This is a genomic window from Pseudomonas sp. GL_103 (assembly GCF_057835175.1).
The window spans coordinates 2,337,501-2,393,079 of sequence record NZ_CM174420.1 but is presented as its reverse complement, the minus strand read 5'-3'; the positions used below and the strand labels follow the sequence as shown (position 1 = coordinate 2,393,079).

The 55,579-nt window shown below is 60.8% G+C and carries 54 protein-coding genes, 2 rRNA genes and 1 pseudogene (1 of these 57 running past the window's edge); 18 read left to right on the top strand and 39 right to left on the bottom strand.

The features are described from left to right. The 3 genes in view from catA to AC3IP0_RS10970 are tightly spaced (at most 55 nt apart) and all read right to left on the bottom strand, a layout consistent with a single transcriptional unit that may run on beyond the window. Window positions 1-762: the 5' portion of a catechol 1,2-dioxygenase gene (catA, locus tag AC3IP0_RS10980; RefSeq protein WP_489319238.1), read on the bottom strand. Its footprint begins 168 nt before the window's first position; only the first 762 of its 930 coding nucleotides appear in the window; it begins with the start codon at window positions 760-762; the stop codon falls past the left edge of the window. Between the two features lie 55 nt (window positions 763-817). Then, complete coding sequence (gene catC, locus AC3IP0_RS10975) at window positions 818-1,108, bottom strand: muconolactone Delta-isomerase (protein ID WP_034150962.1); 291 nt, start codon at window positions 1,106-1,108, stop codon at window positions 818-820. Between the two features lie 10 nt (window positions 1,109-1,118). After that, entirely contained in the window at window positions 1,119-2,267 is a 1,149-nt protein-coding gene (locus tag AC3IP0_RS10970; RefSeq protein ID WP_489319237.1) for a muconate cycloisomerase family protein, read from the bottom strand. 127 nt (window positions 2,268-2,394) lie between these two features. Here AC3IP0_RS10970 and AC3IP0_RS10965 point away from each other — a divergent pair, with 127 nt between their 5' ends. After that, window positions 2,395-3,282 carry a LysR family transcriptional regulator gene (locus AC3IP0_RS10965; protein ID WP_489319236.1) on the top strand — a complete coding sequence of 296 codons (888 nt, stop codon included), beginning with the start codon at window positions 2,395-2,397 and terminating at the stop codon, window positions 3,280-3,282. 68 nt (window positions 3,283-3,350) lie between these two features. On the opposite strand, the gene AC3IP0_RS10960 is transcribed toward AC3IP0_RS10965, so the two are convergent. Beyond that, window positions 3,351-4,250, bottom strand: coding sequence for a polysaccharide deacetylase family protein (locus AC3IP0_RS10960; protein WP_489319235.1), 900 nt, complete (start codon window positions 4,248-4,250; stop codon window positions 3,351-3,353). 207 nt (window positions 4,251-4,457) lie between these two features. Between AC3IP0_RS10960 and AC3IP0_RS10955 the strand changes: the two genes are divergently transcribed. Next, window positions 4,458-5,138 carry an SOS response-associated peptidase family protein gene (locus tag AC3IP0_RS10955; RefSeq protein WP_489319234.1) on the top strand — a complete coding sequence of 227 codons (681 nt, stop codon included), beginning with the start codon at window positions 4,458-4,460 and terminating at the stop codon, window positions 5,136-5,138. A gap of 60 nt (window positions 5,139-5,198) precedes the next feature. Here AC3IP0_RS10955 and AC3IP0_RS10950 read toward each other — a convergent pair whose 3' ends face one another. The 3 genes from AC3IP0_RS10950 to AC3IP0_RS10940 all read right to left on the bottom strand — a co-directional run bounded on the left by AC3IP0_RS10950 (window position 5,199) and on the right by AC3IP0_RS10940 (window position 6,419). After that, window positions 5,199-5,345 carry a hypothetical protein gene (locus AC3IP0_RS10950; protein WP_008051909.1) on the bottom strand — a complete coding sequence of 49 codons (147 nt, stop codon included), beginning with the start codon at window positions 5,343-5,345 and terminating at the stop codon, window positions 5,199-5,201. Window positions 5,346-5,409: 64 nt separating this feature from the next. Continuing rightward, window positions 5,410-5,721: an AzlD domain-containing protein gene (locus tag AC3IP0_RS10945; RefSeq protein ID WP_489319755.1), complete on the bottom strand. Its 312-nt coding sequence runs from the start codon at window positions 5,719-5,721 to the stop codon at window positions 5,410-5,412. Beyond that, entirely contained in the window at window positions 5,721-6,419 is a 699-nt protein-coding gene (locus AC3IP0_RS10940; protein ID WP_007978998.1) for an AzlC family ABC transporter permease, read from the bottom strand. The genes AC3IP0_RS10945 and AC3IP0_RS10940 overlap by 1 nt, the downstream gene beginning before the upstream one ends. A 167-nt stretch (window positions 6,420-6,586) precedes the next feature. On the opposite strand from AC3IP0_RS10940, the gene AC3IP0_RS10935 reads away from it, so the two are divergent. The 3 genes from AC3IP0_RS10935 to AC3IP0_RS10925 all read left to right on the top strand — a co-directional run bounded on the left by AC3IP0_RS10935 (window position 6,587) and on the right by AC3IP0_RS10925 (window position 9,106). Continuing rightward, window positions 6,587-7,522 (top strand): GGDEF domain-containing protein, encoded by a 936-nt coding sequence (locus AC3IP0_RS10935; RefSeq protein ID WP_489327382.1) that lies wholly within the window; start codon window positions 6,587-6,589, stop codon window positions 7,520-7,522. 285 nt (window positions 7,523-7,807) lie between these two features. Next, window positions 7,808-8,683 (top strand): 4-hydroxy-tetrahydrodipicolinate synthase, encoded by an 876-nt coding sequence (gene dapA, locus AC3IP0_RS10930; RefSeq protein ID WP_489319233.1) that lies wholly within the window; start codon window positions 7,808-7,810, stop codon window positions 8,681-8,683. A 60-nt stretch (window positions 8,684-8,743) separates the two neighbouring features. Beyond that, window positions 8,744-9,106: a DUF2784 domain-containing protein gene (locus tag AC3IP0_RS10925; RefSeq protein ID WP_489319232.1), complete on the top strand. Its 363-nt coding sequence runs from the start codon at window positions 8,744-8,746 to the stop codon at window positions 9,104-9,106. Between the two features lie 79 nt (window positions 9,107-9,185). Here AC3IP0_RS10925 and AC3IP0_RS10920 read toward each other — a convergent pair whose 3' ends face one another. Continuing rightward, entirely contained in the window at window positions 9,186-10,730 is a 1,545-nt protein-coding gene (locus tag AC3IP0_RS10920) for a sensor domain-containing diguanylate cyclase (RefSeq protein WP_489319231.1), read from the bottom strand. Window positions 10,731-10,813: 83 nt separating this feature from the next. Then, on the bottom strand, window positions 10,814-11,404 hold the full coding sequence (locus tag AC3IP0_RS10915; protein ID WP_489327793.1) for a DUF3087 domain-containing protein: 591 nt from the start codon (window positions 11,402-11,404) through the stop codon (window positions 10,814-10,816). 171 nt (window positions 11,405-11,575) lie between these two features. On the opposite strand from AC3IP0_RS10915, the gene ppnN reads away from it, so the two are divergent. Then, complete coding sequence (ppnN, locus tag AC3IP0_RS10910) at window positions 11,576-12,949, top strand: nucleotide 5'-monophosphate nucleosidase PpnN (protein WP_489319229.1); 1,374 nt, start codon at window positions 11,576-11,578, stop codon at window positions 12,947-12,949. An 868-nt stretch (window positions 12,950-13,817) separates the two neighbouring features. Here ppnN and AC3IP0_RS10905 read toward each other — a convergent pair. From AC3IP0_RS10905 to AC3IP0_RS10835, 15 genes and pseudogenes are all read right to left on the bottom strand, one after another. Next, complete coding sequence (locus tag AC3IP0_RS10905; protein WP_489327381.1) at window positions 13,818-14,996, bottom strand: integrase core domain-containing protein; 1,179 nt, start codon at window positions 14,994-14,996, stop codon at window positions 13,818-13,820. Between the two features lie 248 nt (window positions 14,997-15,244). After that, on the bottom strand, window positions 15,245-15,784 hold the full coding sequence (locus tag AC3IP0_RS10900; protein WP_489327379.1) for a type II secretion system protein: 540 nt from the start codon (window positions 15,782-15,784) through the stop codon (window positions 15,245-15,247). Continuing rightward, the gene (locus AC3IP0_RS10895; RefSeq protein WP_489319227.1) at window positions 15,759-16,133 is read right to left on the bottom strand and encodes a type II secretion system protein; all 375 of its coding nucleotides are present in this window, start codon (window positions 16,131-16,133) and stop codon (window positions 15,759-15,761) included. Before AC3IP0_RS10895 ends, AC3IP0_RS10900 begins: the two co-directional genes overlap by 26 nt. A gap of 4 nt (window positions 16,134-16,137) precedes the next feature. Further along, a complete protein-coding gene (locus tag AC3IP0_RS10890; protein WP_489319226.1) occupies window positions 16,138-16,611 on the bottom strand; it encodes a type II secretion system protein in 474 nt (157 codons plus the stop codon). Between the two features lie 2 nt (window positions 16,612-16,613). Next, the gene (locus AC3IP0_RS10885; RefSeq protein ID WP_489319225.1) at window positions 16,614-18,440 is read right to left on the bottom strand and encodes a secretin N-terminal domain-containing protein; all 1,827 of its coding nucleotides are present in this window, start codon (window positions 18,438-18,440) and stop codon (window positions 16,614-16,616) included. Continuing rightward, entirely contained in the window at window positions 18,437-18,955 is a 519-nt protein-coding gene (locus tag AC3IP0_RS10880) for a hypothetical protein (RefSeq protein ID WP_489319754.1), read from the bottom strand. Before AC3IP0_RS10880 ends, AC3IP0_RS10885 begins: the two co-directional genes overlap by 4 nt. Continuing rightward, window positions 18,955-19,503 (bottom strand): type IV pilus inner membrane component PilO, encoded by a 549-nt coding sequence (locus tag AC3IP0_RS10875; protein WP_056723501.1) that lies wholly within the window; start codon window positions 19,501-19,503, stop codon window positions 18,955-18,957. Before AC3IP0_RS10875 ends, AC3IP0_RS10880 begins: the two co-directional genes overlap by 1 nt. Further along, entirely contained in the window at window positions 19,490-20,035 is a 546-nt protein-coding gene (locus AC3IP0_RS10870) for a PilN domain-containing protein (RefSeq protein ID WP_056723500.1), read from the bottom strand. The genes AC3IP0_RS10875 and AC3IP0_RS10870 overlap by 14 nt, the downstream gene beginning before the upstream one ends. Window position 20,036: 1 nt before the next feature. After that, window positions 20,037-20,840, bottom strand: coding sequence for a hypothetical protein (locus tag AC3IP0_RS10865; RefSeq protein WP_489319224.1), 804 nt, complete (start codon window positions 20,838-20,840; stop codon window positions 20,037-20,039). Next, a complete protein-coding gene (locus AC3IP0_RS10860; RefSeq protein ID WP_489319223.1) occupies window positions 20,821-22,527 on the bottom strand; it encodes a GspE/PulE family protein in 1,707 nt (568 codons plus the stop codon). The genes AC3IP0_RS10865 and AC3IP0_RS10860 overlap by 20 nt, the downstream gene beginning before the upstream one ends. An 84-nt stretch (window positions 22,528-22,611) precedes the next feature. After that, the gene (locus AC3IP0_RS10855; RefSeq protein ID WP_223458496.1) at window positions 22,612-23,145 is read right to left on the bottom strand and encodes a response regulator; all 534 of its coding nucleotides are present in this window, start codon (window positions 23,143-23,145) and stop codon (window positions 22,612-22,614) included. A 369-nt stretch (window positions 23,146-23,514) separates the two neighbouring features. Beyond that, window positions 23,515-25,065: a cytochrome c/ABC transporter substrate-binding protein gene (locus tag AC3IP0_RS10850; protein WP_489319222.1), complete on the bottom strand. Its 1,551-nt coding sequence runs from the start codon at window positions 25,063-25,065 to the stop codon at window positions 23,515-23,517. Then, window positions 25,062-25,394: pseudogene (locus AC3IP0_RS10845) on the bottom strand (thioredoxin domain-containing protein); the annotation flags it as partial. The gene AC3IP0_RS10850 and the pseudogene AC3IP0_RS10845, both read right to left, overlap by 4 nt. Then, window positions 25,382-26,038, bottom strand: a complete 657-nt coding sequence (locus tag AC3IP0_RS10840; RefSeq protein ID WP_489319221.1) for an SCO family protein — start codon at window positions 26,036-26,038, stop codon at window positions 25,382-25,384. The gene AC3IP0_RS10840 and the pseudogene AC3IP0_RS10845, both read right to left, overlap by 13 nt. 296 nt (window positions 26,039-26,334) lie before the next feature. Then, window positions 26,335-26,943, bottom strand: a complete 609-nt coding sequence (locus AC3IP0_RS10835) for a lytic transglycosylase domain-containing protein (protein ID WP_489319220.1) — start codon at window positions 26,941-26,943, stop codon at window positions 26,335-26,337. 209 nt (window positions 26,944-27,152) lie between these two features. On the opposite strand from AC3IP0_RS10835, the gene gspG reads away from it, so the two are divergent. From gspG to AC3IP0_RS10820, 3 genes are all read left to right on the top strand, one after another. Further along, a complete protein-coding gene (gene gspG / locus AC3IP0_RS10830; protein ID WP_057715501.1) occupies window positions 27,153-27,587 on the top strand; it encodes a type II secretion system major pseudopilin GspG in 435 nt (144 codons plus the stop codon). Between the two features lie 14 nt (window positions 27,588-27,601). Then, window positions 27,602-28,789, top strand: coding sequence for a type II secretion system F family protein (locus AC3IP0_RS10825; protein WP_489327377.1), 1,188 nt, complete (start codon window positions 27,602-27,604; stop codon window positions 28,787-28,789). 161 nt (window positions 28,790-28,950) lie between these two features. After that, a complete protein-coding gene (locus tag AC3IP0_RS10820) occupies window positions 28,951-29,595 on the top strand; it encodes a hypothetical protein (protein WP_489327375.1) in 645 nt (214 codons plus the stop codon). A gap of 90 nt (window positions 29,596-29,685) precedes the next feature. Here AC3IP0_RS10820 and AC3IP0_RS10815 read toward each other — a convergent pair whose 3' ends face one another. Further along, window positions 29,686-30,582 carry a LysR family transcriptional regulator gene (locus AC3IP0_RS10815; RefSeq protein ID WP_489319218.1) on the bottom strand — a complete coding sequence of 299 codons (897 nt, stop codon included), beginning with the start codon at window positions 30,580-30,582 and terminating at the stop codon, window positions 29,686-29,688. A 145-nt stretch (window positions 30,583-30,727) separates the two neighbouring features. Between AC3IP0_RS10815 and AC3IP0_RS10810 the strand changes: the two genes are divergently transcribed. Then, window positions 30,728-32,155: a mechanosensitive ion channel domain-containing protein gene (locus AC3IP0_RS10810; protein WP_489327373.1), complete on the top strand. Its 1,428-nt coding sequence runs from the start codon at window positions 30,728-30,730 to the stop codon at window positions 32,153-32,155. Window positions 32,156-32,269: 114 nt separating this feature from the next. Here the strand turns inward: AC3IP0_RS10810 and ycaC are convergent, their stop codons facing one another. The 7 genes from ycaC to AC3IP0_RS10775 form a co-directional block, all read right to left on the bottom strand. Continuing rightward, window positions 32,270-32,896, bottom strand: a complete 627-nt coding sequence (ycaC, locus tag AC3IP0_RS10805; RefSeq protein WP_489319216.1) for an isochorismate family cysteine hydrolase YcaC — start codon at window positions 32,894-32,896, stop codon at window positions 32,270-32,272. 70 nt (window positions 32,897-32,966) lie between these two features. After that, window positions 32,967-34,805 carry an amidohydrolase gene (locus AC3IP0_RS10800; protein ID WP_489327371.1) on the bottom strand — a complete coding sequence of 613 codons (1,839 nt, stop codon included), beginning with the start codon at window positions 34,803-34,805 and terminating at the stop codon, window positions 32,967-32,969. Further along, window positions 34,805-35,413, bottom strand: a complete 609-nt coding sequence (locus tag AC3IP0_RS10795; RefSeq protein ID WP_489327369.1) for an antibiotic biosynthesis monooxygenase — start codon at window positions 35,411-35,413, stop codon at window positions 34,805-34,807. Before AC3IP0_RS10795 ends, AC3IP0_RS10800 begins: the two co-directional genes overlap by 1 nt. Further along, complete coding sequence (locus AC3IP0_RS10790; protein ID WP_150724276.1) at window positions 35,406-35,822, bottom strand: DoxX family protein; 417 nt, start codon at window positions 35,820-35,822, stop codon at window positions 35,406-35,408. The genes AC3IP0_RS10795 and AC3IP0_RS10790 overlap by 8 nt, the downstream gene beginning before the upstream one ends. Before the next feature lie 196 nt (window positions 35,823-36,018). Next, window positions 36,019-36,285: a DUF6124 family protein gene (locus AC3IP0_RS10785; protein ID WP_489327368.1), complete on the bottom strand. Its 267-nt coding sequence runs from the start codon at window positions 36,283-36,285 to the stop codon at window positions 36,019-36,021. Window positions 36,286-36,740: 455 nt separating this feature from the next. After that, the gene (locus tag AC3IP0_RS10780; protein ID WP_489327367.1) at window positions 36,741-37,316 is read right to left on the bottom strand and encodes a hypothetical protein; all 576 of its coding nucleotides are present in this window, start codon (window positions 37,314-37,316) and stop codon (window positions 36,741-36,743) included. A gap of 383 nt (window positions 37,317-37,699) precedes the next feature. Continuing rightward, on the bottom strand, window positions 37,700-38,617 hold the full coding sequence (locus AC3IP0_RS10775; RefSeq protein ID WP_223515914.1) for a LysR family transcriptional regulator: 918 nt from the start codon (window positions 38,615-38,617) through the stop codon (window positions 37,700-37,702). Window positions 38,618-38,779: 162 nt separating this feature from the next. Between AC3IP0_RS10775 and AC3IP0_RS10770 the strand changes: the two genes are divergently transcribed. Continuing rightward, on the top strand, window positions 38,780-39,235 hold the full coding sequence (locus AC3IP0_RS10770) for a helix-turn-helix domain-containing protein (RefSeq protein WP_489327366.1): 456 nt from the start codon (window positions 38,780-38,782) through the stop codon (window positions 39,233-39,235). 36 nt (window positions 39,236-39,271) lie between these two features. Here AC3IP0_RS10770 and AC3IP0_RS10765 read toward each other — a convergent pair whose 3' ends face one another. Next, on the bottom strand, window positions 39,272-40,096 hold the full coding sequence (locus tag AC3IP0_RS10765) for an alpha/beta fold hydrolase (RefSeq protein ID WP_489327364.1): 825 nt from the start codon (window positions 40,094-40,096) through the stop codon (window positions 39,272-39,274). 37 nt (window positions 40,097-40,133) lie between these two features. After that, on the bottom strand, window positions 40,134-40,709 hold the full coding sequence (locus tag AC3IP0_RS10760; protein ID WP_489327362.1) for a flavodoxin family protein: 576 nt from the start codon (window positions 40,707-40,709) through the stop codon (window positions 40,134-40,136). Between the two features lie 281 nt (window positions 40,710-40,990). Here AC3IP0_RS10760 and AC3IP0_RS10755 point away from each other — a divergent pair, with 281 nt between their 5' ends. Then, entirely contained in the window at window positions 40,991-43,795 is a 2,805-nt protein-coding gene (locus AC3IP0_RS10755; protein ID WP_489327360.1) for an ATP-binding protein, read from the top strand. On the opposite strand, the gene AC3IP0_RS10750 is transcribed toward AC3IP0_RS10755, so the two are convergent. Both AC3IP0_RS10750 and AC3IP0_RS10745 read right to left on the bottom strand, forming a co-directional pair. After that, window positions 43,760-45,244 (bottom strand): ATP-binding protein, encoded by a 1,485-nt coding sequence (locus AC3IP0_RS10750; protein ID WP_489319206.1) that lies wholly within the window; start codon window positions 45,242-45,244, stop codon window positions 43,760-43,762. The two genes, AC3IP0_RS10755 and AC3IP0_RS10750, sit on opposite strands and share 36 nt — an antisense overlap. A 151-nt stretch (window positions 45,245-45,395) precedes the next feature. Continuing rightward, window positions 45,396-46,346: a GlxA family transcriptional regulator gene (locus AC3IP0_RS10745; protein WP_489319205.1), complete on the bottom strand. Its 951-nt coding sequence runs from the start codon at window positions 46,344-46,346 to the stop codon at window positions 45,396-45,398. Window positions 46,347-46,675: 329 nt separating this feature from the next. Here AC3IP0_RS10745 and AC3IP0_RS10740 point away from each other — a divergent pair, with 329 nt between their 5' ends. Further along, entirely contained in the window at window positions 46,676-47,398 is a 723-nt protein-coding gene (locus tag AC3IP0_RS10740) for a pirin family protein (RefSeq protein WP_489327359.1), read from the top strand. Between the two features lie 199 nt (window positions 47,399-47,597). On the opposite strand, the gene AC3IP0_RS10735 is transcribed toward AC3IP0_RS10740, so the two are convergent. Next, window positions 47,598-48,608, bottom strand: coding sequence for an AraC family transcriptional regulator (locus AC3IP0_RS10735; protein ID WP_489319203.1), 1,011 nt, complete (start codon window positions 48,606-48,608; stop codon window positions 47,598-47,600). Between the two features lie 163 nt (window positions 48,609-48,771). On the opposite strand from AC3IP0_RS10735, the gene AC3IP0_RS10730 reads away from it, so the two are divergent. The 5 genes from AC3IP0_RS10730 to AC3IP0_RS10710 all read left to right on the top strand — a co-directional run bounded on the left by AC3IP0_RS10730 (window position 48,772) and on the right by AC3IP0_RS10710 (window position 52,141). Then, window positions 48,772-49,623, top strand: coding sequence for a 3-hydroxybutyryl-CoA dehydrogenase (locus AC3IP0_RS10730; RefSeq protein ID WP_489319202.1), 852 nt, complete (start codon window positions 48,772-48,774; stop codon window positions 49,621-49,623). Further along, window positions 49,610-50,269 carry a TetR/AcrR family transcriptional regulator gene (locus AC3IP0_RS10725; RefSeq protein ID WP_489327357.1) on the top strand — a complete coding sequence of 220 codons (660 nt, stop codon included), beginning with the start codon at window positions 49,610-49,612 and terminating at the stop codon, window positions 50,267-50,269. Before AC3IP0_RS10730 ends, AC3IP0_RS10725 begins: the two co-directional genes overlap by 14 nt. 89 nt (window positions 50,270-50,358) lie before the next feature. Next, window positions 50,359-50,772: a VOC family protein gene (locus tag AC3IP0_RS10720; protein ID WP_489319200.1), complete on the top strand. Its 414-nt coding sequence runs from the start codon at window positions 50,359-50,361 to the stop codon at window positions 50,770-50,772. Between the two features lie 138 nt (window positions 50,773-50,910). Then, window positions 50,911-51,339: a hypothetical protein gene (locus AC3IP0_RS10715; RefSeq protein ID WP_150724290.1), complete on the top strand. Its 429-nt coding sequence runs from the start codon at window positions 50,911-50,913 to the stop codon at window positions 51,337-51,339. A 49-nt stretch (window positions 51,340-51,388) separates the two neighbouring features. Next, window positions 51,389-52,141 (top strand): bestrophin-like domain, encoded by a 753-nt coding sequence (locus AC3IP0_RS10710; RefSeq protein ID WP_489319752.1) that lies wholly within the window; start codon window positions 51,389-51,391, stop codon window positions 52,139-52,141. Between the two features lie 67 nt (window positions 52,142-52,208). Here the strand turns inward: AC3IP0_RS10710 and rrf are convergent. Together rrf and AC3IP0_RS10700 are read right to left on the bottom strand one after the other, a co-directional pair. Further along, window positions 52,209-52,324 (bottom strand): 5S ribosomal RNA (gene rrf, locus AC3IP0_RS10705). 150 nt (window positions 52,325-52,474) lie between these two features. Then, window positions 52,475-55,366, bottom strand: a 23S ribosomal RNA gene (locus tag AC3IP0_RS10700). Between the last annotated feature and the right edge of the window lie 213 nt (window positions 55,367-55,579).

Below are 55,579 nucleotides of genomic sequence, written 5' to 3'. Positions count from 1 at the left end.
GGTGGCGTAGGCGAAATCGTCGTGCAGGTATTGATCGCCATCGAGGTTGATCTGGGTAGTCAGGTGACGATGGTCCGGCGCGGAAATGAAGAAGTGCACGTGCGCCGGGCGCTGGCCGTGACGGCCCAGTTGATCGAGCAGTTGCTGGGTCGGACCGTCCGGTGGGCAGCCGTAGCCCGACGGCACGATGCTGCGGAAACGGTAGCGGCCTTCGGCGTCGGTAACGATGCGGCGACGCAGGTTGAATTCCGATTGCGTGGTGTCGAAGTACGAGTAGGTACCGCCAGTGTTGGCGTGCCAGACGTCTACCACGGCGCCGGCCAAAGGTTCGCCAGCGGTGTTGAACACGCGGCCTTGCATGAACAGGGTCACACCCGGATCGACGCCGTCATCCAGACGTGCTTCGCCTTCCGACAGCGGCGCGCCCGCCACGTACAGTGGACCTTCGATGGTGCGCGGGGTGCCGCCGGACTTGCCGGCCTGCTCGTCTTCGGCGTCCATCAGCAGGTCGAGGTAGTGCTCCAGACCGAGACCGGCCACCACCAGCCCGGCTTCCTGGCGAGCGCCCAGCACGTTGAGGTAGTTGACCGCTTTCCAGAATTCTTCCGGGGTCACGGCCAGGTCTTCGATGATGTTCACCGAATCACGCAGGATGCGGTACACCAGTGCCTTGGTCCGTGGGTCGCCAGCGTCGTTGAGCAGGCCGCTGGCCTCTTCGAGAAATTTCTGGGCTTCGGCAGTGTGGGAAATCTTGACGTTCATTTTGAAGGGTTCCTCATCTTGTAATTATTAGCGTAGCGCGCTGAACAGGCTGGGCTCAGCGGTCATCGTCACGGATGGAAGAAGGATGCCGGCACATCGCGTCGATCTCGATGGCCATGTACGGAAACAGTGGCAATTGCATCAGCAGGTCATGCAGTTCCTGAACGCTGTCGACATCGAACACGCTGTAGTTGGCGTAGTGCCCGGCGATGCGCCACAGGTGGCGCCACTTGCCTTGATCTTGCAGGCGCAGCGCCAGGGCTTTCTCGTCAGCCTTCAATTTGGCCGCCGCTTCGGGATTCATGTCGACCGGCAGGTTCACGGTCATTTTTACGTGGAACAGCATAATGCTCTCCTCAGGCTTGATGAATGGCGGTGGATGTTTTGTCGCGGCGGAAAAACGCCAGGCGTTCTTCATCCAGGCTCAGGCCCAGACCCGGGGTGTTCGGTACGTGCAGTTCGAAATCGCGATAAACCAGCGGTTCGCTGAGAATGTCTTCGGTCAGCAGCAGCGGGCCGAACAGTTCGGTGTCCCACGCCAGTTTGTTCAGGGTGACGAAGGCATGGGCCGAGGCCATGGTGCCCAGGCCACCTTCGAGCATGGTGCCGCCGTACAGGGCGATGCCGGCCGCTTCGGCGATGGAGGCGGTGCGCAATACAGCACGTGGACCACCGTTCTTGGCGATCTTCAGGGCGAATACCGAAGCCGCGCCTTCGCGGGCCAGGTTGAACGCATCTTCCACGCACTCGATGGATTCGTCGGCCATGATCGGCGCCGGGCTCATGGCGTTCAGACGGGCCATGCCGGCGCGGTTGTTGCGCGAGATCGGCTGTTCGATCAGGTCGATGCCATTGGTGCCGAGGATCCGGCAGGCCCGCAGCGCGACGGCTTCGTCCCAGGCCTGATTGACGTCGACTCGCACACTGGCGCGGTCGCCGAGGGCTTTCTTGATGGCGATGACATGGGCCAGATCGCGGTTGACCTCACCGGCGCCGATCTTCAGTTTGAAGATGCGGTGGCGGCGCTGGTCGAGCATTTTTTCCGCTTCGGCGATGTCTTTTTCGGTGTCGCCACTGGCCAGGGTCCAGGCCACCGGCAGCGCATCGCGAACACGACCGCCGAGCAATTCGCTGACCGGCAGGCCGAGGCGTTTGCCCAGGGCATCGAGCAGTGCGGTTTCGATACCGGATTTGGCGAAGGTGTTGCCGCGAATGCTGCGTTCCAGGCGCAACATGGCAGCGTTGACGTTGTTGCTGTCCTGGCCGATCAACAGCGGTGCGAAGTGCGTGTCGATGTTGGTCTTGATGCTGTCCGGGCTTTCATTGCCGTAGGCCAGGCCACCGATGGTGGTGGATTCGCCGATGCCTTCGATGCCGTCGGCGCAACGCACCCGGATGATCACCAGGGTCTGGTTCTGCATGGTGTGCATCGCCAGCTTGTGCGGGCGGATGGTCGGCAGATCGACGATGATCGTCTCGATCGACTCAATGGCTGTTGCAAGCATTTCGATACCCGTCAGGTTCTTGAAGTTCTGGAATCGATTCTCGTACGGCTTTTTTCCTGAAGCCAATATAGAATTGGTCTGACTTGATACCTTAAAGGTATGCAACTGATCTGCGTCCGGAGGTTCCATGGAACTGCGGCACCTGCGTTACTTCCAGGTATTGGCTCAAACCCTCAACTTCACCCGAGCGGCCGAGTTGCTGCACATCGCCCAGCCGCCCTTGAGCCGGCAGATCCAGCAACTGGAGGACGAACTGGGGGTGATGCTGCTCGAGCGCGGCCGACCGCTGAAGCTGACCGACGCCGGGCGGTTTTTCCATGAACACTCCACCGCCCTGCTCGAACAACTGAACAAGGTCTGCGACAACACCCGGCGTATCGGGTTGGGTGAGAAAACCTGGCTGGGTATCGGTTTTGCGCCATCGACACTGTATGGCGTACTGCCGGAACTGATCCGGCGGTTACGCAGTGGCGAGCCGCTGGAGCTGGAGCTGGGGCTTTCGGAAATGACCACCCTGCAACAGGTGCAGGCGTTGAAGGCCGGGCGCATCGACATCGGTTTCGGCCGGATCCGTATCGACGACCCGGCCATTGTCCAGACCGTGCTCACCGAAGACCGCCTGGTCGCCGCCCTGCCCGCCGGGCACCCGTTGCTCGCCGGTCCCATCAGCCTGCGGGAACTGGCCAGGGAACCCTTTGTGTTGTACCCCGGCAATCCGCGACCGAGTTACGCCGACCATGTGATTGCCCTGTTCGAGTCCTACGGCGTGCGCATCCACGTCGCGCAATGGACCAACGAACTGCAAACGGCGATCGGTCTGGTGGGGGCAGGAATCGGAGTCACGCTGGTACCGGCCTCGGTGCAGTTGCTGCACCGCGACGACATCGGCTTCACCCCGCTGCTGGAAGACAACGCCACCTCGCCGATCATACTCAGCCGACGGGTGGGCGATGTATCGCCGGGGTTGAACCATTGTTTGCGGATGATTGATGAGCTGCTGCCACCGGGAATTTAAGGCAGTAAATACCTGTGGCGAGGGAGCTTGCTCCCGCTGGGCTGCGTAGCGGCCCTATCTGCACGTTTTTAATGGGCGTTCCCGCCCCAGATCCAGTTCCAGAACCCCGGCAGCTCGACTGGCTGCGAGTCGTCGCGCACGGTTCGCGCCATCGCCGCCCGCTGTAGCGCAGCCTGATCGTCGTAAAACGGCTTGTCGGCGGTTTTCACCCCGGTCTCCCGGGCGCTGTCGAGCAAAATCTGCAGGTATTCGCGGGTATGTCGGGCGGTATAGCGGTTGAGGTCGTGGAAGGTCACCACCACCGGAATCACGCCATCGACCACCGGCAATTCACCGCGGGCAATGCGTTCGCGAACTTCGGACATCGAGCGCAGCATGTGCGACCGGCGCCGGGGGCTGGCGTTGAAGCCCCAGATCTTGCCGTCATTGGCGCTCAAGTCGGTGAGCAGTACATGCAGGCCATGCTGCTGATAAGCGGCGAAGGTACGTTTGTCGTAGTTCCAGAATGGCGGGCGCAGCAGGGTTGGCGGGGCGCCGGTAATCGCGGCGATGTCGGCGCTGCCATCGGTGAGGGCCTGCTCCAACACTGGCGGGTCAAGGGAGCGATGATTGGTGTGCCAGGGTGTCGCCGTGTGAAAGCCCAGGATATGACCTTCGGCATGTTCGCGACGCATGATGTCCCGGCCCAACTCGCTGCCACCGGCTCGCGGGGCACGGGTTTGCACGAAGAACACGGCCTTGATGTCCGGTTGCAGCGGGTTTTGCGCCAGGCTCTCTATTACCGTGACGGTCGGATTCCACCAGCTCGATGCACTGGGGCCGTCATCGAACGTCAGCAGAAACCGGATGGGGGGTTGCGCCTGCAAACGCTGCTCGGTCCGCGGAGTCATTTCGATTGGTGCGGCGATACAGCCCAGCAGACCCACGGCCAGGGCGCACACCGTCAAACACTTGAACAATCGTTTCATCTTTTGCCTTGGGCCAGACCATCAGGGTCGATACTTCAAAGGGCAAGGATCCTTCGCCCGCTCATCCGTCGTCGGCCCGCATCGAGACGACGGGCCGAGGTTGGATAGGGTACACAGGGTTTGGTTCCGGTGCTTGCCAGGCCCGTTTCGCCACGAGCAACTAAACTCAAAGCTTCGGTCGGAGCGTCTTAACCGGAGTGTCAGGCCATGTGCGGACGACTGTCGCAATACCGTGGAATCCACGACTTCGTAGCGGTGCTGAGCATCCCCGACGCACTGATCAATCACGTCGGCAACGAACCCTTGGGGCACTATAACGCCGCGCCCACTACGCAACTCGCCCTGCTGCATCTGGAGAACGAGCGGCTGCACGCCGACGCCGTGCGCTGGGGCTGGCGACCGCACTGGGCGACGGATCGCACGGAGCCGGTCAATGCCCGGGTCGAGAAAGTCGCCCACGGCCCGTACTTCCGGGCGATCTGGCCCCATCGCGCGATCTGCCCGATTGATAACTGGTTCGAATGGGTCGACGCCGGTGACGGCAACAAACAACCGTGGTTGATTCGGCGACGGAATCGGGCCCCGGCTTTCTGCGCGGCCATCGGTCAGTACCCCATCGGCGGAGCGCCTCACAGGGAGCACGACGGTTTCGTCATCCTGACGGCCGACAGCGCGGGCGGCCTGCTTGACGTGCATGACCGCCGACCGGTGGTGTTCTCGCCCGAACTGGCGCGGGAATGGCTGGACCCGGCCACGCCCAAGGAGCGAGCCGAGGAAATGGCGTTATCCCAGGGCGAGGTCAGCGATGTATTCGAGTGGTACAAGGTCGACAGGGCCGTTGGCAATGTCAGGAACCAGGGCGCCACGTTGATCAAGGAAGTTCCATGAACCTGTCGATAACGACAAAGCCCCGCTCAATGGCGGGGCTTCGTTGTATTCGCGTGCCGGTCAGAACTTGCGGTCGGGCTCTGACAGTTCCTTACCGTCGTCAGGATGCTTCCAGTCCGGTACCGAACGCTTCTGCTGTTCAATCTCTTCTTCCGTGGGTTCGTCCTCGTCTTCTTCCAGGTCCGGTTGCTTGGGTTCATTGGCCATGTTCACCTCTCTTCCTGAAGGGATCGGTCATCAACTTAAGCTTAGATCAGTTCCCCTGCCCCGCTCAAAGCCACCAGCGCAACAAAAAGAAGAAGCCCATGCTCAACAGCATGCTGAGCAACGTATTGCGCGTGTAAAGCACCAGAGCGACCGCTACCAGCGAGCTGATCAGATAGGGATTGTCCCAGTGCAGATTCAGCTGTTTTTCCGGCATGAACACAATCGGCCCGCAAATGGCGGTCAACATGCCCGGAACGGCAAACCCCAGGAACTGCCGGGCATTGCTGCTCAAGCGTAGCGGCAGTCGCGGTTCCAGAAAAACATAGCGGTTGAGGAACACCAACACGCCCATTCCGGTAATCACTGCCCAGACCATCATGTGCGGCCACCGTAGAATTTATTGCAGACAAACCCGGCGGTCATGCCCGCCAGCCCCGACAGCACCAGCGCCGAACCCCATTGCCAGTAGCTGAACAGCACCGAGCAGAACAGCGACACCGCCACGCACACCACGGTCGGCACGTTGCGTACCACCGGGGTGATCAGGGCGATGAAGGTCGCCGCGATGGAGAAATCCAGGCCCAGGTGTTCAAGACCGGGAATGCTGCTGCCGAGCACAATGCCCGCCAGGGTGAACAGGTTCCAGGCGATGTAGAACGTCAGGCCCACGCCCAGGGCGTACCAGCGGTTGAACTGCTGTTTGTCGTGCTGGCTGGTCAGGGCGAACAACTCATCGGTGAGCAAGAACCCCAGCCCTGCGCGCCAGCGCCCCGGCAAGGGCGAAATCACCGAGCGCATGCTCATCCCGTAGAGCAAATGCTGGGAGGTCAGCAGCAGTGTGGTCAGCAGGATCGAAAAAATCCCGGCCCCGCCCTTGAGCATGCCGATGGCCACCAGTTGCGCGGCGCCGGCAAATACAATGCTCGACAGGCCCTGGCCCTGCAGGGGCGTGAGGTTGGCTTCGATGGCCATGGAGCCGGCCAGCAAGCCCCAGGGCGCGGTGGCCAGGGACAACGGCATGATCGCCGCTGCACCGCGCAAAAAGGCACTGCGCGGCATGATTGAGTTGGACATAACGTTCTACAGACAGGGAAAGACCCCAGACTGTGCCAGCAGTCGCGGCCGAAGGCTTGAACAATCTTGCTCACTGATACGCGGCGTGCCATTCATCGGCTGCCCGCTTGATTCGCCAAAGTGCTAGCAACATGATGGCGCTGCATTTTCATCGAGGCAGGCCCTTCATGAGTTCAGTGGAAACCGACAGCGACGTTTATAAAACCCTGCTTGAGTCGACCCGGGCGATTCCCTGGCGCATCGACTGGAAAACCATGACGTTCAGCTACATCGGGCCACAGATCGAAGAGCTGCTGGGCTGGAAACAGCACAGCTGGGCCTCGGTCAATGACTGGGTCGAGCGCATGCACCCGGATGACCGCGACTACGTGATGGACTTCTGCGTCTCGCAATCGCGCGCCGGTATCGATCACGAGGCCGACTATCGCGCACTCACCGAAAGCGGCGAGTACGTATGGATCCGCGATGTGGTGCATGTGGTGCGCAAGGACGGTGAAATCGAGGCGCTGGTGGGTTTCATGTTCGATATCAGCGAGCGCAAGAAAACCGAAGAGCACCTGATCCGCCTGCAAAAACAGCTTGAAGAGTATTCCTTCCAGGACGGCCTGACCGGCATCGCCAACCGGCGCATGTTCGACACCGTGCTGGAACGGGAGTGGAACACGGCCCAGCGCACCGGCTTGCCGTTGTCGGTGATCGTGCTGGATATCGACTACTTCAAGCAGTACAACGACCATTACGGCCACATCAAGGGCGACGAATGCCTGCGCCGCGTCGCGCAAACCTTGTCCCTGGCGGCGAACCGGCCACGGGATTTCATCGCGCGGATCGGCGGTGAAGAGTTTGTCTGGCTGCTGCCGGAAACCGATGCCGAGTCCGCGCGGCTGGTGGCGCACAAGTGCCTGCACCTGATTCGCCAGCAGCAGATCCCCCATGAATTCTCGAACGTGTCGAAGCTGCTGAGTATCAGCCTCGGCGTCGGCACCACCCTGGCATCGATGCACGCGACGGCCCTGGAATTCGTCGAACAGGTCGACCATCTGCTCTACAAGGCCAAGCACAATGGCCGGATGCGCGCCGAGTACGCCGATTTTCGTGATTGACAAACGGCGCTCCGGCTTTTAAAACTGGGCGCCTCATTCAGGGTGTAAGCAAGCATGTCCGCAACCTTCAATCTCGACTCTTCCGTCATTGGCTTGATTGCCAAGGCGCAAGGTTGCGTTGCGCACGCCCTCAAATCGAAGAAACAGTCGCTCATGTGACCGGGGCGCGCTGTCCCGTCAGATGAGCTGACAGGACATTGAGCGCGACGGACCACCCTCCCCTTGCTTACTCTCCTTCCATGCCCCTGACGGTGCCGAAATCGGTCAACCATCAGGAGAAAGTGCATGTCAGCGTTTCAAGGTATCTGGGTTCCACTGGTCACCCCCTTCCACAATGGCGCCATCGATTTCGTCGGCTTGCGCCGGCTGGTCAGCCATCTGCTGGAAAAAGGTGTCGACGGTCTCATCGTTTGCGGCACCACCGGCGAACCGGCGGCGATGGGCAAGCATGAGCAACTGGCGGTGCTCGATGCAGTGCTGGAGCTGGTGCCGGCGCAACGGGTGGTCATGGGCCTGGCCGGTAACAACCTGACCGAGTTGTTGCAGTTCCAGAGCGAGATCCTCAAGCGCCCGGTGGCTGGCCTGCTGGTGCCGGCGCCGTATTACATCCGCCCTTCCCAGGCCGGCCTCGAGGCGTTTTTCCGCACGGTCGCCGATGCCTCCAGCGTTCCGCTGATTTTCTACGACATCCCTTACCGTACCGGCGTGGCCTTCGAACAGGCAACCTTGCTCAACATCGTCGCCCACGAGCGGATCGTTGCCATCAAGGATTGCGGCGGTAATTTTTCGAACACCCTCGCCTTGCTCAATAGCGGCCATGTCGACGTGCTGTGCGGCGAAGACAACCAGATCTTCAATGCGCTGTGCCTGGGCGCCAAAGGTGCGATTGCCGCGTCGGCGCATGTCCGTCCCGAACTGTTCGTGCAGTTGTACCGGCAGATCCGCGACAACCAATTGGCCGAGGGCCGCGCCACGTTTTTCCGTTTGCTGCCGCTGATCAACAGCCTGTTCCTGGAGCCCAACCCGGCCCCGGTGAAAACCACGCTGGCCCTGGAAGGCTTGATCGGTGACGAACTGCGCGCGCCCATGCAACGCAGCAGTGAATCGATGACCGAGCGTTTGAAGGGCGTGCTCAGGGCATTGGATCGCGACAATCGATAGAGCGCCGGCCTGCTGCCCGAGTACCATGGAGCGATTCGTTCAGCCTTCAGGGGCACCGACATGCTGTACCGAATCGCCGCCGATGGGCTGATGCTGTTTCACTTGCTGTTCATTGTGTTCGTGTTGTTCGGCGGGTTGCTGGTGCTCAAATGGCGCCACCTGATCTGGTGGCATCCGCCGGCCGCGTTGTGGGGTATGGCGGTGGAGTTCTTCCACCTGCCCTGCCCTCTGACCGACTGGGAAAACCGCATGCGCCAGGGGGCCGGGCAAACCGGCTATGACGGTGGATTCATCGAGCATTACATTTGGCCGGTGATTTACCCGACGGGCCTGACGCCGACCATTCAACTGGGTTTGGGCAGCGTGGTGTTGGTGATCAATCTGCTGGTCTATCTTCGATTGATCAAGCGATGGGCCGCCTGAATCTTCAACCACCCTGACGGTCACGCCCTGGGCTGGTGGCTGGTCCAGGGAACGGACCGGTTTGACTGAGACCCGCCCCTCAGTTGGCAATCACGCTCATGTTGCGCCCACTGGCCTTGGCCACGTACAGCGCCTTGTCTGCCGCACCAATCAGGTCGTCGGGGCGAACCTGGGACGCGGCATTGCTGGCACAGACGCCGACGCTGACGCTGACTGTGCCTTCCGGGCTGTCACTGTGGGCAATGTCGGCCTGCAGTACCGCGCGGCGGATTTTCTCCGCCACCAGAAATGCCCCCACGTAGTCGGTGCCGGGCAACACCACGGCAAATTCTTCGCCGCCATAGCGGGCGGCCAGGTCACCGGGGCGCTTGATGTTGTCGGTGATGATCGCGCTGACCTTGCGCAAACACTCATCACCGGCCAGGTGGCCGTAGCGGTCGTTGAACGGTTTGAAATGATCGACATCAATCATCAGCAGCGCCAACTCGGACTGGCTGCGTCGGGCACGGCCCATTTCGGCATCGATGAAAGCGTCGAACTGACGCCGGTTGGCCAGCCCCGTCAGCGCGTCCTTGAGGGCCAGGCCTTCGAGGTTGCGATTGACCTCCAAGAGCTTGTCCTGGGTGTCCAGCAACTCGACCTGCACCAGGTTCTGCTGCTTCATCAGCTTGATCAGCCGAAACCCCAGTACCCCGAGAAAACCCAGCAACAGTGTGACGATGCCGGCGCTGAGCAGCGTCTCCTCGCGCCAGCTGCCGAGCACTTCATCCTTGTTCAACGCGGTAAAAATGATCAGCGGATAACCCTCGACCCGGCGATACCCTATTACCCGCTCGACACCGTCGATGATCGACCTGATCGTGGCCGTACCCGCGTCGCCCTTGGGCAACAACTGGGTGAACAACGGGCTCTTGGCGAGGCTGGTGCCGATGTCCGCCTCCTTGAAGGGTCTGCGAATGACAATGGTGGCATTGTCGGCGATCAGGTTGATCACCCCGTTACTGCCCATGTCGATGCTGTCGTAGAGCTGCAGGAAATGGCTGAGGTAAATCGTCGCCAGCGCCACCCCGGCAAAGCTGCCATCGGGATGATTGACCCGGCGCGAAACCGTCACGATCCACTCACCGCTCGAACGGCTCTTGATCGACGGCCCGATGTGCGGCCCACGGCTGGGGTTATCGCGATGGAAGATGAAGTATTCGCGGTCGGAATTGTTGACACCGGTCTGGCCGGCGCCATTGGAGTTGGCGACCCACTGCCCATTTTCGTCGAAAACAAATACACCATGGAGCTGGCTCAACTCACTGCGCTGGGCGTTGAGCAATAGCGGCAGCCGGGATTTATCCACGGCGTCGTGTTCCAGACGATCGACCAGGGTAAACAGCAGCGTGTCGGCCTGCTTGATCGTGGCCTGCGCTTGCGATGCCAGGGTCTGCGCAAGGTTGGACATCGCCACTTCCTTGTCATGCAGATGGTACTGGCGTGAGCTCCAGGCTTCCCAGATCACGATAACCACCATCGACAGGCACACCGCCACCAGCAGGATCACCGCCGAGCGGACCTTGAGCCGGGGCACGGCTGGCCGGAGCATTTCAATATGATCGTGGATCGACGGTTGTCCCATGATGCTCCCTGAGGGTCTATGGCGGGCGAACTTTCCTGATCGCCGCTTTTGCTCGCGATGCCTGATCCAGGCTCGCAATGATGTTAGCCCCTGGCCGGCTTTACCGCCTCCAGCCACGCCGGATCCAGCCGCGTCTGTTCGGTATCGATGCCCAGCGCTTGCATTCGTTCCCTGTGCTGATCCATTTCGCGGATCAACTGGCCGTGGTCGCTGGAGTTGCCATCGAGCTGATGCATCTGGTTCAACCCCAAATGGTAGAAACGCAACAGCTTCATCGCAACCGGATCGCCTTCTTCCACGGCCGCCGTTACATGATGCATGACATTGGTGATGCCCATCAGGCTGCGCTTGAGTTGCCAACTATAGACCGCTGGCGCCATCCATTCCTGGTGCCAGAACACCTTGCGCATCAGCGCCGCCATCGCCAGCACCGCAACAAACACGCCACCGATATTGAAGCGCAGATTGTCGCCCCCCGGCGTGCCGAACAAAGCCACCGCCGCCGTGGACAGCACCATCGCCAGCGCCAGAAAGATCAGGGCAATGATGACCGTGCTGCGCCGTGTCTGTTGCCGGTAGGTGTCGGCGTTCATCGGCTGGATTTCGAACATTGCGTCGGGTTTCCTGAGCTTCAATGGTAAAAAGGGGTCTGAGGCAAAAAGACTGCGGGCCATTATCGCCTCTGCGCGGGATTTAGCTATGCTGGGGCTCCTTTTCATCTTTTCATCGTCAAGCAGGGGACATGGCGAGACCGCGAAGTTCGTGCCATCTTCTTTCATGAATACACATTATTCGGATGCCATTCGTAGTTGCTGTGTGAATGACATCGTTTTAAGGATCATTGAATGACCCAACGCCAAGTTATCAACGCCTCCGTCAGTCCCAAAGGCAGCCTGGAAACGCTCTCGCAACGGGAAGTCCAGCAATTGAGCGAAGCCGGTTCCGGCAGCACCTACACCCTCTTCCGCCAGTGCGCCCTGGCCATCCTCAACACCGGCGCCCATGTCGACAACGCCAAGACCATCCTCGAAGCCTACAAAGACTTTGAAATCCGCATTCACCAGCAAGACCGCGGCGTACGCCTGGAACTGCTGAACGCCCCGGCCGACGCCTTCGTCGACGGCGAAATGATCGCCAGCACCCGGGAAATGCTGTTCAGCGCCCTGCGTGACATCGTCTACACCGAAAACGAACTCGACAGCCAGCGCATCGACCTGAGCACCTCCCAGGGCATCAGCGACTACGTCTTCCACCTGCTGCGCAACGCCCGCACCCTGCGCCCCGGAGTCGAGCCGAAGATCGTGGTGTGCTGGGGCGGGCACTCGATCAATACCGAAGAATACAAATACACCAAGAAAGTCGGCCACGAACTGGGCCTGCGCAGCCTCGACGTCTGCACCGGTTGCGGCCCCGGCGTGATGAAAGGCCCGATGAAAGGCGCGACCATCGCCCACGCCAAGCAACGCATCCACGGCGGCCGCTACCTGGGCCTGACCGAACCCGGAATCATCGCCGCCGAAGCGCCGAACCCGATCGTCAACGAACTGGTGATCCTGCCGGACATCGAAAAACGCCTGGAAGCCTTCGTCCGCGTCGGCCACGGCATCATCATCTTCCCGGGCGGCGCCGGTACGGCCGAAGAGTTCCTGTACCTGCTGGGCATCCTGATGCACCCGGGCAATGAAGGCTTGCCCTTCCCGGTCATCCTCACCGGGCCGAAACACGCCGCGCCGTACCTGGAACAACTGGACGCGTTCGTCGGTGCGACCCTGGGCGACGCCGCCAAGCAGCACTACCAGATCATCATCGATGACCCGACCGAAGTGGCGCGGCAGATGACCCAGGGCCTCAAAGCGGTCAAGCAGTTCCGTCGCGAACGCAACGATGCCTTCCACTTCAACTGGCTGCTGAAAATCGACGAAGGCTTCCAGCGCCCGTTCGACCCGACCCACGAAAACATGGCCAACCTGAAACTGAGCCTCGACCTGCCGTCCCACGAACTGGCGGCCAACCTGCGCCGCGCGTTCTCCGGCATCGTCGCCGGTAACGTCAAGGACAAGGGCATTCGCCTGATCGAAGAACACGGGCCGTACCAGATCCGTGGCGACGCGGCGATCATGCAACCGCTGGACCTGCTGCTCAAAGCCTTCGTCGCCCAGCACCGCATGAAACTGCCGGGCGGCGCGGCGTATGTGCCGTGTTATCGGGTGGTGGCGTAAGACTGAGCCATGGCTATCGCGGCGCCCACACATTGGGTTCCCAGTTTTACGCGGGACTTGTGGCCACTGAAGATCCCTGTGGGAGATTCTATGTTGCAGGGGAACCCTGCAGCCTTAGATTCGGCTGGTATTCGCTCTGGTTTTTCATGAGGGCTCTTGCCCCTGACATTCGGTGCCTCGCCGTGGCTCGGCATGCCCTCGCTCCGGTCCTGCTCCGTGGGCCCGCCGCCATCGGCCATCCATGGCCGGGGGCGGCTAACCCGGCATCCATGCCGGGTTGCCCACTGCGCAGAACCGGAACGAAGCCTCACGAGGGGGCGTACACCGCAACAGCGCCCGAGGCGGCCTACCGGCCGGCCTGGTTCTGATGCGTGCGTGTTTCCCTGCAGGAGCTGTCGAGTGCAACGAGGCTGCGATCTTTGGGCGTTATTACTTACAAACAAAATCAAAAGATCGCAGCCTTCGGCAGCTCCTACGGGGTGATACATCCGCGAAATCAGGTCGGCTGGCAGGCCGCCTTCGCGAGCAAGCTCGCTCCCACAGAAGAGCAAAGGCAGGTCGGCGTACACCCTCGCTCCTCACCACTCATCAGGCCGAGCGTTAGCTCGCCTGCAGCTCTTGATCTTGATCCACCCGCCCCCTCGGAAGGCTGAGCGGAGGTGTTCATCCGGGGATTGGCGCGCAGCGCCGTTCGACGCAGTCGAACTCATTGCATGTAGGTCGAAGCGAAGCCGACCGGAGGGCAATGCCCCCGGATGAATACCGCAGCGAAGGAACCCCGAGCCTTAGCGAGGGGCCGTACGTAAGGGGCGTGAAGGGATCAACCACATAGGTAACAGAAGAGTTCAGTCACATAGGTAACACCTGATCACTTATTTCTGATTACTTTGAGCGTCAGATAAGCATCTTTGGCGTCCCTTTCATCAACGCGGCCTAGTACTACCGGCCCAAAAATGATGTCCCAAACACCCTCGCTGACGCTCTCCAATCCGACTATTTCATGTTTAAGCACATAGCCAACATAGATTCTAAGCCTCCCTTTGTTCACCACCCCGTTTGAGTCCGTCCGGTAAGCCTCAACATGGCTTGGGTATCTCATCTCCGGCAGCTTTTCCGGATAAGCCCGTAAAGAGCTTGTGTAGCGCGAGCCCGGTGTTTTCTGCCCCAGAGCCTCATGGAGACGTTCATGATTGTAGTGCTGCATGAACAGATCAAAATGTTTCTGCTGGGCTCCCCACTCAATTTCCGGCGGTCTTGGCAGTGTACTTTTCAGCGTGCGGTGCATGCGTTCATGCCGCCCGTTCTGCTCTGGTCGACCAGGTTGAATCCTTTCGTGGATGATGCCCAGACGGGCCCACCAGATGGATAGCTGTGATAAACCAGCACGCCCTCCGCTGGCAAAAGGAACGCCATTGTCCGTGCGAATACGTTCAGGCATCCCGTAAGTTCTGAACAGCCTTTCAAAAGTCGCCTTAGCGGCCTTGAAGGTCGTGCTCGGCATGCTTTCGCAGGCCAACAAGAATCGGCTGGAGTGATCCATTACCGTCAACGGGTAACACCAGACACCGTCTCCCGTCAGGTATTGACCTTTGTAATCAGCGCTCCAGAGCTGGTTTTGGCGATCGGCCTTCTGAAGCGGTTTGGGATAGACAGCGACACGCTGACGTAAACGCCGCGGCGTCACCAGCCCCGCCTTTTTTAGCACGTTGTAGATCGTGGTTTTCGAGGGTGGGGGCTGATCCGGAAAACGCTCACTTAAGGCCGTCTGAATTTTCTTCGGGCCCGGAGTGGTTTGTCCTTGGGCGCGTAGCTCAAGAATGGCCTCCTTGACGGCAAACGGCACCGCCTGAGCTTGGGAATGCCGCTTGCGACTGCATTCCGCCAAGCCATTAACGCTGTCTGCGTTGTAGCGCGCCACCCACTTGTAACCGGTTTTGCGACTGATGCTGTGAGCCGCACAGAGCTGGCTGAAGTTAAGTCGCCCGGACAAATAGTCGGCAATGAACATCACTTTCAGGTCCATAGGTTTCAGCTCTCGCCACGGCATGGTCAGATCCTCGGAATCGACCAGTGCCAGTTAAAAACTGTTACCTATGTGCTTGAACTGTTTTGTTACCTATGTGGGTGAGTCATACCGGCGAGACCTTTTGGTTCCTTTTGGGGCGTTTGCCAAAAGGGACTCGCCGTAAGGGCGAAACCGCCAGCCGCCGTTACCGCAGGAATGGATATGTACACCGTCAACAAAAGACAGGTCGGCTGTCAGGCCGCCTTCGAAAGCAAACCCACTCCCAAGGTTCAAGGCTGCAATGCCTGGGGCCCGGTGGACTGTTCTTTCGGCGGTCCGTCAGCGCCATCGAGGACAACTTTCTCGGCCACGAACTGCCAGTCCTTGTAGCTGGCCATGCCCTTGAAATCCGACCACTGGCTGGGAAAGTTGTCTTGCTTGAGCGGTTTCTGCTCGGACGGGCAGTACACACCGCTGATCCGCCCGTCGAAATCACGCATCAACTCCCATTCGCCACCCGTCATCGGCTCCGGGTACAACTGCCGCAGATGATGCCTGGCCGACGGGAAACGCTCGTCCTGCACCAGGTCCTTGAGTTCTTTCGGGTACTGGGCCATACCGGGCGAACTGCGGTAATAGCTGCGTAACGCCTCGGCATATTGCGTACCGACCCAGAGCAACTGGTTTTCGCGATCGCGGCGCGAAGCGGTGGCCCACAACTCACCGGCACTGGCCAGGCCCATGCCCAGCACGACGATCAGAAACAGCACACCCAGGTAGGTGAAGCCATCCTGGTTCGAAGGTTTACCACTCGGAATAAAGGCTGCCATCACGCGCCCTCCCGCTGGCCCCACTCTTGATATCGGCCACCCCACCCGCCACGCCATCCGGTGGCGCGACCAGGACCCAGGTGTCCTTGCGCTCGGCAATCGGGTCCAGCGGCTGGTTACGCAAGTAGCGCAGTTCGACCAGCTGTTCGATGGAATCGGGATATCGCCCGGTGTCCCCGTAATAGTGATCCAGTGCCTCGCGCATGGACGACAGGCTCTGGTGCAGGGTGGTCTCTTTGGAGGCCTCCAGGCTGCTGAAGTAGCGTGGCAAGGCGATCGTCATCAGGGTCGCGATGATTGCCATGACCACCATCAGTTCAATCAGGGTAAAACCCTTTTGCCGACGCATATGCTCACCACTCTCGGTAGGCGATGCCATTGAGACCCTTGCCGCGGGCCTTGGAATAAACGTCAAAGACATCCTGGCCCTCGCGCGGGTTCTCAGCCGAACTGTCATAGGAACGCAGGCCCCAGCCGCCCTCGTCGTCACGCTTGACGACTGCCAGCGGGTCACGGGGGATGCGCCGCAGGAAGTAGAACTTGGCGCCCTTGGGGCTGCGCGTGTCACGCACACCCTCGACCAGCACTTGCAGGTTCGGCGGGTAGCCACTGCTGTCGAGCGACTTTTCGATGTAGCCGGCGTCAACGGCGTGTTTGTAGGCGTCGATGGCATCGCGGACCTGGTACAACGCGGTCCGCAGATCCTGCTCTTTGCCCCGGCGCACCACGGTCTCGGTCAGCGGTGCGGCCATGCCGGCCAGCAGGCCGACCAGGGCGAGCGTCACCACGACTTCGACCAGGGTAAAACCGCGTTGCGAGGCGTTCATGATCAAGGTTTCCCAACGGTAACGGTGGTGGCGATCGGGGCGCTCATGGGGTTGGTCTGAACCGTGGTGCTCATCGAACGGTCCGGTGCCTGGATGTGCATGCTGGTTTCGGTACCGGTCGGGAATTCCATATCCGACGGGCTCTGGTACGGCAGATTGCGCACGATCCGCGGAGTGATCGACAGCACCAGTTCGGATTTGATGACGTCGTCCCTGTTGCTGCCGAACAGGCGACCCAGGCCGGGAATGTCGCCAAGGCCGGGAATCTTGTTGCCGGTGGCGCCGTGGTCGTTGCGCACCAGACCGGCGAGGATCTGGGTTTCGCCGTCATGCAGACGCAAGGTGGTCTGGGCGTTGCGGGTATCGACCTGGACCGGAATGGTGCCCTGAGCGGTCGGCGTCAGCGGCGTGGCGTTACTGACTTCCAGCGCGATCTTGATCGCCACTTCGTTGTTCAGGTGCACGATGGGCTGCACTTCGAGCTTCAGACCGACATCGAGGTAGGTCACGCTTTCGGTGATCACCGGGCCCTGGGTCGAAGGCACCGAGGTGGCGCTGATGATCGGCACGCGCTGACCGATGTGGATGCGCGCCTGTTCGCGGTTGCTGACCCGAATCACAGGGCTGGCCAAGGTGTTGATGTCCTTGTCCTGGGCATTGATCTTGGCCTGTGGCGATGGCGAGATCGTGATGCGGCTGGAATTGATGCCCTTGAGCTGATCGAGAAGGGTCACCGCCGACCCGTCACTGTTGACCACGCCAAAGGTGTTGGGCCATTGCAGGCCAAGGTCGAGAATGCGTTGGCGGGCGACTTCCATCACCTCCACTTCCAGCACCACTTCCGGGTTGGACTGGTCCTGCGATTGCAGGAGTTTTTCCGCCATGCGCACCGCGTCACCGGTATCGCGCATGGTCAGGGTGTTGAGGCGCTCATCGACGAACACGTCACGGGTCTTGAGCATGGTCTTGATCATGTTCAGCGCCGTGTTGGCATCGATGCTGGTCAGGTAGAAGGTGCGCATCACCAGCTCCTGGTAATCCTTGATCTTCTGCGGCGAGTCCGGGTAGATCAGCACGGTGTTTTCATTCACCACTTTCTGATGCAGCTGGTTCTGTTGCAGCAGCAGTTCCACGGCGTCTTCGATACGTACGTCACGTACGAAGATCGTGGCTTTCATGTCCGGGCGCAGGTCCTTGTCAAAAATGAAGTTCAGGCCGGCGACCTGGGACAGCACTTCGAAAATGGTCTTGAGGTTGGCATCGCGAAACTCCAGGGTCACCGGCCGGTCCAGGCGTGTGCGCAGTTGCGGGTACTGCACCACGTTGCGGCTCTGCACCAGGCGGATGCTGCCTTGCAGTTCCAGGGCGCCTTCGTTCTTCGGGTCCAGTTCGAGAATCTGTTTGACCTGGCGGTCGGCACCGTAGATGTCACCGCGACGCAGGTCGCCACGGGCCAGTTCGAGTTTCTCATCCATGCTGCGCACATAGTCGAGCTGGCGCAGGGAATCCTGGGCACGACGGTTGTTCGGTTCGATGTTCAAGACCCGGCTGTAAGTCATGCGGGCCCCGGCGAAATTACGCTGGGTGCGGTCCATGTCGGCCTGGGCCAGCAGCGCCTTCACGGCGAGGGCCCGTCCGTTGTTGAGGGCCATGTGCAGTTCGGTATCGCGAGGGTTTTCGCGCAATCCCTCTTCGATGCGCGCCAGACCGGCTTCGTACTGGCCCGATTCGATCAGGGCCGAAGCTTCATCCCTGGCGACCTGCGCCGAACTGCATGCGGCCAGCCCTGCGCAGAGACAAAGGCTCATCAGCAAACGGGATTTGTTCATTCCGTACTCCCCACAGACAAGGTCTGCGCCAAATGCAGAGGCAGGTAGACCAGACGCAGCTCCTTATCGGAAATCCGCTCGATCCGCCAGGTTTCGTCGATGACATCCCCTTTGCGCACGACGTATATTTTTTCGCCGCTCTGCAAGAACACCTGCAAGTCGGAACGGTCATCCAGCCTGCCGACAAACTGGAAGGGCAACGGTGGCGCAGTGGGGACTTGCACCACCGGAGTAACGACTACCGGTTGTTCAGTGACAGTGCCAGGGGCCGGCGCCGCAATCCAGCTGCGGGCGGCGAACAGGTCGCCTGCCGGGCTCAGGTCCTTGATCGGCGCCAGCGCAGCGGCGCCCGATGCAGCCGTCGATGCGCCAGGGATCTTGCCCTTGACCGGGGTAGCCACGGTGGCCACCGCAAGGTCGCTGTCGTCGGCCTGCCTGAAGTATTCGGGGAGCCAGGCGAGCGCTGCCGCTACACCGAAGAACGCCACCCAACCCGCCACTCGTTTGGTATTCATCATGACCTCGACAGGTAAAGGGTCATGCGGATCCGCCCGGTCAGGTCGGTATCGGCGATATTCTTGCGCGAAAGCTCCACATCCTCGAGCACCACCGCCGGCAACTGGCCGAGCAAGGCGTGCAGGAAACGTCGCAGTTGCGGGTAGCTGCCACGTACCGGCAGCAGAATCTGATAACGGGCCAGGTGCGTCTTGGGGTCCACACCCAGGGAGTATTCACCCCGGGACAAGGTGATGCGTTCCTGGGCGGCCAGGGCGTAGATCTTGTCGATGGCCACGGTGGCCTGGGGCTGGGACGGCAACTTGCTGCGGAAATCGTCGAGCTGGCGCTGCGGCACCACTGGCGCGGCCACGCTGCCATCTTCGACCTTGGCCAGGTACTCGGTGGCTTCGCGAGTCTGCTGGCTGAGGCTTTGCAGCGACTCCCAGTCCGGCAGCAACCCAACCAGGCCATAGCTCAGCGCCAGCACCAGCATGGTCATCCCTGCCAGCCCCGGAACGCCCAGGCCTTGCAGGTATTCGTGGACGATCAACTTATGGATTTGCATCGCCGATCTCCCAGGTAGCCGACAGGTTGAACTGCACCGGGTGTTCCGGCACGTTGGCGACAATTTCGTGGCTCAGCAGCGACACGTCGGACAGCTCGTCGCTGGCTTCGAGGCGGCGGTGGAAATCGAGCATGGCTTCCAGGTCCAACGCCTCGGCGCTGATCCGCACCTGCCCCTTGCGGGCGTCCGGGGTCAGGGTCAGCAGGGCAATGTTGTCCCGCGGCATGGCTTCGAGGGTGGCGAACAGGCGCTCCCAGGGGCGGCGCAACTGCTGGGAGACCTTGCGCATTTCCGCCAGGTTATGCGCCTGCTCGCGAATTTGTGCCGGGGTCAGGCTGAGCTTGCTGCCAGTATCGCCGGTGAGCACCCGCTGCGTGGTTTGCAGATGACCTTGCTGTTGTTCGGCCTCGTTGCTCAGGTGCTGTTGCACCATCAGGCAAGTCAGTGTCAGCACCACGCCACCGGCCAGCAGGCTCCAGCCCAGAGGACCTGCACGGCGGCGCGGCTGAAAGTCGAGCATCAGGGGGCGCATGTCAGGCCACCGCCCGAGACATGAGGTACAGGCAATCGCGTACGGCTGTCCGGTCTTCTTCGAGGGTGCGCAGATGCACACCGGGCACGTCGGGAGGCGAATCGATGCGCGCCGGTGCATGCAGGTAGACATTCAACGGCCGTTCGCTGGTGGAAGCCTGCAACTGGTTTTCACGACCGATCAGCGCGGTCAGCGCGGCATCGCTGTCGCTGCTGCCCACCGAACGCACCGAAGTCCAGCGCCCTTCCCGGGCCAGTAGCAACACGCTGCGTACCGGTTCTGCGACCACGAACAGGAAGTCCCCGGCCTCAAAGCTTTTATCGAAATGGTTGAACGCCGTCATCAGGTACGGCTGCACCGAACGCAGGCGCAAACCGCGAGCACTGACCAGGGCGCGCAGGCGTTCGAGCAAGTCCTGTGGCAGCGCGGTGGCGACGCGGTCGTAACCGGCGGGTTCGGCCGAGAGTACCAGGCTCCAGGGCTGCGTCGGGGCACCGTAGAGGTCTTCGAAACACAGTTGGGCGTAGCCGAGCAATTCGGTCGGGCTGCTGATCTGCTCACTCCAGGGCACCAGGCAATAGCGGCTGAAGTGCCCGGAGATCACCACGGTCAGTTCCGCCCTGGCAACGCTGTGTTCGGCGAGCAAACGATCGAGGGTATCGAGGGCCACCGTCCAGGCCTGGAAGCCTTCGTCGATGTAGCCGACGCTGCCCAGCCAGTGGGTTGCAGCGCCTTGCCGTTGCCCCAGGCCAACACCGCTGGCGCCGAGCACGGCGACAAATTGCTCACGAGATAAAAGTGACACGGTTGATCTCCTCGAGAGTCGTCCGGCCTTGTTCCACCATTTCCAGCGCCGACTCGCGCAACAGGCGCAAGCCACGTTTGCAGGCGTGCGCCTTGATTTTCGAAATGGGCTGGCGCTCGACGATCATTTGCCGCAGTTCGTCGTCCAGGTGCAGCAGCTCGGCAATCGCGCTACGCCCGCGATAACCGGTGCCACGGCAATGCCCGCAGCCCTTGCCGTGGACGAACTGGTAGTGAGCGACCTTTTGCGGATCCAGCCCCGAGACTTCCAGCTCTTCTTGTGTCGGGCTGTAAGGGCTGCTGCAGCTGGTGCAAACCAGGCGGATCAAACGCTGGGCCAGCACGGCATTGAGTGCCGAGACCAGACTGTAGGGATCGATTTCCATCTGGGTGAAACGGCCGATCACGTCGAACACGTTGTTGGCGTGGATGGTGGTGAACACCAGGTGACCGGTGAGCGCCGATTGCACGGCGATCTGCGCGGTGTCCGGGTCACGGATTTCACCGACCATGATCTTGTCCGGGTCATGCCGCAGGATCGAGCGCAGGCCCCGGGCGAAGGTCAGGCCTTTCTTCTCGTTGACGGGGATTTGCAGCACGCCCGGCAGTTGATATTCCACCGGGTCTTCAATGGTGATGATCTTGTCCACGCCGTGGTTGATCTCGGTGATCATCGCGTACAGGGTGGTGGTCTTGCCGCTACCGGTCGGCCCGGTCACCAGCACCATGCCGTAGGGTTCGGCGGCCAGCCGGCGCAGCTGGCGCAGGGTTTCTTCTTCAAAGCCCAGGGCCTGCAGTTGCACGCCGCAGACCTTGTCCGCCAGATCCTGTTTGTCGAGTACCCGCAGCACCGCGTCTTCCCCGAAAATGCTCGGCATGATCGACACCCGGAAGTCGATCTGCCGGCCGCTGATGCCGATCTTGAAGCGGCCATCCTGGGGCACGCGTTTTTCGCCGATGTCCAGTTCGGCCATGACCTTGACCCGGGAAATCACTTGCTCGGCGAATTCGTTGCCCTGGATCTTGCTGATGTTGTTGAGCACACCGTCGATCCGGTACTTGATCACCAGGCCGCTGCCGGTGGTGCCGAGGTGGATGTCGCTGGCGTGCATTTTCAGCGCGTCGTACAGGGTCGAATTGACCAGCTTGACCACAACACTGGAATCTTCGCTGATGCTGGTCAGGGACAGGCTTTGCAGGTTATCAATTTCGGCGCCGGCGTCGCTCTGGGCGTTGAGCGACTCCACCGCATGGAAGCTTTCTTCGTGACGCGCCAGGTAGGCCTTCAGGTCATCGGCATGCACCAAGTACAGCGGCGCGCCCTGCAGGCATTCATCGATCCAGGCCAGGCGTGCACTGTCGAAGGGGTCGGCGAACACACCGATGACCGCATCGTTATGACGCAGCAGGATGAATTCACGCTTGAGGCATTGGGCCAGGGTCACCCGGTCGAACACCGGGATAGAATTGAACAGGCTGTCGGTGTCGAGCACCGGGTAGTGCAGGGTTACGCCGAGGCATTGAATGAAAGGCATGGGAGCCAGTTCGCACAGTCCCCCCAGGGCGTCCAGCATCCGCTCGCCGGAACTGGTGGCCAGGGCACGGGCCTGGGCCAGTTGTTCACTGGTAAAACGAGTCGGTGCACATTCCGGTTGCGCCGGTTCTACGGCAAGGGATAGACGGTCCATGGCTTGCTCTCCAACGCCCGGGGCTTTGGGCCCTGTCGGCGCGGCGAGTCATTTCGGCGGGGGCCGGAACGTCTTGTCGCGCCACTACTCCCCGGTGAGCAATTGTTCGTCGTCTGGCGCCATGGAGGCCGATGTACTTTTTCGGCGATCTGCAAGCACCCAGCTACCGTCGTACAACTGCAGGGGGAAACTCTCGGTCCTGCTCTGGCGTCGTTCGACAAAGCCTTCGCAAGTGCCCACCCCCGCTTTGGGTTCGCGTTGCCTGCCCAGAAGATCAAGCACGGCACGGGCCAATTCCGCCAATGGAAACGGTTTGAACAGGATATGGCTGACTCCCAGCTGCCGGGCCCGATCGCAAACCTCTGCGGTTGGATGCCCTGTGATCAGCACAAAATGACACTTCCTGCTGTGGCGGACGGCATCGAGCACCTGAAAGCCTTCCATATCGGGCAAGCGGTAATCGAACACCATCACATCGGGCGCGAAATCGTCAGCTTCAACGATTCCTTGCGCACCGTCGTGGGCAATCCGGACTTCCAGTGCTTGCGCCTGCAGGTAACCCTGGAGGTTCTCCGCCAGCAACTGTTCGTCATCAACAACCAGTACTTTGTTTAACAAGGTGGACTCCTTGAAACCGCAGGTCCGGGTTTTGAACCTGACGGAGTGCGCGCCCTGACAGGACTAACGCACACTTCATGCCAGGCTGGGCGCCGGTAATTTTAGGACTTCATGTCCTTGAATTTAAAAAACAATGCCTTTTCGTACCGCAATTCCATCCCCCAAAAACGGGGAAAGCGACCTGATTGGCACTGAGCTTTTCCCCCCACTGTTGGGGAAACCCCCTATTGATCGTCAATCCGTTCGATTCGATTCGATTGCGCGAGCGCCATGGCGCCGACGCCCTCATCCCGGTTAAGCGTAGCCCTGCGGTTTCGACAGTGGAAGCGTCTGCACCGGGTGGTATCGAGTTTCATGATCGGCCTCCGGTCAGGGCGTGGCAGCAATGGGTTTATAGGGAGCGACCAGATAGAAACGCTGGTCCGGCAGATCCACCGTGACGATATGGGCACCACTCAAGCCCAGGCGCCGGCCCGGACCAAAGCTCATCAGCGGCGTCAGCCCGGTATCGAAGTCACGCAGGCCTTCCAGGGCACTGACCAGCTTCTCGCGACTGGCATTGCGCCCGGCCTGCTTCATGCCTTCGCTGAGCAGCATCATCGAACTGAACGCGCCCACTTGCAGCACCGCGTGCTGGCCGCCGAGGCCCTGATGTTCGCGCAACTGGGTCAAGGCCAGACGCCCGGCCAGGGTCCAGTCGCTGGGCACGAACGGAAAGGCCAGGAACACCCGCCGGGAAAATCCGCTGGGCACCTGCGTCAGATTGCCCGCCACCTGGTTCGAGGCGGCGAACAGGTAAGGCACCTGCCCCGCCGTTTGCAAGCGCTCGGCCAGACGACTGAAGCCGCTGCTGCTGCCCAGGTAAAACACCGAGCGCGCCCCCAAGGGAAAATCATCCCCGACCGGGTCATAGGCTTGCAGGCTCACCTTTTGCCAGGCGCGCCCCTGCAAGTACCTGCCGAGTTCCTGCGCCGCCAGCCGTTGGCCGGGTTCGTCCGGGTAGGCGATCAGCGTCGGCCCCTGAAGCACCCGCAGGCTGGCCCTGGCGTAGTCGGCCAGGGCGATCAATTGCTCGCGAAGGCCCGGCAGCGGTTCGAATATCTGCGGGCTGGCGTGGGGCGTGCCCTGTAAGGACAGCGGCCCGATCAGGGGAATGCCGGCCTGTTCCAGGCGCACGGCGAAGTTCACGTCCAATGCCGGTGCCAGCGGTGCGATCAGGGCAAACACCTGTTCTTCATCGATCAACCGGTCCAGCGCCTTTTCGGCACTGGCGCGGTCGGCGCCGGGGTCGAGGATGGTCAGGCGCAACTGCCGGCCATGAATTCCGCCTGCCTCGTTGATACGCGCCACGCAGCCGTTGAGCACCGCCGCCACCGTGATGCCCTCCTCGCCCAAGGGTCCGGAACCCGGCAACAACGTGCCCAGGTGCAGACTGTCGGGGGCCAGTCCCGGAACGCGGTCTTCGGCCAGGTGTTTGAGGTACGCCGTGAGGTTGCGTTGATCAATCATCGACAACACGAACCGTGGCATCGTCGGATCGAGCCGATTGTTGCCCGGGTCGCGCCCCTCCTGCACCGCCCGCGCCAGGGTGATTTCGCTGTAGGCCGGATAACTGCGGCCGTTGATGTGCTGCTGGCCATGGCTGCTGGCCAGTCGCGACCAGCGCAGGTCCGGCGGTCGCACCTCGCCTTCCGCGCGCCCGAGGCCATCTTCGCCATGACAACTGGCGCACGGCAGCCGGGTGGCCGGCAGCAGCATGCCCGCTGCGCCGACCCGGACCATGATCGGTTCGCCGTTGGCCGACACGCCTTCGTGGTACAAGCGTTTTCCGGCACTTTCGCTGAGGCTCAGCGGCAGTGCCTGGGCGGTGAGCGCGATGCTGCCGAAGAGCAGCAGGCCAAGGACGAGGGCAGTATTCATGGCCGTGGCTCAGCGACCGGGGCAACGGGACGGATCTTGCTCCAGCGCCTGTTCGCCGCGTCACCGACGATCAACCGGGTGGAGTGTTGCGCGGGGGTCGGCACGATCTGGCCGATGCGACTCCATACAAGGTCCATTTGCACCTTGTCGTCGGTAAGAAAAAACCAGTGGGGCCCATCGATGCCCTGTTTCAAGGTGCAAGCCTTGAGTACCGCCGGGGTGTCCCGCAGCGGATCACTGGTAAGGGAGATAAAGGTGCTGCCGTTCTGGTCCTGCAAGGGTGTGTCGGGGAAGCAGGTTTTCCTGTCGATGGCGCTCATGGCTGATGCTCCATGGCGATGGCGGTGTGCTTGGCGTGGGCGTTGCGTTCACCTCTGAGCCTCTCGACGGCCCGGGCCAGCTCCGTCGGTTCGGTGAGACCGTAGTAGCGGGTCCAGTAACGGTTGTTGCCGTCCCCCACCAGAATCAGCGGCGAGTGGTTCTCGAAGCCACCGCTGTAGGCGCCCAGGCCCTTGAGGGTGGCATCGACTGACTGTGGTGAACCGGTCAGCCAGCTCCAGCCCGGTCCCTTCTGGAAGGTGCGGGCGTAGTCGTTCAGGCGTTGCGGATCATCACGCTGCGGGTCGATGCTGATCGACACCAGTTGCACCTCGGTGCCGACCCGCGCGCCCAACTGTTTTTGCACCCTGCCCATGATCGAGGACACCACCGGGCAGACCGTGGTGCAGTTGGTGTAGATGAAGCCCATGACCACGATCTTGTTGCTCACCAGGTCTTTTTCCAGGCTGACGACCTTGCCGTTCTGGTCCAGCAGGGTCACATCGGCAAACCTGATCCGGGCGGTCTCCGGGCTGGCGGTGCTGGCCGCCATGTCGTGCCCGGTGTGTTCGTCCGCCGAGTGAGCCAGCGCCTGGTCGATACCGAAGGCCAACAGGCAGAACGTCAGCAGGCCGCGATGCGCGAATCGGTCCATGTCAGTTTCCTCTTAGTGGGTATGACCCGAACACCCGGCACGACGCCGGACAAGGGTTGGCAAGAGGCTTTGCGCGTGGGATATGCCGATCATGGACTCGGGCCTCGCTGCGGGTTATCGGGGAACACTTCTCGATAAATCGTCCGGAGCAATCCGCATGCCAAAAAAAATACGTTATTAATCAGTTTGTTATAATCACGACTTGATCGGTCGGGGGATATTCCCCACCCAATCCCCCCACTTTTTCGCCGGGGCCACCATTCCCCACTATTGGGGAAAATTCCCCGGGGGTTCGATCACAGCGGCGCATCCGCGGGCAACCCCTGCAAACGCCGATACTGGTTCAGCACACTGGGCACATAACGCTGGGTCTCGGCGAACGGCGGGACCACGTTGCCCCGGCTGAGCACCGCTTGCGGGCCGGCGTTGTAGGCCGCCACGGCGAGGCGGATATCGTTGTCGAACATCGTCATCAGGCGCTTGAGATAGCGGGCGCCGCCCTGGATGTTGGCCTTGGGGTCGTAGGCGTTGGTCACACCCATTTCTCGGGCGGTGGCGGGCATCAGTTGCATCAGCCCGCGAGCGCCCTTGGGTGAGGTGGCGCGGGCGTTGTAGCTCGATTCGGTCTTGATCACTGCGTGCAGCAGCGCCGCCGGCAGTTCGTTGGCCGTGGCCGCCGCCGCCACCAGCTCGGCATAGGGTTGCGCGGCGATCATCTGCGGTTGCTGATCGAGGCTGACCACCGCCGCATCGGGCTCACGAATCACCCGTTCATAATGGCGTCCGGGACGGTGGACATTGGACAGGACGTAGTTGCCCTTAGCGTCCACGGAAACAAACACATCGGCCTGTGCGGCGCCGGCCAAGACAAGGAGACCCAGCAACCCGGTAGTGAGTGCTTTCATTGTTATACCTCCCCTTCCCGGCCCCGAAAATTGGGGGAATTGCCCCAATGGCCAGTCGTGCACCAGCCATACGCAAGCACTGTGCCGTAAGTGAGAAGGCCCGTAGCACGGGAGGTGCGCCAGGGTCAGCAATGGTGAGCATGGCAATTGCATGCAATTACATGGCAACTACATTTGGCAACTCTGCTGCCGACTGATATGAGGTCATCATGAATCAGCGACTGTGTTATGCCCGGCGAACCCAAAGCGGGTTCACCTTGCTCGAACTGTTGGTGGTGCTGGTGGTACTGGGGCTGTTGGCCGGCATCGTGGCGCCGAAGTATTTCGCCCAACTGGGCCGCTCCGAAGTGAAAGTGGCCAAGGCGCAGATAGAAGGCTTGAGCAAGGCCCTGGACCTTTACCGCCTGGAAGTTGGCCATTACCCATCCACCGAACAAGGCTTGCAGGCGCTGGTCACCGCCCCCGCCGACGAACCGCGCTGGACCGGCCCGTACCTGCAGAAAAAACTCCCGCAGGACCCCTGGGGCCGCAACTACGCCTATCGCTATCCCGGTGAAAACAGCGAGTACGACCTGTTGTCCATGGGCAAGGACGGGCAGCCCGGTGGCGAAGGCGAGAACGCCGAAGTCACCAACTGGAACTGACGGGAATGGCGACCATGCGCTTTCACCTCAAGGCCGTTGGCAAGTCCGGTGTGGTCTCGATGACCGTCGAGGCACCGGGGCACAGCGAAGCCAGGCGCATCGCCGAAGACCAGGGCCTGCGGGTGGTCAGCCTGCACGCCGAGCGCCATTGGCGCGCGTTGCGCCTGCACAGGCGCGAGACGTTCAACCTGGTGTTGTTCAGCCAGGAACTGACCACCCTGCTCAACGCCGGCCTGCCGTTGATCGATGCGCTGGAAAGCCTCGCGGAAAAGGAAAACGCGCCACAGGCCCGCAAGACCTTGAACGAGCTGGTGCGCCTGCTTTACGAGGGCAAATCGTTTTCCCAGGCCCTGAGCCAGCTGTCGGCGGTTTTCCCGCCGCTGTACGTGGCGCTGGTCCAGTCCAGCGAGAAGACCGGCGCCGTGGGCGATGCCCTGGGCCGCTATGTCAGCTATCGCCAGCGCATGGACGAGGTTCGCCAGAAGATCATCAGCGCTTCGATCTACCCCTTGCTGTTGCTGGTGGTGGGCGGTGGCGTGGTTTTGTTTTTGATGGGGTATGTCGTACCGCGCTTCAGCCTGGTGTTTGAGGGGCTGGGGTCGAACCTGCCATGGATGTCGCAGATCCTGATGAGCAGCGGCATGTTCCTGCACACCCACCAGGGTGAATTCTTCGGTGGCTTGCTGGCCATCATCGTCGCCCTCACCCTGCTCCAGCGCCAGCCGGCCTTTCGTCGGGGGCTGGACCGCCTGATCGAAAAACTCCCCGCGGTGCACCAGCGCATCTTCATGTATGAGCTGGCGCGCTTCTACCGTTCGCTGGGGATTCTGCTGCAAGGTGGCATCCCTCTGGTCACCGCCATGGGCATGGTCCGTGGCCTGCTCACCGTAGCTTCCCGCACGCGCCTGGACCAGGCCTGCGACCGGGTGCGCGAGGGGCAATCACTCTCTGCCGCGCTGGAACTCAATCACCTGGTGACCCCCGTGTCCCTGCGCCTGCTGCGCGCTGGGGAACAGTCCGGCAACCTCGGGCAGATGATGGAGCGCAGCGCCGACTTCTACGACGAAGAAATCAGCCGCTGGATCGAATGGTTCGTGCGGCTGTTCGAACCCTTGCTGATGACCTTCATCGGCCTGTTGATCGGGGTGATCGTGATCCTGATGTACATCCCGATTTTCGAGCTGGCCTCGAGCATTCACTGACCCTTTAGTACCGGCCTGGCTGAACGCTGCATTCTTTTTCAATGTTCCCGCCGAATAAATCGGTGCGTTGAACTGTTCATTGAGTTCCCACGGAAAAAAAAGAGCAGCACATTGCAAATGTTCATCAACGTTCCAATCTGAATTAAAAGACGGAGAACGACATGCTCATCAATAAGCTTTTACTGGCAGTAGCTATTGGCGCGGTTCTGTCGGCGTCTACCGTATTGATTCCGGACAGCCTGTCCGGAGTTTCCAGTGCTCAGGCCAAGGATGGGGGTAGTGGTGGTGGAGGCGGCAGTGGCGGTGGCGGTGGCGGCGGCAGTGGTGGTGGTGGTGGTGGCGGCAGTGGTGGCGGTGGCGGTGGCGGTGGCGGTGGCGGTGGCGGCAGTCACGGTGGAAGCGGCAGTGGTGGCGGCGGCGGCGGCAGTCACGGTGGAAGCGGCAGTGGTGGCAACAGCGGCAGCGGCCACAGTGGCGACCATGGCAGCAACAGCGGCCATGGCAGTGCCAACAGCGGTTCGAGTCACTCCGGAACGGCCTCGTCCTCAGGACGCAGCGGCACCCATGATGAGCCCGGGGATGACCATGGCGTTCATCGGTCCGGTGAAGTCGGCGACGATCATGGCGTTCATGCCAATGGCGAGCCTGGGGATGACCGTGGTGTCCATGCCAACGGAGAAATCGGCGATGACCGTGGCGTGCATGCCAATGGCGAGCCTGGGGATGACCGCGGTGTCCATGCCAATGGCGAGCCCGGCGATGACCGTGGTGTCCATGCCGAGCCCGGTGATGACAAAAGGAGCTGATCCCCACTGATTCCCATGTGACACAAAACCCTGTGGGAGCGAGCTTGCTCGCTCCCACAGTGACCGATGTGAGTCAGGCAATCCGCCGCTCTACAACCCACCCTCAGACTGATCCAGTTCCTCGCGCAAGAACTCGACCAGCGCCTGCACCGGCCGCGAACTCTGCCGGTGTTGCGGATAGACCGCCGACAACGTCAGCGGCTCCGGCCGCAAATCCTCCAGCACCTCCACCAGCCGTCCATCCTTCAACGCCGAGCCGACAATGAACGTTGGCAAATACGTAATCCCCAGCCCGGCGATCGCCGCGTCCTTGAGCAATTCACCGTTGTTGACCCGCATCCGCCCGCTGACATTGACGCTCAATAGCTTGCCCTGCCCCGCAAACCGCCATTGCACCTGTCGACCATGGCCGTATGGCAGGCAGTCGTGACCGTGCAAGTCCTCTGGCTTGAGCGGTGTGCCGCGCTCGGTCAGGTACGCCGGGCTTGCGCAGTACACCCGTTCAATGGAGGCAATGCGTCGGGCGATCAGTGTCGAGTCTTCCAGTGTGCCGATGCGCAGCGCCAGGTCGTAGCCCTCACCGAGCAAATCCACGGGTCGATCGCTCAAATCCATCTCCACCGTCACGTCGCGATAGCGCTGCAAAAACACCGGCAACAGGCAGCCCAGATGCGCCAGTGCGAACGACAGCGGCGCACTCACCCGAATGGTCCCCCGTGGCTCGGTGGTCTGGCCGGCGATGCCCTGCTCCACTTGTTCGACTTCGCTGAGCAGGCGCAAGGCTGACTCGTAATAGCTCTGCCCCAGCGGCGTGACATCCAGTCGCCGGGTCGAGCGATTGAGCAAGCGCACGCCAAGGCGCTCTTCGAGTTGCATCAAGTGGCGGCTGACAAACTGCTTGGACAGCCCCAGTTGATCGGCGGCCGCCGTGAAGCTGCCGGAGTCCATGACCTGGCAAAAAATACGCATATCTTCGAAGGGGTTCATTGTCACATCCCGGTTGACAGTCAAACACTTTATAGCCGCTTTTTCCCTTCCGGGCACACCATTAATCTTCGTTCACCGCACTGAAATCACCTTCCCCGAAGGATCTGCGATCTGTTTGCTGCAAGCATTTAAATGGAGTTTCCCCATGTCCTTGCTCCTTGAGCATTTGCTTTCCCTGAGCACCCTGCTGCTGGCCATCGACGCCCTGCTCTGGCACCTCGCGCCATTCAAGCATCGCGTCAGCCGGGTTGGTGTGCGCCTGGCGCTGTTTATGCTGTTCAGCGCGGTGCTCATCAACGCCGGCGTCAGCCCGTTGCAGGCGCCCTTGTTTGCCGATGATCGCGTGGCGCAGCTGGGGGCCACGGCACTGGGGATTCTGTGGTGGCTGTACGCTGCGCGGGTGCTCACCGAAGTGATCGGCCTGGCCCTGATGCGGCGCATCGGTCACAGCGGCCGGCTGCTGCAGGATGTCATCGGCGCACTGGTGTTCCTGATTGCCGTGGTGGCCGCCGCCGGCTACGTGCTGGAACTGCCGGTGAAAGGTTTACTGGCGACCTCCGGCGTCGTCGCCATCGTGGTGGGCCTGGCATTGCAGAGCACCTTGAGCGACGTGTTCTCCGGCATCGTGCTCAACACCACCAAGCCGTACCAGGTCGATGACCGGGTTTCCATCGACGGTATTGAAGGCAAGGTGCTGGACATCGACTGGCGTGCCACCCACCTGCTGACCAGCGCCGGCAGCACGGCGGTGGTGCCGAACTCGGTGGCGGCCAAGGCGAAGATCGTCAACCTCAGCCGCCCGTTCAATATGCACGGCGTGTCGATCAGCATTCAGGTGCCCAACCACATCCGCCCGCGTCGGGTACTCGACGCCCTGGATCGTACCCTTCAGGGCAGCAGCAGTCTGCTGCTCGATCCGGCGCCGAAAGCCGTGCTCAAGGAAGCCGGTGAAACCATGTCCGAATACGTGGCCAGCGGCTTTATCGCGGAACTCGGCAAAAAGGGCGAAGTGCGCAATCAACTGTTCGACCTGGCTCATCGGCACCTCGAAGCGGCAGGCATTTCCCGGCAACCCGATGGCGTGATCGAGCCGTCGACCCGCGCACGGGCCTTGCTCGATGAAGTGAAAATCTTCCGCTCCCTGAACGCCGAGGAACGGGATCGCCTGGCCCAGAACATGGTGGCGCAGCAATACGCGGCCGGTGAGGTGGTGCTGGATCTGGATGAAGTGCCGGACAGCCTGTTCGTCATCGCCACCGGCGTGGTCAGCGCCACCGTCCCCGACGGCAACACGCAGATCGAAGCCGGGCGCATGGGGCCGAGCGAAGTCATGGGCGAACAGAGCATCCTCGCCGACACGCCGTCCCAGGCACGGTTCACTGCCATGACCTCAAGCATCATTTACCGCCTCGACAAATCCCTGACCCGCAGTTGCATGGAGCAACGACGGGGAGTCGACCGGGCGTTGAACAAGCTGCAAGCGGTGCGCCAGCAGAACAGCCGGATGGCGTTGATGGCCAAGCCGGTGGCGGTCAGGAAAGGTGGGTTTTTGAGTTGGTTGCAGAGTCGCTGAAAGAAAAAGATCGCAGCCTTCGGCAGCTCCTACAGGGAAACACATTCCGAAGTAGGAGCTGCCGAAGGCTGCGATCTTTTAAAGGCTGCGGGCCAAAGCCAGCAGCCACAACCATTACTGCGCAGTAAATTTCATGTAGCTGTTGATCAGGTTGCGATAGTTCGGCAGGCGCTCGGACAGCAGGTTGGCCAGGCCTTCCATGTCGTTGCGCCAGTCGCCTTGCAGCTCGCAGGCCACGGAGAACCAGTTCAGCAGGTGCGCACCAGCGGCCGACATGCGTGCCCAGGCCGCTTGTTGCACGGTGGTGTTGAAGGTGCCGGAAGCGTCGGTCACCACAAACACCTCAAAGCCTTCGGCAATGGCCGACAAGGTCGGGAACGCCACGCACACGTCGGTCACCACTCCAGCGATGATCAGTTGCTTGCGACCGGTGGCCTTGATCGCCTTGACGAAGTCTTCGTTGTCCCAGGCGTTGATCTGGCCCGGGCGTGCAATGAACGGCGCGTCCGGGAACTGCGCCTTGAGCTCCGGCACGATCGGGCCGTTCGGACCGCTGTCGAAACTGGTGGTGAGGATGGTCGGCAGCTTGAAGAACTTGGCGATGTCGCCCAGCGCCAGCACGTTGTTCTTGAACTCGTTGGGCGAGAAATCCTGTACCAGCGAGATCAGACCGGTCTGGTGGTCGACCAGCAAGACCACGGCATCGTCTTTGTTCAGGCGTTTGTACGGAACGTTGCTCATTGGAAACTCCTTGATGGATGGTTGTCGCAGTCAACGCCGACCTGTTGGGCCGGCGCTTTTTATAAATGGGTCAGAAGGCAAAACACGAACAGCCAAAGGCGCCCCAGAAACCGGCGAAATCGCTGACCGGCGCATTCGACAGGCGCGCCCGTTCATGACTGTGCGAATGCACCGCGCACGGGCCGCTGCAATGGTGAACCTGGGCCTGCATCGGCGACGTCGGGCGCCAGTGGCCCGGCACCTTCACCACCGGCGACCAGTCCGGCAGCACCGGCACGCTGGCCGGCCCGAGCTTCTCGAAGTCACCGGCGCCGTACACCACTTTGCCGCCGACCACGGTCAACACCGACTCGATCCACTTGATCGCCTCTTCATCGACGCTGAAAAAGTCCGCACTGAGGGCGGCGACGTCGGCCAGTTGCCCGACTTTGATCTGGCCCTTCTTGCCTTGCTCCGACGAGAACCAGGCGCTGCCGTGGGTGAACAGTTCCAGCGCCGTCAGGCGTGAAAGACCTTCGGCGTGCAACTCCATACCGCCGACGGTGCGGCCACTGACCATCCAGTACAGCGAGGTCCACGGGTTGTAGCTCGACACCCGCGTCGCGTCGGTACCGGCGCCCACCGGCACACCTTCGGCCAGCATGCGTTTGATCGGTGGCGTGGCTTCGGCCGCTTTGGCGCCGTAACGCTCGACGAAGTATTCACCCTGGAACGCCATGCGATCCTGAATCGCAATGCCGCCCCCCAGCGCCCTTACCCGCTCGATGTTCTGCGGGGTGATGGTTTCGGCGTGGTCGAAAAACCATGGCAAGCCGTTGAACGGAATATCGCGGTTGACCTTCTCGAACACGTCGAGCATGCGGCTGATGGATTCGTTGTAGGTGGCGTGCAAACGGAACGGCCAGCGTTGTTCGACGAGGTGGCGCACCACCGGCTCCAGCTCGGCTTCCATGGTTTGCGGCAGGTCCGGGCGCGGTTCGAGGAAGTCTTCGAAATCCGCCGCCGAGAACACCAGCATTTCCCCGGCGCCGTTGTGCCGCAGGAAATCGTCGCCCTGGTGCAGCTTCACGCTGCCGGTCCAGTTCTTGAAGTCGGTCAATTCTTCCTTGGGCTTCTGGGTGAACAGGTTGTAGGCGATGCGCACGGTCAGTTGCTCGTCCTTAGCCAACTGTTCGATCACCTGGTAATCGTCCGGGTAATTCTGGAAACCGCCGCCGGCATCGATGGCACTGGTCAGACCCAGGCGATTGAGTTCGCGCATGAACTGACGGGTCGAGTTGACCTGATACTCCAGCGGCAGCTTCGGCCCCTTGGCCAGGGTCGAGTACAGAATCATCGCGTTGGGCCGCGCCACCAGCATGCCGGTCGGCTCGCCGTTTGCGTCTCGCACGATCTCGCCACCCGGCGGGTTCGGCGTGTCGCGGGTGTAACCGGCGACACGCAACGCAGCACGGTTGAGCAAGGCGCGGTCGTACAGGTGCAGCACGAACACCGGCGTGTCCGGTGCCGCCTGGTTGAGCTCCGCCAGGGTCGGCATGCGCTTTTCGGCGAACTGGAATTCGTTCCAGCCACCGACCACCCGCACCCACTGCGGCGTCGGCGTGCGGTCGGCCTGCTCCTTGAGCATGCGCAAGGCATCGGCCAGTGACGGCACACCTTCCCAACGCAGTTCCAGGTTGTAGTTCAGGCCGCCACGGATCAGGTGCAAGTGCGAGTCGTTGAGCCCGGGGATCACGCAGCGGCCCTTGAGGTCGATCACCTGGGTGTTCGAGCCACGCAGGGCCATGGCTTGGGCATCGCTGCCGACCGCGACAAAACGCCCGTCGCTGATCGCCACGGCGCTGGCGAGCGGTTTCTCACGGTCAACGGTATGGAATTGACCATTGAACAGAATCAGATCGGCGTTCATCACGGTTCCTCGTGCAATGTTGAGGGAGACAGCCAGGGCGCGAACAGGCGCGTCGCCATGGGCATGAAGATGTAAACCACCGACAGCACGATGGTCAGGGTGATCAGGAACGTGGCCACCACGTAATTGGAAAGAAATGCGTTTAGCCGTAGCAGTGGCCCCCAGAGCAGCGGCACCAGCAAGGTGTGCGGCAGGATCACCAGCAGCGTCACCACGGCCTGCTTCCAGCGCGGCGGTGGCGTACCGGCCTCGGCCTGGGGCGAGAACCAGAACTCGTTGACCGGATTGACCTCGGTCTGGTCGCCATCGGCCAGCATCGGCGCGGCTTCGTTGACCAGTTCCTGGCGTTGCGGCGAATCGAGCCAGCGCTGCATCGCCTCGGTCGAGCAAAAGCGCAGCACACTGGTGTAGGTGTCGAGGCCGGCGTGCTTGCCGCGCACCACGTCCACGCCCAGGTGCCCGACGTTCTGCGCGGCCACCTTGACGATGTTGCGCAGCCAGGCTTCGTAAGGCACTTCAAAACCGGCCTTGACCCGGTGCTTGACGATCAGGGTCACCACCTCATCAGGCCCGGGACTGGCCGGCTCACGGTGATTGGATTCAGACATAACGCAAGGCTCCGGCGAAACGGACATTGAGCGCCAGCCGTCCCGGCCCGGCGATGAAAATGCTGGTGAACACGATCAGCAACAGCCAGCCGAACTGGCCTTCGAAGAGGGTCCACTGCGGATGCACGACCAACATCGACACCCACAGCAAAAACAGAATAGGCAAACACGCCAGACGCGCCAGCAACCCGGCGACGATCAGCAGCGGGCACACCACCTCGGCAAAAATCGCCAGCAGCAGCGTCAGGTTCGCGCCCAGGTGGAAAGGGTCTTCGATGTTTTGCAGCTCGGCACTGTAGTGCAGCAGCTTGGGCAAACCGTGCACCCACAACAGCAACAACCCGCCGCTGACCCGCAGGAACAGCAGCCCCCAGTCTTGCGCCCGATCATCGCGTCGCGAAGCGTCCATGGCCTACCCGCACAAATGAAAAACCACCGGCGTCGATGCGCCGGGACTGGATTCGATAGTGCCGGGACGGGTGGAGGAAAAATTGAATGTACGTGCTCTGTTTGCGGTGTGGACTGAGAACTGCCCATCGACACAGATCCCTGTGGGAGCGAACTTGCTCGCTCCCACAGGTTTATTTGTTGTTGCTTCTACCGGGTTATTCCTGCGGGTCGAGATTATCCAGCGCCCGGTTCACCGCCAGCTCGCCCAGCATGATGATCTGCGCAATCCCCAGCAGCGCGTTGCGATGAGGGCTTTGCAGAAACCCCGCAAGGTCACTGGCCATGATGCTGGCCGAGGCCAGGGATTCGCAGGCGTGGGCCAAAAGCGTTTCGGTGTTGATGTCGGGGGCGATGACAAACATCGTGCTGGGGTTGCGCGGTAGATCCGGATCTTTTGGGGGATTGGGGGTGGGTTTGCACATGGCCAAGCTCCTTGATCAATGGAGCCGCCACAGGTCGCTGCTAAACGAATTGGGTGGCGGCTGTACGCGGGTTAGCAGACCAGGGATCAAGGAACCCGGCGCACCGAAGTGCCCCACGCACAGCCACCAAATTGCAGACCGAAATGATCTTGAGGTGACACTGGCGAGCCTTGAAATTTACCGAGCTGCTAAACCCGATCGCTGAATGGGCAGCGACGCGCAGAACGTTAGAGATAAGGGCCAAGACGCACAAGCCGGCGGATTCTGGCGTAGTTGTAGGCAACGACGCAAGGCGGTGTGGCTTTCAGGAAACAAGGCTGACGGCTTTTAAACAGGGTTGTCGGAACGCGGCACATTCCCTGTGGGAGCGAGCTTGCTCGCGATGGCGGCATTACATCCGGCATTGGTGTTGACTGATCCACCGCTATCGCGAGCAGGCTCACTCCTACAGTGGATCAGCGTATGTCTGCGAGAGATTGGTCGGCTGGCAGGCCGCCTTCGCGAGCAAGCTCGCTCCCACAGGTGCTGAGTACATCTGCAAGTAATTGGTTGGCTGTCAGGCCGCCTTCGCGGGCAAGCTCGCTCCCACAGGTGCTGAGTACATCTGCAAGTAATTGGTTGGCTGGCAGGCCGCTATCGCGAGCAAGCTCGCTCCCACAGGTGCTGAGTACATCTGCAAGTAATTGGTTGGCTGGCAGGCCGCCTTCGCGAGCAAGCTCGCTCCCACAGGTGCTGAGTACATCTGCAAGTAATTGGTTGGCTGGCAGGCCGCCTTCGCGATAAAGCCCGCTCCCACAGGTGCTGAGTACATCTGCAAGTAATTGGTTGGCTGGCAGGCCGCCTTCGCGAGCAAGCCCGCTCCCACAGGTGCTGAGTACATCTGCAAGTAATTGGTCGGCTGGCAGGCCGCTTTCGCGAGCAAGCTCGCTCCCACAGGTGCTGAGTACATCTGCAAGTAATTGGTCGGCTGTCAGGCCGCCTTCGCGAGCAAGCTCGCTCCTACAGAAGAGCAAAAGCAGATCGGCGTACACCCACGCTTCTCACCACTCATCAGGCCGAGCGTTAGCTCGCCTGCAGCTTTTGATCTTGATCCACCCGCCCCCTCGGGAGGCTGAACGGAGGTGTTCATCCGGGGATTGGCGCGCAGCGCCGTTCGACGCAGTCGAACCCATTGCATGTAGGTCGAAGCGAAGCCGACCGGAGGGCAATGCCCCCGGATGAATACCGCAGCGAAGGAACGCCGAGCCTAAGCGAGGGGCCGTACGTAAGGGGCGAGACCTTTGGTTCCTTTGGGGCGTTTGCCAAAGGGACTCGCCGTAAGGGCGAAACCGCCAGCCGCCGTTACCGCAGCAACGGATATGTACTCAATCAAAAAAAGCAGCCTGGTCGGCCCAAAGGCCGCCAAGGTCACCCCCTAAGAAACATCCAAAGCCAAAGACATGAACTGACCGATCCGCGACCGCAACCACCGCTCCGCCGGATCATTGTCATGCACCCCGCTCCAGGCCATCGACAACTGCGCCGCCTCAATCTCGAACGGCGGATCCTCAGCGCGCAACCCGCAGCCCTCGACCAACGCACACGCCGCATAATCCGGCACGGTGGCAATCATCTCGGTACCGGCGAGCAACGCCCGCAACCCACTGAACTGCGGCACCCCCAGCACCACCCGACGACTACGCCCGACCTTCGCCAGGTCCAGGTCGATATTGCCGCTCAAATCCCCCGAGAACGACACCATCGCATGGGGCCGCTCGCAGTACTCATCCAGGGTCAGCGTCCCCGGCCGAGTGTCGCCGCGCAGCACTTTGCAGGGAATATCGCGCAGCTTCTTGCGCTTGGCATTGGCCGGCAGATCCGTGGTGTAACTCACGCCCACCGAGATTTCCCCCGACGCCAGCAGCGTCGGCATCAACAGGTAATTGGCCCGCCGCACGACCACGACAATGCCCGGTGCTTCCTCTTGCAACTGACGCAGCAACGGTGGAAACAAACCGAACTCGGCATCGTCCGACAGCCCGATACGGAACACATCGCAACTGGTCGCCGGATCGAATTCCTTGGCCCGGCTCACAGCCCCGGAAATGGTATCCATCGCCGGTTGCAACTCCTTGAGAATCGCCAACGCGCGCGCCGTAGGCTCCATGCCGCGACCGTTGCGCAGCAGCAACGGATCGTCGAACAGATCGCGCAAACGCCCCAGCGCGGCGCTCACCGCCGGTTGGCCCATGAACAGTTTTTCCGCGACGCGGGTCAGGTTCTTTTCGAACATCAGGGCTTCGAAAATCACCAGCAGGTTCATGTCGACGCGACGCAGATCGTTACGGTTCATTGGCACGGGTTCCTTGTGTGTGTGTTCGGCCAGGCGCGAGGATGAGGATTGTGTCTGACTTTACCCAAGACTTCCCGCGATGAACGAGGAATTAACAACGATTAACTCGCAAGCCAGAGCCTTCGGGTCCAAGAATGAAGCCTACCGACACGGACATTCGCCATGGCTCACGTTCAGCAAAATGCCGCCCCCGCGTCATTCACGCCGGTGCCAAAGAAAAACACCGGCGGTCTCAGCCCACAGCGCGAAGAACGGGTTAAACAACTGATCCTCGAACGCCTGGGCGACAGCCTGGAAGTCACCGAACTGGCACAGGCTTGCGCCCTCTCGCGCAGTCACTTCTCCCGCGCGTTCAAGTGCAGCACTGGCCTCTCGCCACAGGACTGGATTCGCCAGCAGCGCATTGCCCTGGCCAAGCAATTGATCCAGTACACCGGCCTGAGCCTCACGCAGATCAGCCTCGAATGCGGCTTCTGCGATCAGGCGCACTTCTGCCACATCTTCACCCGCAGCGAAGGCATCAACCCGTTTGCCTGGCGCTGTCAGGTGGTGCATGGCCTTAAAAGCAAAAGATCGCAGCCTTCGGCAGCTCCTACGGGCATGCACGCTAACGTGTAGGCGCTGGCGAAGCCTGCGATCTTTTGATCCGGCTTTTTAACCTTTCAAGAACGCCAACAGGTCAGCGTTGAGCTGGTCCTTGTGGGTGTCGGTCAAACCGTGAGGGGCGCCCGGGTAAATCTTCAGGGTCGAGCCCTTCACCAATTTGGCGGAAGAAACGCCCGCCGCTTCGTACGGCACGACCTGATCCGCATCGCCATGCACCACCAGGGTCGGCACGTCGAACTTCTTCAAGTCTTCGGTGAAGTCGGTTTCCGAGAATGCCTTGATGCAGTCATAGGCGTTCTTGTGGCCAGCCATCATGCCCTGCATCCAGAACCAGTCGATCATGCCCTGGGACGGTTTCGCGTCCGGTTTGTTGAAGCCGAAGAACGGGCCGCTGGCGAGGTCGATGTACAGCTGCGAACGGTCGACCAACGAGGCCTGGCGGATGCCGTCGAAGACTTCCAGCGGCAGGCCGCCGGGGTTGGCTTCGGTGTTGAGCATCTGCGGTGGCACCGCGGAAATCAGCCCGGCCTTGGCCACCCGGCCGGTGCCGTGGCGACCGATGTAACGCGCCACCTCGCCACCGCCGGTGGAGAAGCCGAACAGCACGGCGTTTTGCAGATCGAGCAGCTCGATCAACTGCGCCAGGTCGTCGGCGTAATGGTCCATGTCATTGCCCGACCACGGCTGGCTGGAGCGCCCATGACCGCGACGGTCGTGGGCGATGACCCGGTAGCCCTTGGAGGCCAGGAAGATCATCTGCGATTCCCAGCTGTCGGCGTTCAGCGGCCAGCCGTGACTGAAGACAACCGGCTGACCGGTGCCCCAGTCCTTGTAGTAGATCTCGACGCCGTCGCGGGTAGTGAAGGTGCTCATGGGTGATGCCTCCTTAACGAGGGTTGGGGGGGGTGAATCAAACCGGTAACGGGTTCATGCGATCGGCCAGGCGCGCCACCCGCTCGCCCAGGTGCGCGGCGGTGCAGCGATCCTCGGGCGGTGGGGCATCGTCGGGGGATTGCTCGACATTCGACTGGGCCATGGCGCCCAGTGAGCTGCCCAGGCGATTGAGTTGGCCGTTGAACGCGCCGGTGCTGGAGCGTGCCGGCAACAGGTCGAGGCCAACCCAGATCATCGAGTGCTGGGCGGCGAACACCGCCATCTGCAGCAAGGTGTTGAGCTTGTCGCCGCACAGGCTGCCGGAATTGGTGAAGCCCGCCGCGAGTTTGTCGCGCCAGGGCTGGGTCAGGTAGAACGCCGCCGTGGCCTCCATGAACGCCTTGAAGGCCGCCGAGGCGCTGCCCATGTAGGTCGGCGCGCCGAAGATGATGGCGTCGGCGTTGTGCAGCCGCGCCCAGTGCTCGTCCACTTCCTCGACCGGGATCAACTGGCAGGTGCTGCCCAGGTGCCGTTCCACGCCCGCGACCACGGCTTCGGCCATGACCCGGGTGTGCCCGTAGCCACTGTGATAGACCACCACCACGTTGCTCATTGCTCTTTCCTTGCGATTGGTGAACCCCTTGCATGAGAGTTTTGGCGCAGAGCGGACGCAGGACGAGTTAAACGTTGTTAATTTTCCTTGGCGCGCAAAAAGCCCCGGCAAGTCCTGCCCATCTGTCGCACCCAATGTTTTCGGGACCGACAGCCGCTGGCCGATACGCTAGAGTCAATGCCTGCCCCATCAGTCACCCGGGCGCCGCATTGCGCTGGGTAAAAAACCTGAGGAATATGCTCGAAAACCGCGTACTAGACGGATGCAGCAGGAGCGACTCGTTGACCCTTTCCCCCGAACAGGCTGTGCATTTCGGTCCCTACCGGGTCTACCCCGGCCAACGCCTGGTGATGGAGGCCGACCAGCCTTTGCGCCTGAGCCGGCGCGCCATGGACATCCTGTTGATCCTGCTTGAGCACGCCGGCAACGTGGTCAGCAAGCAGCAGTTGATCGCCCGGGTCTGGCCCAACAACGTGGTCGAAGACATCAACCTGCGGGTGCACATGGCCGCGTTGCGCAAGGCGCTCGGCGACGGTCAGGCCGGCCAGCGCTACATCGTCACCGTGGCCCAGCGCGGGTACAGCTTCGTCGCACCGCACTCACTGGAGCAGATCGAGCAACCGCCGGCGCCCGTGGCCTCCGCGCCGAGCCGGCATAACCTGCCGGTGCGCCGCACGCGCATGATCGGCCGGCAGACGCTGGTCGACAACCTGATGGAGCAACTGCCGCGCCAGCGCTTCATCACCCTCGTCGGCCCCGGTGGCATCGGCAAGACCACCGTGGCCCTGCGGGTCGCCGAACAAATGATCGGTCGCTACCGGGACGGCATTCGCCTGCTGGACCTGGCCCCGATCAACTGCCCGCTGATGATCGACGGCCACCTGGCGACGTTGCTCGAACTGGCCCTGCACGACGACGCCCCCCTGAGCGGTCTTGCCGACTGTCTGCGCGACAGGCAAATGCTGTTGGTCATCGACAACTGCGAACACCTGGTCGACGCCATCGCCCAGCTCTGCGAAAACATTCTGCGCGGTGCGCCGCACGTGCATATTCTCGCCACCAGCCGCGAGAGCCTGCGGGCCGAAGGGGAATTCGTCCAGCGCCTGGAATCACTCGACTGCCCGCCGCCCATCGCCGTCCTCGACCGCGCCCAGGCCATGACCTTTTCCGCCCTGCAACTGTTTGTCGAGCGGGCCATGGCCAGCCATGACAACTTTGAACTGACGGACGATGAACTGCCGCTGTTGATCGACATCTGCCACCGACTGGACGGCATTCCACTGGCCATCGAACTGGCGGCGGCGCAAGTGGGCAACTTCGGATTGCCCGGCTTGCTGGCGCAACTGCAAAACAGCTTCCGGGTGTTGACCCAGCCCTGCCAGACGCCCCTGGCGCGCCATCAGACCCTGCGCGCGACATTGGACTGGAGCTTCGAGCTGCTCAACGCCTGCGAAAAGACCTGCCTGCGTCGACTGAGCGTGTTTCGCGGTAGCTTCACCCTGGAGTCGGCAGCGGCGGTGATTGTCGGCGAACACATCGAACCCCGCGAAGTGTTCGGCTCGATCACCCAACTGGTCGCCAAGTCGCTGTTGAATGTGGAGGTGGGCGACGAGGATGTTTACTACCGCCTGCTCGATACCACCCGCGGCTATGCCCTGGAAAAACTCGGGCAAACCACCGACCTGCCCGGCACGCGGGAGCGCCATGCCGAGCGTTGCCTGGCGCTGATGCAACAGGCGCAGGACGACTGGGAGAAAACCTCGACCGGCCTGTGGCTCGAGCGCTATGGCCGGGCCCTGGAGGACATCCGCGCGGCCCTCGATTGGGGTTTGCACGCGCAAGGGCCGCAGGCACTGGCGATCCGCCTGGCCGCGACGTCCACGCCCCTGTGGCAGGAGTTGTCACTGCTCAAGGAGCACGGCGGTTATGTGCGCAAGGCCCTGGCTTTGCTTGAGCAGTCTGCCGAACCTTGCCCGCGCTTGCAGATGGCCCTCAAGCTGGCCCTGGGCAGTGCCTGTTACCACGCCCAAGGCGCCAGCGCCGAAACCATTGGCGCTTTTGTCAGCGCCAGAACCCTGGCCAGCCGACTCAACGATGTGGCCGGTCAGTTGCGGGCGATTTCCGGGCACCTGGCGGTCAATCTCAGCTGCGGCCAATACCAGATGGCCCTGGAACAGAGCCGGCAATTCGATCGACTGGGGCTGCATGACGACGCCCTGATGTCCCTGAGCATGCATCGATTGCGGGTGCTCGCCCTGCACTTCTGCGGCGACCAGCGACAGGCTGGGGAGCATGCCGAACAGGTGCTGCAACGCATGGCCCACAGTGGTCATCTCAACCGTTTCACCCATGGCTTTGGCGTGCAATACGACCAGAGTGTCGCGGCGCTGACCATCCACGCGCGCATCCTCTGGCTGCAAGGCCAACCGGAACAGGCCTGGCGCGCAGCCCGGCAGGCGCTGGACATCGCGCTGCAGATCAACCACGGCACGTCGATCTGCTACACCCTGGCGCTCGCCGGCTGCCTGATCGCTCACTACAACGGAGACACCCGCAGCGCCCGCGAACTCCTGCGCCTGCTGCTGCAACAGGCGCAGAAACACTCGGTGCTGCTGTTCCATGACTGGGCGCAACACTACGCGCGGGTGATCGGCGGCGCCGATGTGCAGCCAATCAGTCGGCAGAGCGTCGGTTTGATCAAGGACATCATGGTCACGCTGGATTCGACCTGTGTCGACGATGACCTGCTCGAACGTGCGCAAAGCGGTGTTTCGGACTGGAGCACGGCAGAGATTCTGCGGGCCAGGGCCACGAAATTGCTGGCAACCGATTGCCCGGTAAAAGCCGCGACGGCAGAAACCGTGCTGCTCAAGGCACTCAACGTGGCAAAAGCCCAGGGTGCACTGGCCTGGGAACTGCGCAGCGCCACCTCACTGGCGCAGTTGTGGCAGCGTCAGGGCAATCCCCAACGGGCGCATCAATTGCTGGCCCCGATCTACCAGCGCTACACCGAAGGTTTCGCCACGCCCGACTTGATGACCGTTCGCCGGCTACTCGACGAGTTGCAATGCCACCTGCCCGCCTGAAGGTCGGTGCGTCTGACTGACGTAACCGGCATAACGCGTTTCAAGGGTGCGCAACTCACCACTGAGTTCGAGTTTTTCCAGGGCGTAGGTGCGGGTGGTGTTGAGGAAGCGGTAGCGGGTCACACCGCCGCCCTGCTCCTGGGACAGCAGTGACTTGAGTGTGAGGTTGTCCAGCACCTCGATCAGCTCGGCGACCGGCAACGCGTCGCCGCTGATCACGCCTATCGCGGCGTCCTGGGTGAAGGCCATCTTGAACACCGCAAGCTGCTGCAACACGGATTGTTCCAGCGGATTCAACCGTTCGTAGCTCCAGTCCAGCGCAGCCTTGAGCGTCTGGTGCCGGGGCACGGCCGTGCGGCGACCCTGGGACAGCAACTGAAAACAGTTATCGAGTTGCGCTTGCAACCCCACCAGCGCCAGCGCATCGATTTGCGCCGCCGCCAATTCAATCGCCAGCGGCAGGCCGTCGAGGCGCCGGCAGATTTCCCGTACGGTCTTGAGGTCTTGCTCGCGCAGGGTGAACCCTTGCTGACGAGTTCGGGCACGGCTGACGAACAACTGCACCGCCGAATAGCCCATGACCTCGGCGACGCTGCGCAGCGCTGACGCCGGCGGCACCGCCAGCGGTGGCAGACGCAATAAGGTTTCGCCCGCCGCCTTGAGCGGCTCGCGGCTGGTGGCGAGGATCGACAGCCGCGGCAGCGAAGCCAGCAGTGTTTCGATCAACGTCCGGCAGCGTTCGAGCAGGTGCTCGCAGTTGTCCAGGACCAACAAGGCGTGCCGCTGCGCCAGCGCCTCGAGCGTGGTGCCGACCTCCAGCCCAAGGGTTCGGGTGAGGTGATCGGTCACTTGCGCGGGGTCATCGATCGCCGCGAGGTCCACCAGCCACACGCCGTGCCGATAGTGCTGCAACAACAGTTCGGCCACGCGCAGCGCCACGGTGGTCTTGCCGATCCCGCAAGGCCCGACCAGGGTCATGAATCGGCGCACCGGCAACTGCCGCACCAGGCTGCCGACAACCGCATCGCGCCCGGTGATCGGTGTGAGCCGCGCCGGCAGGTTGTGCAGGGGCTTTTTTACGGTCTCGCTCGGGAACGCTACGGGCTGCGGCGAATGCTGTACCGGGGCGACAAAACTGTAGCCGCGCTGGGGAATGTTGACGATGTAGCACTGGCCGTTCTGCCCGTCGCCCAGGGCTCGGCGCAGGGCGGCAATGTGTACCCGCAGGTTGATCTCTTCGACCACGGAGCGCGGCCAGACCTGCGCAATCAACTCCTCCTTGCTGACCACCGAGCCTGCGTGTTCGACCAGCACCTGCAACACGTCAAGGGCGCGACCGCCCAGGCGCAGCGGTCGATCGCCCTCCAGCACCAGTCGCTGACTGAGGTGGAAAGCGTAGGGCCCGAATTGCAGCACCGCTTCGCTGTTCAAATCGCTGAGGCTGTTCATGCGCTGTCACCCGCGGCAATCCTGGTTTCCAGCCCAGGCTCCGCACCGTCCTTGCAATGAGTTCAGCGGTATCTTGGCAGGCCTCGGTGACGGTACAACTGCCACGGGGGGAGCGTCACGGCCATTGCGGTGCGCATGACGGACATACGCGCTAGCTGAACTGCTCGCGGTATTGGGTCGGGGTCAGGCCAAGCTTTTCACTGAACAGAAAACGCATGTGCCGCACGCTGCCGAAGCCGCTTTTGAAGGCCACTGTCTTGAGCGGTAACTCGCTGGTTTCCAGCAGGTTCCTGGCGCAATCGATGCGTGCGCTTTGCAGAAACTCCATCGGCGTCATGGTCACTTCCCGGGCGAACACCCTGGCGAAATGCCGCGGGCTCATGTTGGCCAGACCGGCCATGCGCTCGATGCTGTAGGTTTCATCGAGATGTTCAAGCACATGGTTCTGCACCCGGGTAATCGCCGTTTCGTGAGGGGCCACCGCCGCCATCAAAGGGCTGAACTGCGCCTGCCCGCCCTGGCGCTTCATGACCACCAGCAACACCTTGGCCACGTCCTGGGCGACCTTTTTGCCATGGTCCTGGGCCACCACCGACAAGGCCAGGTCGATCCCGGCGGTGACGCCACCGGACGTGATCAGGTTGCGGTCCTGGACGAAGATCTGATCGGTCTCGACGCTCGCCTTTGGAAAGCCCTTGATCAGCCGCTCGGTGTAGTGCCAGTGGGTGGTGACGCGATAGCCGTCGAGCAAACCGGCATGGCCCAACACGAACGCCCCGGTGCAGATCGAGCCATAAGCGGCGGACCGGCCGACGTTGTGCCGGAGCCAGTCGAGCAATGGCGGATGCCTTTCGTTGTAGGCACCGGGTCCACCGGGCACCAATAGCAAGTCAAAACCTTCGCAGGCCTGGTCGATGTGCCGGTCAGCGTGCACGCTCACCCCGTTGGACGCCCGCAGTGCGCCGGGCTCGGTGCCGATGGTCGACAGCACATAGTGATCGTCGGGTTTCAGATAACGATTGGCGATGGAAAACACTTCCATGGGCCCGGCCATGTCGAGCAGGAGAAAGTCGGGAAACAGCACCATTGCCACGGTTTTCATGGATTGGAATTCACTGGGATCAAATAAGGTCGGTCTGTCGAGCACTGGCCCTTTGTGGGAGCGAGCTTGCTCGCGATGGCAGTATCACATTCAACAGATGAGGTGACTGGAAAATTGCTATCGCGAGCAAGCTCGCTCCCACAGGTTTCGGTGCTGTGCATTATGGCCAAGTACGACGCAAAGGTCGGAAAAGAATAGCTGATTCGCACCCACAAACTGTCAACCTGATCGAGACAGTATTTCAATTTCCATCTACTTATTGCATCTAACGGTAAATATTAACCTTCTCCTCACTCGGACAAATTCACGTCCCCACAGGAGATTTCATCATGCTGACTCTTCGCAAAGCCTCGGATCGTGGCCTGGCCAATCACGGCTGGTTGAAGTCCTTCCATACCTTTTCCTTCGCCAACTATCGCAACCCGAAAGAGCAGGGGTTTTCTGACCTGTTGGTGATCAACGACGACCGCGTCGCCGCCGGCAAAGGCTTCGGCCAGCACCCGCACCGCGACATGGAGATTTTCTCCTATGTGCTTGAAGGTGCCCTGGAACACAAGGACACCCTGGGCACCGGTTCGGTGATCCGCCCCGGCGACGTGCAACTGATGAGCGCAGGCAGCGGCGTGGCCCACAGTGAGTTCAACCACTCCGGCACCCGGCCGGTGCACTTCCTGCAGATCTGGATCGTGCCCGACGTCAGCGGCGCCAAACCGCGTTATCAGCAAGAGCATTTCAGCCCCCAGAAGAAACGCGGACGCCTGCAACTGATCATCTCGCCGGACGGCGCCAAGGGTTCACTCAAGGTGCGTCAGGATGCACGGGTGTATGCCGGCCTGATCGACGGCAAGGAAAGCGCCACCCTGGAGCTCGCCGCCAACCGCTACGCCTATGTGCACGTGGCCCGGGGCAGCGTTGAACTCAACGGTGTGTTGTTGCAGGAAGGCGACGGTGTTCGGGTTCGTGATGAACAGGTGCTGACCTTGAGCAACGGTGTGGATGCTGAAGTGCTGGTGTTCGACCTGCGCCCACAGGAACTGCCGGAAATGCCATGACAGATCCATGTGGGAGCGAGCTTGCTCGCGATTGCGGAGTGCCAGACGACATCATTGTTGAATGACACGACGCCATCGCGAGCAAGCTCGCGCCTACAGGTTATTCGCCGCTCCCGACGAACCCCGCGACAATCTCATCGATCACCGCCTGGACCCTGGCTGGCTCGCAGGACTCCTGAGGTTTCGCGATCTCTACGCTCTATTCCCCCTGATAACGGGCCCGATAGCGCCCCGGGCTTTCCCCGGTCCACTTCTTGAACGCCCGATGGAAGGCGCTGGGTTCCTGGAATCCCAGTTGCTCGGCGATATCGCTGATGCTCGCATCGCTCTGACGCAATTGCTCAAAGGCCACGCCACGGCGTACTTCGTCCTTGATCTCCTGATAGGAACAGCCTTCACGCTCCAGTTTGCGGCGGAAGGTGCTGGGGCTCAGGTGCTGTTCCAGGGCAAAGGCCTGCAACGTCGGCCACTCACTGTAATGACTGCCGCGCAAACGCTGGTGAACCTGGGATGCCAGGCCATGCTGGTTACGGAAACGGATCACCAGCCATTGCGGCGCGGTACGCAGAAACACTTTCAACGACGCGAGGTCCTGAGCCACGGGCAGGCGCAAGTAGTGGCTGGCAAATTCGATTTCGGTGCGCTCGGCACCAAAGGTCAGGTTGGGCCCCCAAAGCAGACGGTCGTCACCCAGCGACAGGCGCGAATGGCGGAAGTCCGCGCGGTCAATGGGAATGCGCCGCCCGCCCAGCCAGCACAGCAGACTGATCATCAACACCAGGAAGGTTTCTTCACCAAACCGACTGGCATCGTTGTCCGTCGAGCGGGTTTCCAGGCTGATCACCGCACGCTTGCCACGCACCGCCAGCGAGCCGCGAAAGTCGCGCAGGAACAACCCGAAGTTGGCCAGGCACTGACGCATGGCCTTGTGCAGATCGGGTTCCTGAATCAGGGCACGGCAAATCAGGGCGAAACTACCCGGCGGCATGCCATGGGAGTCGAGCCCGAAAAATTCATCGTCGAGCTCGCGGATCTGAATCAGCCACAACGCCGCAAACGCGTTGGCCGGCACCCGCGCCGTGGGTTGGTGCATGACCGCCGGATCAATGCCCGCCTGTTCGAGCACGGCCGTCACGCGCTGCGGATCATCCCTCAGCCCATGGATCATTGCCTGCACGAAATAGGCGGCAACCGAGTCCTTTTCCCGCATTGGTTCGCTTCTCTCTCATCACCCGAATGGCAAAAAACATCAGTGCCGTTGAACAGTTTTGGCATAGGACAACCGCCCTGCCGGCTCTAGACTCGCGGCAATAGTACGCCTTCGGCCGCCGTCGCGGCCAAGGTATCGCAGGGCTTGATCGAAGGATGGGAAGATGAATCTGCAAAACATCGGGGTGATCGGTGCGGGCACCATGGGCAACGGCATCGCGCAAGTCTGCGCCATGGCCGGTTTCAACGTGACCTTGCTCGACATTTCGGAAAGCGCTTTGCAAAAAGCCGTCGCAACGGTCGGCAAAAACCTGGACCGGCAGATCGCCAAGGAAACACTGACGCCAGAGCAGAAACAGGCCACCCTCGACAACATCCGCACCAGCACCGATTACAGTGTCCTGCGTGACGCGCAATTGGTCATCGAAGCGGCCACTGAAAATCTCGACCTGAAACTGCGTGTGCTGCAACAGATCGCCGCGCAGGTCAGCAACGAATGCGTCATTGCCTCCAATACCTCGTCGCTGTCGATCACCCAACTCGCCGCCAGTGTCAGCCAGCCTGAACGTTTCATCGGCCTGCACTTCTTCAACCCGGTGCCGGTGATGGGCCTGATCGAAGTCATCCGCGGCCTGCAAACCAGTGACGCGACCCACCAACTGGCGCTGGACATGGCGACCACCCTCGGCAAAACCGCGATTACCGCGGGTAACCGTCCGGGTTTCGTGGTCAACCGGATCCTGGTGCCGATGATCAACGAAGCGATCCTGGTGTTCCAGGAAGGCCTGGCCAGCGCCGAAGACATCGACGCCGGCATGCGCCTGGGCTGCAATCAGCCTATCGGCCCGTTGGCCCTGGCGGACCTGATTGGCCTGGATACCCTGCTGTCGATCCTCGAAGCCTTCTATGACGGTTTCAACGACAGCAAATATCGCCCGGCGCCGTTGCTCAAGGAAATGGTCGCCGCCGGTTACCTGGGACGCAAAACGGGGCGCGGCTTCCATGCCTATGCCTGAGCGTTGCTCGCGCTTTGCCGAGTACCGGGACAAGGTCCTGGAGCTGTTTGCCTGCAAGGGGTTCGGCCAGGTCGGCATGCGTGAACTCGCGACGTGCCTGGGGCTCTCCCCAGGCTCGCTGTATCACCATTACCCCAGCAAACAGCATCTGCTGCTCGACCTGATTGAGGAGTTCTACGAGGAACTGCTGGCCACCCTGGGGCGTATCCAGCAAAAAGCCCCGGGCAAGCGCGACAAACTCAACAGCCTGATCCGCGCCCATCTGAACCTGCATCGGGAGATGCCCTGGCATTTCCGCCTGGTGGAGCGTGACAGCGGTTGCCTGAACGAAGAGCAACAGTCTCGGGTCCGGCAATTGCGCGAGCAATACGAGCGCACGTTGCTGAGGATGCTGGGCGCGAAGTCGCGTTTCAGCGAGCAAGGCCTGCTGGCCGCCGGGCATGCCATTGGCGCCCTGCTCAACAGCGCTCCCAGCTGGCTGACGCCACATGTGCTGGACGAGCAGGAACGTGATGAGCTGCTGGAGAGCATGGTCAGCGGCGCCATCGAACGTGTGCTGGCGCCGCGGCGTGCATCGGAGGCGATAAGCCTCGCGCGTCCTATTGAAAAAACATCTAAAGAAACACAAGCTTCGACAAAGATTTAGCGCTTTGCTTGTTGGCTCGACACAATCGGAATTCGCCGAAAAAACCGGCGTCCAAACCGATGTATGTACTTGAGCACCTGGAGCCGACCATGAAAATCAATCCCTACCTTATCTTCAACGGCGACTGCAAAGCGGCCTTCACGTTCTACGCGAAGTGCCTGCAAGGCCAGAGCGAAGCCATGCTGACCTTCGGCGAAACGCCGGCCGCCGAGCATGTCCCCAAGGATCTGCACAACCTGATCATCCATACCCGCCTGATCGTGGGCGATCAGGCGATCATGGGATCGGACACCACACCGGATCGCCCCGTGGATAAAATGAGTGCCTGCTCGATTTCACTCAACGTCGACAGCATTGCCGAGGCCGAGCGGGTCTTCAATGCACTGTCGGGCGGTGGCACTGTGCAAATGCCACTGGAGACCACGTTCTGGGCGGTGCGCTTCGGCATGCTGGTCGACCGTTTTGGTGTGTCGTGGATGGTCAACTGCGAAAAAGATCAGTGAGAGGCCTTGGTCGATCGACAGTCTTCAAGGCACAAAAAAGCCCAACCTGAAAAGGTTGGGCGTTCTGGCAACTCCCGGCCTGTCTGCTACCGTCAACTAGCCACATGGATAGCAGCGAACCAGAGGAGCGAACCCACTATGCCGGCCCACGACCTGTCCTGGCCCACCCGATTCAAATGCTTGCTACTGGCCGGTGGACTGATCACCAGCCTGCTGACCCTCAATGGCTGCGCCACTGTCGATGCACAGACCACCGCCTATGTCGGCGTAGAACATCCGGCACCGACATCGCCGGACCAGGTTGTCGTGCTGCGCTCGGAGCCTCTGCGTCCACATGTGCGCCTGGGTGAAGTGCTGATCGACGCCAGCATCGATCCTGCACCGCCGATTACCGAAGTCGAACAGAAGCTGCGGGAAGAGTCCGCCAAACTCGGTGGCGACGCCGTGGTGGTCGTCTATGACCACATTCAGGCGGTGGGTGCCTATGCCAGCGGACCGCTGTGGGCTCGCGACGTGACGACCATCGAAGGACGCAAGCTCAAGGGCATCGTGATCAAGTACCAGTAGATATCTCCCCCACGGAAGAAAGCGTCAACGGAGGCTGAATTTGAATGACGTGGTGATCGCCCTCATCGTCTTCGCCTGCCTGTCCGCCAGCGCACTGCTGGGCTCGTACGTGAGGGAGCGATTACCGAGCCATCACCTGAGCGATGACTCCGTGGCGGTGGTGAAGCTGGCCACCGGCCTCATCGCAACGATGTCGGCGCTGGTCCTGGGCCTGCTCGTTTCCTCTGCCAAAGGCACATTCGATACGGCCAATGCCGAACTGGAGGGCGCGGCGGCGAAAGTCGTTCAATTCGACCGCTTGCTGGCCCGCTACGGCACCGACACCCAGGGCATCCGTACCGAGCTCAAGCACAACTACGCCGAAGTCACCCAAGTGCTCGCCTCTCGCGATCGCAGTCAGATTGCAACACTCGATAGCCCCGAAGCCATCCATCGTTCTGAAAGTCTGCAGCGCCAGGTCGAATCACTGAGTCCGGCCAACGATGATCAGCGCTCGCTCAAAGCCAAGGCATTGCAGGACATGGACACCGTGTTTGCCACCCGCTGGCTGACCCTGCTGCAGGCCAATCAATCGATTCCACCGGTGATGCTGGTGATCCTGGTGACGTGGCTGGGGATTATCTTCGGTTCGTTCGGCCTGTTTGCACCATGCAACGGCACCATTGTCGCCGTACTGCTGATGTGTGCCCTGTCGACGGGGGCAACCATCCTGCTGGTAGAGGAGCTCAATCGTCCGCTTGATGGTTTTATCTGTGTGTCGCTGGAACCGTTGGAGCACACACTGAAACGGTTGGGGCAGTAATTTCGCTTTCCTGCGGACAAAAACAAAACCCCTACCTGCATACGCAGATAGGGGTTTCGGAATTTAATCTTGACGATGACCTACTCTCACATGGGGAAACCCCACACTACCATCGGCGATGCATCGTTTCACTGCTGAGTTCGGGATGGGATCAGGTGGTTCCAACGCTCTATGGTCGTCAAGAAATTCGGGGACTGAGTCGTGGCCGGTTGGCCGCGCTTCAGCAAATTGGGTATGTGATAGCTTCGGTGTTTTGTGAGATTCGAACTTTCGGTTCGTTTCGTCTTCACACACCGCAATCTGGCTTTTAAGCGCAAATTGCTTGGGTGTTATATGGTCAAGCCTCACGGGCAATTAGTATTGGTTAGCTCAACGCCTCACAGCGCTTACACACCCAACCTATCAACGTCGTAGTCTTCGACGGCCCTTCAGGGGACTCAAGGTCCCAGTGAGATCTCATCTTGAGGCAAGTTTCCCGCTTAGATGCTTTCAGCGGTTATCTTTTCCGAACATAGCTACCCGGCAATGCCACTGGCGTGACAACCGGAACACCAGAGGTTCGTCCACTCCGGTCCTCTCGTACTAGGAGCAGCCCCTCTCAAATCTCAAACGTCCACGGCAGATAGGGACCGAACTGTCTCACGACGTTCTAAACCCAGCTCGCGTACCACTTTAAATGGCGAACAGCCATACCCTTGGGACCGGCTTCAGCCCCAGGATGTGATGAGCCGACATCGAGGTGCCAAACACCGCCGTCGATATGAACTCTTGGGCGGTATCAGCCTGTTATCCCCGGAGTACCTTTTATCCGTTGAGCGATGGCCCTTCCATACAGAACCACCGGATCACTAAGACCTACTTTCGTACCTGCTCGACGTGTCTGTCTCGCAGTCAAGCGCGCTTTTGCCTTTATACTCTACGACCGATTTCCGACCGGTCTGAGCGCACCTTCGTACTCCTCCGTTACTCTTTAGGAGGAGACCGCCCCAGTCAAACTACCCACCATACACTGTCCTCGATCCGGATAACGGACCTGAGTTAGAACCTCAAAGTTGCCAGGGTGGTATTTCAAGGTTGGCTCCACGCGAACTGGCGTCCACGCTTCAAAGCCTCCCACCTATCCTACACAAGCAAATTCAAAGTCCAGTGCAAAGCTATAGTAAAGGTTCACGGGGTCTTTCCGTCTAGCCGCGGATACACTGCATCTTCACAGCGATTTCAATTTCACTGAGTCTCGGGTGGAGACAGCGCCGCCATCGTTACGCCATTCGTGCAGGTCGGAACTTACCCGACAAGGAATTTCGCTACCTTAGGACCGTTATAGTTACGGCCGCCGTTTACCGGGGCTTCGATCAAGAGCTTCGCGTTAGCTAACCCCATCAATTAACCTTCCGGCACCGGGCAGGCGTCACACCCTATACGTCCACTTTCGTGTTTGCAGAGTGCTGTGTTTTTAATAAACAGTCGCAGCGGCCTGGTATCTTCGACCGGCGTGGGCTTACGGAGCAAGTCCTTCACCCTCACCGGCGCACCTTCTCCCGAAGTTACGGTGCCATTTTGCCTAGTTCCTTCACCCGAGTTCTCTCAAGCGCCTTGGTATTCTCTACCCAACCACCTGTGTCGGTTTGGGGTACGGTTCCTGGTTACCTGAAGCTTAGAAGCTTTTCTTGGAAGCATGGCATCAACCACTTCGTGTTCTAAAAGAACACTCGTCATCAGCTCTCGGCCTTAGAATCCCGGATTTACCTAAGATTCCAGCCTACCACCTTAAACTTGGACAACCAACGCCAAGCTGGCCTAGCCTTCTCCGTCCCTCCATCGCAATAACCAGAAGTACAGGAATATTAACCTGTTTTCCATCGACTACGCTTTTCAGCCTCGCCTTAGGGACCGACTAACCCTGCGTCGATTAACGTTGCGCAGGAAACCTTGGTCTTTCGGCGTGGGTGTTTTTCACACCCATTGTCGTTACTCATGTCAGCATTCGCACTTCTGATACCTCCAGCAAGCTTCTCAACTCACCTTCACAGGCTTACAGAACGCTCCTCTACCGCATCACCTAAGTGATACCCGTAGCTTCGGTGTATGGTTTGAGCCCCGTTACATCTTCCGCGCAGGCCGACTCGACTAGTGAGCTATTACGCTTTCTTTAAAGGGTGGCTGCTTCTAAGCCAACCTCCTAGCTGTCTAAGCCTTCCCACATCGTTTCCCACTTAACCATAACTTTGGGACCTTAGCTGACGGTCTGGGTTGTTTCCCTTTTCACGACGGACGTTAGCACCCGCCGTGTGTCTCCCATGCTCGGCACTTGTAGGTATTCGGAGTTTGCATCGGTTTGGTAAGTCGGGATGACCCCCTAGCCGAAACAGTGCTCTACCCCCTACAGTGATACATGAGGCGCTACCTAAATAGCTTTCGAGGAGAACCAGCTATCTCCGAGCTTGATTAGCCTTTCACTCCGATCCACAGGTCATCCGCTAACTTTTCAACGGTAGTCGGTTCGGTCCTCCAGTTAGTGTTACCCAACCTTCAACCTGCCCATGGATAGATCGCCCGGTTTCGGGTCTATTCCCAGCGACTAGACGCCCTATTAAGACTCGCTTTCGCTACGCCTCCCCTATTCGGTTAAGCTCGCCACTGAAAATAAGTCGCTGACCCATTATACAAAAGGTACGCAGTCACCCAACAAAGTGGGCTCCCACTGCTTGTACGCATACGGTTTCAGGATCTATTTCACTCCCCTCTCCGGGGTTCTTTTCGCCTTTCCCTCACGGTACTAGTTCACTATCGGTCAGTCAGTAGTATTTAGCCTTGGAGGATGGTCCCCCCATATTCAGACAAAGTTTCTCGTGCTCCGTCCTACTCGATTTCATGACCAAGAGATTTTCGCGTACAGGGCTATCACCCACTATGGCCGCACTTTCCAGAGCGTTCCGCTAATCTCAAAGCCACTTAAGGGCTAGTCCCCGTTCGCTCGCCACTACTAAGGGAATCTCGGTTGATTTCTTTTCCTCAGGGTACTTAGATGTTTCAGTTCCCCTGGTTCGCCTCTTGCACCTATGTATTCAGTACAAGATAACCATCTTATGATGGCTGGGTTCCCCCATTCAGACATCTCCGGATCAAAGTCTGTTTGCCGACTCCCCGAAGCTTTTCGCAGGCTACCACGTCTTTCATCGCCTCTGACTGCCAAGGCATCCACCGTATGCGCTTCTTCACTTGACCATATAACCCCAAGCAATCTGGTTATACTGTGAAGACGACATTCGCCGAAAATTCGATTGAGCTCCTAAGAGCAACTCACAAATTTTACCTTAGCCTGATCCGTTACCAGTGAAAGTAACGTTCAGTCTATCTTTCTATCACATACCCAAATTTTTAAAGAACGAACTAGTCAAAGACTAGAAATCAACATTCACCATCGCACCGATGGAATGC

Excerpts from the sequence above, each read along its gene's own strand:
- AC3IP0_RS10770 (WP_489327366.1), top strand. The coding sequence starts at position 38,780 with ATGGCTCACGTTCAGCAAAATGCCGCCCCCGCGTCATTCACGCCGGTG.
- AC3IP0_RS10840 (WP_489319221.1), bottom strand. The coding sequence starts at position 26,038 with ATGGACCGATTCGCGCATCGCGGCCTGCTGACGTTCTGCCTGTTGGCC.
- AC3IP0_RS10935 (WP_489327382.1), top strand. The coding sequence starts at position 6,587 with ATGAGTTCAGTGGAAACCGACAGCGACGTTTATAAAACCCTGCTTGAG.
- AC3IP0_RS10825 (WP_489327377.1), top strand. The coding sequence starts at position 27,602 with ATGCGCTTTCACCTCAAGGCCGTTGGCAAGTCCGGTGTGGTCTCGATG.
- AC3IP0_RS10885 (WP_489319225.1), bottom strand. The coding sequence starts at position 18,440 with ATGAACAAATCCCGTTTGCTGATGAGCCTTTGTCTCTGCGCAGGGCTG.
- AC3IP0_RS10920 (WP_489319231.1), bottom strand. The coding sequence starts at position 10,730 with ATGGGACAACCGTCGATCCACGATCATATTGAAATGCTCCGGCCAGCC.
- AC3IP0_RS10940 (WP_007978998.1), bottom strand. The coding sequence starts at position 6,419 with ATGTCCAACTCAATCATGCCGCGCAGTGCCTTTTTGCGCGGTGCAGCG.
- AC3IP0_RS10895 (WP_489319227.1), bottom strand. The coding sequence starts at position 16,133 with ATGCGTCGGCAAAAGGGTTTTACCCTGATTGAACTGATGGTGGTCATG.
- AC3IP0_RS10970 (WP_489319237.1), bottom strand. The coding sequence starts at position 2,267 with ATGCTTGCAACAGCCATTGAGTCGATCGAGACGATCATCGTCGATCTG.
- ppnN (WP_489319229.1), top strand. The coding sequence starts at position 11,576 with ATGACCCAACGCCAAGTTATCAACGCCTCCGTCAGTCCCAAAGGCAGC.
- AC3IP0_RS10875 (WP_056723501.1), bottom strand. The coding sequence starts at position 19,503 with ATGCAAATCCATAAGTTGATCGTCCACGAATACCTGCAAGGCCTGGGC.
- AC3IP0_RS10835 (WP_489319220.1), bottom strand. The coding sequence starts at position 26,943 with ATGAAAGCACTCACTACCGGGTTGCTGGGTCTCCTTGTCTTGGCCGGC.
- AC3IP0_RS10925 (WP_489319232.1), top strand. The coding sequence starts at position 8,744 with ATGCTGTACCGAATCGCCGCCGATGGGCTGATGCTGTTTCACTTGCTG.
- AC3IP0_RS10950 (WP_008051909.1), bottom strand. The coding sequence starts at position 5,345 with ATGGCCAATGAACCCAAGCAACCGGACCTGGAAGAAGACGAGGACGAA.
- AC3IP0_RS10810 (WP_489327373.1), top strand. The coding sequence starts at position 30,728 with ATGTCCTTGCTCCTTGAGCATTTGCTTTCCCTGAGCACCCTGCTGCTG.
- AC3IP0_RS10795 (WP_489327369.1), bottom strand. The coding sequence starts at position 35,413 with ATGTCTGAATCCAATCACCGTGAGCCGGCCAGTCCCGGGCCTGATGAG.
- AC3IP0_RS10765 (WP_489327364.1), bottom strand. The coding sequence starts at position 40,096 with ATGAGCACCTTCACTACCCGCGACGGCGTCGAGATCTACTACAAGGAC.
- AC3IP0_RS10915 (WP_489327793.1), bottom strand. The coding sequence starts at position 11,404 with ATGGCCCGCAGTCTTTTTGCCTCAGACCCCTTTTTACCATTGAAGCTC.
- AC3IP0_RS10870 (WP_056723500.1), bottom strand. The coding sequence starts at position 20,035 with ATGCGCCCCCTGATGCTCGACTTTCAGCCGCGCCGCCGTGCAGGTCCT.
- AC3IP0_RS10820 (WP_489327375.1), top strand. The coding sequence starts at position 28,951 with ATGCTCATCAATAAGCTTTTACTGGCAGTAGCTATTGGCGCGGTTCTG.
- AC3IP0_RS10775 (WP_223515914.1), bottom strand. The coding sequence starts at position 38,617 with ATGAACCGTAACGATCTGCGTCGCGTCGACATGAACCTGCTGGTGATT.
- AC3IP0_RS10720 (WP_489319200.1), top strand. The coding sequence starts at position 50,359 with ATGAAAATCAATCCCTACCTTATCTTCAACGGCGACTGCAAAGCGGCC.
- AC3IP0_RS10960 (WP_489319235.1), bottom strand. The coding sequence starts at position 4,250 with ATGAAACGATTGTTCAAGTGTTTGACGGTGTGCGCCCTGGCCGTGGGT.
- AC3IP0_RS10715 (WP_150724290.1), top strand. The coding sequence starts at position 50,911 with ATGCCGGCCCACGACCTGTCCTGGCCCACCCGATTCAAATGCTTGCTA.
- AC3IP0_RS10745 (WP_489319205.1), bottom strand. The coding sequence starts at position 46,346 with ATGAAAACCGTGGCAATGGTGCTGTTTCCCGACTTTCTCCTGCTCGAC.
- AC3IP0_RS10905 (WP_489327381.1), bottom strand. The coding sequence starts at position 14,996 with ATGCCGTGGCGAGAGCTGAAACCTATGGACCTGAAAGTGATGTTCATT.
- AC3IP0_RS10760 (WP_489327362.1), bottom strand. The coding sequence starts at position 40,709 with ATGAGCAACGTGGTGGTGGTCTATCACAGTGGCTACGGGCACACCCGG.
- AC3IP0_RS10750 (WP_489319206.1), bottom strand. The coding sequence starts at position 45,244 with ATGAACAGCCTCAGCGATTTGAACAGCGAAGCGGTGCTGCAATTCGGG.
- AC3IP0_RS10890 (WP_489319226.1), bottom strand. The coding sequence starts at position 16,611 with ATGAACGCCTCGCAACGCGGTTTTACCCTGGTCGAAGTCGTGGTGACG.
- ycaC (WP_489319216.1), bottom strand. The coding sequence starts at position 32,896 with ATGAGCAACGTTCCGTACAAACGCCTGAACAAAGACGATGCCGTGGTC.
- AC3IP0_RS10800 (WP_489327371.1), bottom strand. The coding sequence starts at position 34,805 with ATGAACGCCGATCTGATTCTGTTCAATGGTCAATTCCATACCGTTGAC.
- AC3IP0_RS10850 (WP_489319222.1), bottom strand. The coding sequence starts at position 25,065 with ATGAATACTGCCCTCGTCCTTGGCCTGCTGCTCTTCGGCAGCATCGCG.
- catC (WP_034150962.1), bottom strand. The coding sequence starts at position 1,108 with ATGCTGTTCCACGTAAAAATGACCGTGAACCTGCCGGTCGACATGAAT.
- AC3IP0_RS10725 (WP_489327357.1), top strand. The coding sequence starts at position 49,610 with ATGCCTATGCCTGAGCGTTGCTCGCGCTTTGCCGAGTACCGGGACAAG.
- gspG (WP_057715501.1), top strand. The coding sequence starts at position 27,153 with ATGAATCAGCGACTGTGTTATGCCCGGCGAACCCAAAGCGGGTTCACC.
- AC3IP0_RS10965 (WP_489319236.1), top strand. The coding sequence starts at position 2,395 with ATGGAACTGCGGCACCTGCGTTACTTCCAGGTATTGGCTCAAACCCTC.
- AC3IP0_RS10735 (WP_489319203.1), bottom strand. The coding sequence starts at position 48,608 with ATGCGGGAAAAGGACTCGGTTGCCGCCTATTTCGTGCAGGCAATGATC.
- AC3IP0_RS10955 (WP_489319234.1), top strand. The coding sequence starts at position 4,458 with ATGTGCGGACGACTGTCGCAATACCGTGGAATCCACGACTTCGTAGCG.
- AC3IP0_RS10880 (WP_489319754.1), bottom strand. The coding sequence starts at position 18,955 with ATGAATACCAAACGAGTGGCGGGTTGGGTGGCGTTCTTCGGTGTAGCG.
- AC3IP0_RS10790 (WP_150724276.1), bottom strand. The coding sequence starts at position 35,822 with ATGGACGCTTCGCGACGCGATGATCGGGCGCAAGACTGGGGGCTGCTG.
- AC3IP0_RS10945 (WP_489319755.1), bottom strand. The coding sequence starts at position 5,721 with ATGGTCTGGGCAGTGATTACCGGAATGGGCGTGTTGGTGTTCCTCAAC.
- AC3IP0_RS10900 (WP_489327379.1), bottom strand. The coding sequence starts at position 15,784 with ATGGCAGCCTTTATTCCGAGTGGTAAACCTTCGAACCAGGATGGCTTC.
- AC3IP0_RS10730 (WP_489319202.1), top strand. The coding sequence starts at position 48,772 with ATGAATCTGCAAAACATCGGGGTGATCGGTGCGGGCACCATGGGCAAC.
- AC3IP0_RS10815 (WP_489319218.1), bottom strand. The coding sequence starts at position 30,582 with ATGAACCCCTTCGAAGATATGCGTATTTTTTGCCAGGTCATGGACTCC.
- AC3IP0_RS10785 (WP_489327368.1), bottom strand. The coding sequence starts at position 36,285 with ATGTGCAAACCCACCCCCAATCCCCCAAAAGATCCGGATCTACCGCGC.
- dapA (WP_489319233.1), top strand. The coding sequence starts at position 7,808 with ATGTCAGCGTTTCAAGGTATCTGGGTTCCACTGGTCACCCCCTTCCAC.
- AC3IP0_RS10740 (WP_489327359.1), top strand. The coding sequence starts at position 46,676 with ATGCTGACTCTTCGCAAAGCCTCGGATCGTGGCCTGGCCAATCACGGC.
- AC3IP0_RS10860 (WP_489319223.1), bottom strand. The coding sequence starts at position 22,527 with ATGGACCGTCTATCCCTTGCCGTAGAACCGGCGCAACCGGAATGTGCA.